Annotated in this window: 51 protein-coding genes, 2 tRNA genes and 1 other RNA gene (2 of these 54 running past the window's edge); 23 read left to right on the top strand and 31 right to left on the bottom strand. The window is 71.6% G+C overall.

Annotation, left to right across the window (positions count from 1 at the left end; translation table 11 throughout):
* The 10 genes from ACK1X7_RS27080 to ffs form a co-directional block, all read right to left on the bottom strand.
* Positions 1-657, bottom strand: the 5' portion of a protein-coding gene (locus ACK1X7_RS27080) for an SURF1 family protein (protein ID WP_385149016.1). Its footprint begins 276 nt before the window's first position; the window shows 657 of its 933 coding nt (coding positions 1-657); its start codon is at positions 655-657; its stop codon lies off the left edge, out of view.
* A gap of 172 nt (positions 658-829) precedes the next feature.
* On the bottom strand, positions 830-1885 hold the full coding sequence (locus tag ACK1X7_RS27075; RefSeq protein ID WP_413115747.1) for a DUF4232 domain-containing protein: 1056 nt from the start codon (positions 1883-1885) through the stop codon (positions 830-832).
* Positions 1886-2241: 356 nt separating this feature from the next.
* Entirely contained in the window at positions 2242-2817 is a 576-nt protein-coding gene (locus ACK1X7_RS27070) for a SigE family RNA polymerase sigma factor (RefSeq protein WP_385149022.1), read from the bottom strand.
* A gap of 535 nt (positions 2818-3352) precedes the next feature.
* Complete coding sequence (locus ACK1X7_RS27065) at positions 3353-4444, bottom strand: aspartate-semialdehyde dehydrogenase (RefSeq protein ID WP_385149025.1); 1092 nt, start codon at positions 4442-4444, stop codon at positions 3353-3355.
* Positions 4441-5721, bottom strand: a complete 1281-nt coding sequence (locus ACK1X7_RS27060; RefSeq protein ID WP_211124820.1) for an aspartate kinase — start codon at positions 5719-5721, stop codon at positions 4441-4443. The genes ACK1X7_RS27065 and ACK1X7_RS27060 overlap by 4 nt, the downstream gene beginning before the upstream one ends.
* A 386-nt stretch (positions 5722-6107) precedes the next feature.
* The gene (locus ACK1X7_RS27055; protein WP_137966455.1) at positions 6108-6773 is read right to left on the bottom strand and encodes a DUF5063 domain-containing protein; all 666 of its coding nucleotides are present in this window, start codon (positions 6771-6773) and stop codon (positions 6108-6110) included.
* Positions 6766-7365 (bottom strand): recombination mediator RecR, encoded by a 600-nt coding sequence (recR, locus tag ACK1X7_RS27050; protein WP_059148202.1) that lies wholly within the window; start codon positions 7363-7365, stop codon positions 6766-6768. The genes ACK1X7_RS27055 and recR overlap by 8 nt, the downstream gene beginning before the upstream one ends.
* Before the next feature lie 320 nt (positions 7366-7685).
* Positions 7686-8021 (bottom strand): YbaB/EbfC family nucleoid-associated protein, encoded by a 336-nt coding sequence (locus tag ACK1X7_RS27045; protein ID WP_014061795.1) that lies wholly within the window; start codon positions 8019-8021, stop codon positions 7686-7688.
* Between the two features lie 129 nt (positions 8022-8150).
* Positions 8151-10778 carry a DNA polymerase III subunit gamma and tau gene (locus ACK1X7_RS27040; RefSeq protein WP_413115746.1) on the bottom strand — a complete coding sequence of 876 codons (2628 nt, stop codon included), beginning with the start codon at positions 10776-10778 and terminating at the stop codon, positions 8151-8153.
* Between the two features lie 68 nt (positions 10779-10846).
* Positions 10847-10941: signal recognition particle sRNA small type (ffs, locus tag ACK1X7_RS27035), an RNA gene on the bottom strand.
* A 74-nt stretch (positions 10942-11015) separates the two neighbouring features.
* Between ffs and ACK1X7_RS27030 the strand changes: the two genes are divergently transcribed.
* Positions 11016-11103, top strand: a tRNA-Ser gene (locus ACK1X7_RS27030).
* Between the two features lie 190 nt (positions 11104-11293).
* Here the strand turns inward: ACK1X7_RS27030 and ACK1X7_RS27025 are convergent.
* A complete protein-coding gene (locus ACK1X7_RS27025; protein WP_385149033.1) occupies positions 11294-11860 on the bottom strand; it encodes a TetR/AcrR family transcriptional regulator in 567 nt (188 codons plus the stop codon).
* Positions 11861-12004: 144 nt separating this feature from the next.
* Between ACK1X7_RS27025 and ACK1X7_RS27020 the strand changes: the two genes are divergently transcribed.
* The 3 genes from ACK1X7_RS27020 (at position 12005) to ACK1X7_RS27010 (ending at position 14477) form a co-directional block, all read left to right on the top strand.
* The gene (locus tag ACK1X7_RS27020) at positions 12005-12946 is read left to right on the top strand and encodes an NADP-dependent oxidoreductase (protein WP_385149036.1); all 942 of its coding nucleotides are present in this window, start codon (positions 12005-12007) and stop codon (positions 12944-12946) included.
* 199 nt (positions 12947-13145) lie between these two features.
* Positions 13146-13961, top strand: coding sequence for a S1 family peptidase (locus ACK1X7_RS27015; protein ID WP_385149039.1), 816 nt, complete (start codon positions 13146-13148; stop codon positions 13959-13961).
* 84 nt (positions 13962-14045) lie between these two features.
* Positions 14046-14477, top strand: coding sequence for a hypothetical protein (locus tag ACK1X7_RS27010; protein ID WP_385149042.1), 432 nt, complete (start codon positions 14046-14048; stop codon positions 14475-14477).
* A gap of 16 nt (positions 14478-14493) precedes the next feature.
* On the opposite strand, the gene ACK1X7_RS27005 is transcribed toward ACK1X7_RS27010, so the two are convergent.
* Complete coding sequence (locus ACK1X7_RS27005) at positions 14494-14661, bottom strand: hypothetical protein (RefSeq protein WP_385149045.1); 168 nt, start codon at positions 14659-14661, stop codon at positions 14494-14496.
* A 186-nt stretch (positions 14662-14847) separates the two neighbouring features.
* Between ACK1X7_RS27005 and ACK1X7_RS27000 the strand changes: the two genes are divergently transcribed.
* Together ACK1X7_RS27000 and ACK1X7_RS26995 are read left to right on the top strand one after the other, a co-directional pair.
* Positions 14848-16014: a sensor histidine kinase gene (locus ACK1X7_RS27000; RefSeq protein WP_385149048.1), complete on the top strand. Its 1167-nt coding sequence runs from the start codon at positions 14848-14850 to the stop codon at positions 16012-16014.
* The gene (locus ACK1X7_RS26995; protein ID WP_216343617.1) at positions 16002-16646 is read left to right on the top strand and encodes a response regulator transcription factor; all 645 of its coding nucleotides are present in this window, start codon (positions 16002-16004) and stop codon (positions 16644-16646) included. The genes ACK1X7_RS27000 and ACK1X7_RS26995 overlap by 13 nt, the downstream gene beginning before the upstream one ends.
* 142 nt (positions 16647-16788) lie before the next feature.
* On the opposite strand, the gene ACK1X7_RS26990 is transcribed toward ACK1X7_RS26995, so the two are convergent.
* Together ACK1X7_RS26990 and ACK1X7_RS26985 are read right to left on the bottom strand one after the other, a co-directional pair.
* Entirely contained in the window at positions 16789-19311 is a 2523-nt protein-coding gene (locus ACK1X7_RS26990) for an FtsX-like permease family protein (RefSeq protein WP_413115745.1), read from the bottom strand.
* On the bottom strand, positions 19308-20084 hold the full coding sequence (locus ACK1X7_RS26985; RefSeq protein WP_385145158.1) for an ABC transporter ATP-binding protein: 777 nt from the start codon (positions 20082-20084) through the stop codon (positions 19308-19310). Before ACK1X7_RS26985 ends, ACK1X7_RS26990 begins: the two co-directional genes overlap by 4 nt.
* Positions 20085-20367: 283 nt before the next feature.
* Here ACK1X7_RS26985 and gdhA point away from each other — a divergent pair, with 283 nt between their 5' ends.
* Positions 20368-21714: an NADP-specific glutamate dehydrogenase gene (gene gdhA / locus ACK1X7_RS26980; protein ID WP_385145160.1), complete on the top strand. Its 1347-nt coding sequence runs from the start codon at positions 20368-20370 to the stop codon at positions 21712-21714.
* 44 nt (positions 21715-21758) lie between these two features.
* Here gdhA and ACK1X7_RS26975 read toward each other — a convergent pair whose 3' ends face one another.
* The 6 genes from ACK1X7_RS26975 to ACK1X7_RS26950 all read right to left on the bottom strand — a co-directional run bounded on the left by ACK1X7_RS26975 (position 21759) and on the right by ACK1X7_RS26950 (position 30537).
* Positions 21759-22883, bottom strand: coding sequence for a PP2C family protein-serine/threonine phosphatase (locus ACK1X7_RS26975; protein WP_385145162.1), 1125 nt, complete (start codon positions 22881-22883; stop codon positions 21759-21761).
* A gap of 102 nt (positions 22884-22985) precedes the next feature.
* Complete coding sequence (locus ACK1X7_RS26970) at positions 22986-23765, bottom strand: IclR family transcriptional regulator (RefSeq protein WP_385145164.1); 780 nt, start codon at positions 23763-23765, stop codon at positions 22986-22988.
* Positions 23766-23827: 62 nt separating this feature from the next.
* Positions 23828-25093, bottom strand: coding sequence for an NAD(P)/FAD-dependent oxidoreductase (locus tag ACK1X7_RS26965; RefSeq protein WP_413115744.1), 1266 nt, complete (start codon positions 25091-25093; stop codon positions 23828-23830).
* A gap of 98 nt (positions 25094-25191) precedes the next feature.
* Positions 25192-26616: an amidase gene (locus ACK1X7_RS26960; protein WP_413115743.1), complete on the bottom strand. Its 1425-nt coding sequence runs from the start codon at positions 26614-26616 to the stop codon at positions 25192-25194.
* A 165-nt stretch (positions 26617-26781) separates the two neighbouring features.
* Positions 26782-29133 (bottom strand): terpene synthase family protein, encoded by a 2352-nt coding sequence (locus ACK1X7_RS26955; RefSeq protein ID WP_413115742.1) that lies wholly within the window; start codon positions 29131-29133, stop codon positions 26782-26784.
* 243 nt (positions 29134-29376) lie between these two features.
* Complete coding sequence (locus tag ACK1X7_RS26950) at positions 29377-30537, bottom strand: acyltransferase family protein (RefSeq protein ID WP_390793967.1); 1161 nt, start codon at positions 30535-30537, stop codon at positions 29377-29379.
* A 314-nt stretch (positions 30538-30851) separates the two neighbouring features.
* On the opposite strand from ACK1X7_RS26950, the gene ACK1X7_RS26945 reads away from it, so the two are divergent.
* The gene (locus ACK1X7_RS26945; protein ID WP_216348153.1) at positions 30852-31307 is read left to right on the top strand and encodes a tellurite resistance TerB family protein; all 456 of its coding nucleotides are present in this window, start codon (positions 30852-30854) and stop codon (positions 31305-31307) included.
* A gap of 75 nt (positions 31308-31382) precedes the next feature.
* On the opposite strand, the gene ACK1X7_RS26940 is transcribed toward ACK1X7_RS26945, so the two are convergent.
* Together ACK1X7_RS26940 and ACK1X7_RS26935 are read right to left on the bottom strand one after the other, a co-directional pair.
* Positions 31383-32330, bottom strand: coding sequence for a M56 family metallopeptidase (locus ACK1X7_RS26940; protein ID WP_385145174.1), 948 nt, complete (start codon positions 32328-32330; stop codon positions 31383-31385).
* Positions 32331-32333: 3 nt separating this feature from the next.
* Positions 32334-32747: a BlaI/MecI/CopY family transcriptional regulator gene (locus ACK1X7_RS26935; RefSeq protein WP_216345591.1), complete on the bottom strand. Its 414-nt coding sequence runs from the start codon at positions 32745-32747 to the stop codon at positions 32334-32336.
* Between the two features lie 188 nt (positions 32748-32935).
* Here ACK1X7_RS26935 and ACK1X7_RS26930 point away from each other — a divergent pair, with 188 nt between their 5' ends.
* Positions 32936-34222 carry a cytochrome P450 gene (locus ACK1X7_RS26930; protein ID WP_413115741.1) on the top strand — a complete coding sequence of 429 codons (1287 nt, stop codon included), beginning with the start codon at positions 32936-32938 and terminating at the stop codon, positions 34220-34222.
* A gap of 45 nt (positions 34223-34267) precedes the next feature.
* On the opposite strand, the gene ACK1X7_RS26925 is transcribed toward ACK1X7_RS26930, so the two are convergent.
* Entirely contained in the window at positions 34268-35890 is a 1623-nt protein-coding gene (locus ACK1X7_RS26925) for an SDR family oxidoreductase (protein WP_413115740.1), read from the bottom strand.
* Between the two features lie 351 nt (positions 35891-36241).
* Here ACK1X7_RS26925 and ACK1X7_RS26920 point away from each other — a divergent pair, with 351 nt between their 5' ends.
* Both ACK1X7_RS26920 and ACK1X7_RS26915 read left to right on the top strand, forming a co-directional pair.
* The gene (locus ACK1X7_RS26920; RefSeq protein ID WP_014061825.1) at positions 36242-36541 is read left to right on the top strand and encodes a type II toxin-antitoxin system VapB family antitoxin; all 300 of its coding nucleotides are present in this window, start codon (positions 36242-36244) and stop codon (positions 36539-36541) included.
* 132 nt (positions 36542-36673) lie between these two features.
* Positions 36674-37375: a LytR C-terminal domain-containing protein gene (locus ACK1X7_RS26915; protein ID WP_385145180.1), complete on the top strand. Its 702-nt coding sequence runs from the start codon at positions 36674-36676 to the stop codon at positions 37373-37375.
* Between the two features lie 54 nt (positions 37376-37429).
* Here the strand turns inward: ACK1X7_RS26915 and upp are convergent, their stop codons facing one another.
* On the bottom strand, positions 37430-38065 hold the full coding sequence (gene upp / locus ACK1X7_RS26910) for a uracil phosphoribosyltransferase (RefSeq protein WP_413115739.1): 636 nt from the start codon (positions 38063-38065) through the stop codon (positions 37430-37432).
* A 188-nt stretch (positions 38066-38253) separates the two neighbouring features.
* Here upp and ACK1X7_RS26905 point away from each other — a divergent pair, with 188 nt between their 5' ends.
* The 4 genes from ACK1X7_RS26905 to ACK1X7_RS26890 all read left to right on the top strand — a co-directional run bounded on the left by ACK1X7_RS26905 (position 38254) and on the right by ACK1X7_RS26890 (position 39908).
* Complete coding sequence (locus tag ACK1X7_RS26905; protein ID WP_361495206.1) at positions 38254-38421, top strand: hypothetical protein; 168 nt, start codon at positions 38254-38256, stop codon at positions 38419-38421.
* A gap of 181 nt (positions 38422-38602) precedes the next feature.
* Entirely contained in the window at positions 38603-39139 is a 537-nt protein-coding gene (locus ACK1X7_RS26900) for a hypothetical protein (protein WP_185930066.1), read from the top strand.
* Between the two features lie 102 nt (positions 39140-39241).
* A complete protein-coding gene (gene tadA / locus ACK1X7_RS26895; protein WP_059148221.1) occupies positions 39242-39742 on the top strand; it encodes a tRNA adenosine(34) deaminase TadA in 501 nt (166 codons plus the stop codon).
* 79 nt (positions 39743-39821) lie between these two features.
* A tRNA-Ser gene (locus ACK1X7_RS26890) sits at positions 39822-39908 on the top strand.
* Between the two features lie 68 nt (positions 39909-39976).
* Here the strand turns inward: ACK1X7_RS26890 and ACK1X7_RS26885 are convergent.
* The gene (locus ACK1X7_RS26885; RefSeq protein ID WP_413115738.1) at positions 39977-41269 is read right to left on the bottom strand and encodes a DUF6777 domain-containing protein; all 1293 of its coding nucleotides are present in this window, start codon (positions 41267-41269) and stop codon (positions 39977-39979) included.
* Positions 41270-41570: 301 nt separating this feature from the next.
* On the opposite strand from ACK1X7_RS26885, the gene ACK1X7_RS26880 reads away from it, so the two are divergent.
* Entirely contained in the window at positions 41571-42455 is an 885-nt protein-coding gene (locus tag ACK1X7_RS26880; RefSeq protein ID WP_390793973.1) for a universal stress protein, read from the top strand.
* A gap of 4 nt (positions 42456-42459) precedes the next feature.
* Here the strand turns inward: ACK1X7_RS26880 and ACK1X7_RS26875 are convergent, their stop codons facing one another.
* Positions 42460-43485 carry a 6-phosphofructokinase gene (locus ACK1X7_RS26875; RefSeq protein ID WP_385145188.1) on the bottom strand — a complete coding sequence of 342 codons (1026 nt, stop codon included), beginning with the start codon at positions 43483-43485 and terminating at the stop codon, positions 42460-42462.
* Between the two features lie 243 nt (positions 43486-43728).
* On the opposite strand from ACK1X7_RS26875, the gene ACK1X7_RS26870 reads away from it, so the two are divergent.
* From ACK1X7_RS26870 to ACK1X7_RS26855, 4 genes are all read left to right on the top strand, one after another.
* Positions 43729-43893 carry a hypothetical protein gene (locus ACK1X7_RS26870; protein WP_165449176.1) on the top strand — a complete coding sequence of 55 codons (165 nt, stop codon included), beginning with the start codon at positions 43729-43731 and terminating at the stop codon, positions 43891-43893.
* 161 nt (positions 43894-44054) lie between these two features.
* Entirely contained in the window at positions 44055-44888 is an 834-nt protein-coding gene (locus tag ACK1X7_RS26865; RefSeq protein ID WP_059147253.1) for an RNA polymerase sigma factor SigF, read from the top strand.
* 188 nt (positions 44889-45076) lie between these two features.
* The gene (locus ACK1X7_RS26860) at positions 45077-45907 is read left to right on the top strand and encodes an RNA polymerase sigma factor SigF (protein ID WP_078642318.1); all 831 of its coding nucleotides are present in this window, start codon (positions 45077-45079) and stop codon (positions 45905-45907) included.
* Positions 45908-45973: 66 nt separating this feature from the next.
* The gene (locus tag ACK1X7_RS26855) at positions 45974-46816 is read left to right on the top strand and encodes a hypothetical protein (protein WP_385145192.1); all 843 of its coding nucleotides are present in this window, start codon (positions 45974-45976) and stop codon (positions 46814-46816) included.
* Positions 46817-46884: 68 nt separating this feature from the next.
* On the opposite strand, the gene ACK1X7_RS26850 is transcribed toward ACK1X7_RS26855, so the two are convergent.
* A complete protein-coding gene (locus ACK1X7_RS26850) occupies positions 46885-47085 on the bottom strand; it encodes a hypothetical protein (RefSeq protein WP_385145194.1) in 201 nt (66 codons plus the stop codon).
* A 203-nt stretch (positions 47086-47288) separates the two neighbouring features.
* Between ACK1X7_RS26850 and ACK1X7_RS26845 the strand changes: the two genes are divergently transcribed.
* Together ACK1X7_RS26845 and ACK1X7_RS26840 are read left to right on the top strand one after the other, a co-directional pair.
* Positions 47289-47777, top strand: coding sequence for a MarR family winged helix-turn-helix transcriptional regulator (locus ACK1X7_RS26845; protein WP_385145196.1), 489 nt, complete (start codon positions 47289-47291; stop codon positions 47775-47777).
* Positions 47778-47785: 8 nt separating this feature from the next.
* On the top strand, positions 47786-50404 hold the full coding sequence (locus ACK1X7_RS26840; RefSeq protein WP_413115737.1) for an MFS transporter: 2619 nt from the start codon (positions 47786-47788) through the stop codon (positions 50402-50404).
* A gap of 107 nt (positions 50405-50511) precedes the next feature.
* Here the strand turns inward: ACK1X7_RS26840 and ACK1X7_RS26835 are convergent, their stop codons facing one another.
* The gene (locus tag ACK1X7_RS26835) at positions 50512-50697 is read right to left on the bottom strand and encodes a hypothetical protein (RefSeq protein WP_390793976.1); all 186 of its coding nucleotides are present in this window, start codon (positions 50695-50697) and stop codon (positions 50512-50514) included.
* Here ACK1X7_RS26835 and ACK1X7_RS26830 point away from each other — a divergent pair.
* Positions 50696-51547 (top strand): YceI family protein, encoded by an 852-nt coding sequence (locus tag ACK1X7_RS26830; RefSeq protein ID WP_216347439.1) that lies wholly within the window; start codon positions 50696-50698, stop codon positions 51545-51547. The two genes, ACK1X7_RS26835 and ACK1X7_RS26830, sit on opposite strands and share 2 nt — an antisense overlap.
* A gap of 187 nt (positions 51548-51734) precedes the next feature.
* Here the strand turns inward: ACK1X7_RS26830 and ACK1X7_RS26825 are convergent, their stop codons facing one another.
* The 3 genes from ACK1X7_RS26825 to ACK1X7_RS26815 all read right to left on the bottom strand — a co-directional run.
* Positions 51735-52526, bottom strand: coding sequence for a TetR/AcrR family transcriptional regulator (locus tag ACK1X7_RS26825; protein WP_390793977.1), 792 nt, complete (start codon positions 52524-52526; stop codon positions 51735-51737).
* Between the two features lie 79 nt (positions 52527-52605).
* Positions 52606-54132 carry an MFS transporter gene (locus ACK1X7_RS26820; protein WP_390793978.1) on the bottom strand — a complete coding sequence of 509 codons (1527 nt, stop codon included), beginning with the start codon at positions 54130-54132 and terminating at the stop codon, positions 52606-52608.
* Between the two features lie 165 nt (positions 54133-54297).
* On the bottom strand, positions 54298-56093 hold the 3' portion of the coding sequence (locus ACK1X7_RS26815; protein ID WP_413115736.1) for an ArnT family glycosyltransferase. It continues 697 nt past the right edge of the window; the window shows 1796 of its 2493 coding nt (coding positions 698-2493); its start codon lies off the right edge, out of view; its stop codon occupies positions 54298-54300.

Below are 56093 nucleotides of genomic sequence, written 5' to 3'. Positions count from 1 at the left end.
CTGCGAGGAGGTCACCCAGGCGTCGTACACCTGATAAGGCACCAGGTTGACCAGGGAGGCGGCGCTGATCATGCCGAGCTGGCCGCGGGGAAGGCCACCAGCCGCGCTCACCCCGTCGCCGCCCTGGTGCTCGGAAGCCTGGAGGGCCCCTGTGACGGTCACCTCACCGGAGGGGGGTGCGGGCACCTTGGCGGCGGCCGCGGGATCGTCGGCGTCGCCGGGGAGCCAGCCACGGACGACGGGCAGCGCCTTGGCCCCGGCTCCATCCTTACCGTCGGGCTCGGCCTTGCCGTAGGCCGCGCCCTTGCCTCCGCCGACGTCCCCGTCCCCGTCCACGCGGAGCAGGGTCAGTACATAGAAGCCGTCGCGGCCGTCCAGCCGCCTGTCGGGCACGAGGAGTTGATGTGTGGTGTCGTATCGGCCGGTGGCGGTCGCCCGCTCCCCGGAGGTCTTCGCGGTGACCGGCAGCAGGTCGCTCAGCGGCCGGGCCGCGGCCTTCCGCTCGCGGGACGCGTCGTCCTGCTGCTGGTTATGCGTGTCGACGCGCGTCTCGAAGCGGCTGAGCTGCCAGCTCCCCATGAAGAGGCAGACCGGGATCGCCAGCAGGGTGAACACGTTGATCACCCACCAGCGGGGTGTCAGCAGAAACCGATACACACCACCACGGTACGGGCCTCGCGTCGGGGTCCCGGCGGCGGGGCCGCCCCGCAGGCCCCCGCGCGTCGGCCCCGGGATCCCGCCGCGGCGCGTCGAGAGCGCCGCAGTGGCCTCCCGGGGGCAGCTCCCCGGACGGCCGCTGCCCCATAGCTCCAGAGGGACGCCGGCAGGTCTAGAGGGAGGTCAGCAGACCGGTGCGGTAGATCGTTCCGGCGCAGGCGCCGCCGATCGTCACGCTCGCCGCGGCCGGGTCGCCCGCCTCCGGTGTGTGGCTGACCAGGACGCTCGCGTCCTGCGGCTCACCGCCGCCACCGCCCCCGCCCGGCTCGCCCGAGCTGGGGTTGTCCTGCGGCCCGTCCTGGGCCGGGTCGGTGGACGGATCGGGGGTCGGTGTGCCGGTGGTGGAGCAGCCGCTGGTGCCGCCGCCCGCCGCCGGAATCCAGGCGAACTTGACCTCGTACGCCTGGCCGGGCTTGAGGATGAGCGTGCCCGGCTGGAGGGAAGGGTCTGGCAGCCCTGCCGCCGCGTCCCCCGCCGTGTGGTCGACGACGAGGATCCGCGCGGCGTCCGCACCGCCCTGGGCGCTCGCGCCCACCGAGCCGCTGCCCTCGACCGTGCAGGCGCTGTCCGAGATGTTCGCGACGCGGAACGAGCCGTAGACCCGCCCCTCGGCGTCGGCCGCCCCGACCGATCCGGCGCCACCGCTGGTGAGCTGGGCGCGGCTACAGGTGGGGGAGGTGGCGTTCAGCGTGTTGGAGGGATCGGGGGCCGTACCACCGCCGGGGCCACCCTCCTCGTCGCCCTCCGGCGGCTTGTCCTTCCCCTTGTCCTTGTCCTTGTCGCCCTTGTCCTGCTCGACCGTGTCGGCGGGCCCGTCGGAGCCCTTGCCGCCACTGCCCTCGCCGTGCCGACCGCCGCTGGCCTCAGGGGTGCGGTGACTGCTGGCAGCATTGGCCGGGCGTTCGTCCGCGCCGTTGCTGGTGGTCGCGACGTGCACCAGCGCCGGTACGGCCGCGCAGCCGAGCACCACCGCGGCCGCGGCCCCGACCAGGGCCTGGCGCCGCCGCGCGCGGCGGGCGGGCACGGCGCGCCGCAGATAGTCGAGGGAGTCGGAGGACGGTTCGAGATCGTCGACGGCGCGGTGCAGCAGCCGCCGCAGCGCCCCCTCGTCCTCACCGCCGGGCCCGTCGTCGTCGAGCTGAATACGGATGGGCGTCAGAGGCGTCACCCGCCCCTGCCCGGACGGGGCGGACGGAGCGGCCCCGGCCGACCCGGTGGACTTCCCGGCCTCCGCAGACCCGCCGGGCCCACCGGCCTCCGCAGACCCGCCGGACTCCTCGGCTCCCGTGGACCCCGCAGACCCCGCAGACCCCGCGGACCCCGCGGACCGCGCAGACTCACCGGCCTCCGCGGACTCACCGGTCTCCGTCGACTCCACCGACTCCATCGGCCGCGTGGACTCCGTCGGCTCCGTCGGCTTCACCGGCTCCATCGGCTCCGTGGACTCCACTGGTTCTCGGGATTCGGGCTCATGGCCCGTCCGCCGCCCGGGTTCGTCCGGGTCCGGCGTATGTGTGTTGTGGTTCATGCCGGAGCCTCCATGGCGACGCGGAGCGCCGCGATGCCACGCGAGCCGTACGCCTTGACCGAGCCGAGCGATATGCCCAGCGTCTCGGCCACCTGGGCCTCGGTCATATCGGCGAAGTAGCGCAGCACGAGAACCTCGCGCTGACGGCGCTGAAGTCCCTTCATCGCCTTGATCAGTTGATCGCGTTCAAGCTGTTCGTACGCCCCTTCCTCGGCACTTGCCATATCGGGCATCGGCTTGGAGAGCAGCTTCAGCCCGAGGATGCGCCGGCGCAGCGCGGAGCGGGAGAGATTGACGACCGTCTGCCGCAGATAGGCAAGGGTCTTCTCGGGATCCCGGACTCTCTTGCGCGCCGAGTGCACACGGATGAACGCTTCCTGCACGACGTCCTCGCAGGACGCGGTGTCGTCGAGAAGGAGCGCGGCGAGACCGAGCAGCGACCGGTAATGGGCGCGATAGGTCTCGGTGAGGTGATCGACTGTGGTGCCCGCTGCCATCGCGTCGTCAGTGTCCTCGCGCCCTGTTGTGATGTGCGCGGGGCGGGCCGTCGGCCATGGCGCGATCACCGGCATGCCACCTGGCGTACGCGGGGGGCGTACCGCCGCGCCGCCGCGCCCTGGAACTGTTGCGATGCCGAATACCTCTGCCACGCCTGTTGGACACGCCGCCCCCTGTCAGGGTTGTACGCGTGAGGCACCGCTTTTGACGATGCGTTCAATGCCCCCATGCGCATCAAATCTTCCCCAATGCCCCAGTTATCCCTGCGCCCACTAAGGGGCGGCTGGAAAGACGCTCCCCGCCCACTGCCGGTTGCAGCGGGCGGGGAGCGAATACGTCGATCAGATCAACGGCCCAGCTCAGCTCGTCCAGGCCAGTGACATGCACACAGGATATTCACATCCGCCGGTCAACGCACTGGTGAAACGTCACTTTAAGACGGGCGCTCACCTTAGGGCGACCCAAGCCTCTCACTTCACCACGGATCATCACCCGGCGGCGAGTCCTGCTTCGCGGCAAGTCCTGCTTCGCGTTGGTTCCTGCTTCGTAGCGGGTCCTGCCTGGCGGCCGGTCCTACTTGGTGGTTGCGTGACGGGCCCTGCGGCCCTCTCACCTCGTGGCGGCCCCGCCAGCCAGCTCCGCCGCGACGACCTCCGCGATCTGCGCGGTGTTCAGCGCCGCGCCCTTGCGCAGGTTGTCGCCGCAGACGAACAGCTCCAGCGCCCTCGGGTCGTCCAGCGACCGCCGCACCCGGCCCACCCAGGTGGGGTCGGTGCCCACGGCGTCGGCGGGGGTGGGGAATTCGCCCTCCGCCGGGTTGTCGCAGAGCACCACACCGGGGGCGCCCGCCAGGATCTCGTGCGCCGCCTCGACCGTCACCTCGTTCTCGAACCGCGCGTGCACGGCCAGCGAATGCGTGGTGATCACGGGCACCCGGACACAGGTCGCGGTGACCCTCAGCTCCGGCAGCCCCAGGATCTTGCGGGACTCGTCGCGCACCTTGAGCTCCTCGGAGGACCAGCCGTCCTCCTTGAGCGAACCGGCGAACGGCACCACATTGAGCGCCATCGGCGCCGGGAACGGCCCGGTGTCGCCCACCGCCCGCCGTACGTCCCCGGGGTGGGTGCCCAACTCCGTACCGGCGACCAGCGCGAGCTGCTCGCGCAGGGCGTCGATGCCTTCCTGGCCCGCCCCGGAGACCGCCTGGTACGAGGAGACGATCAGCTCGCTCAGCCCGAACTCGGCGTGCAGCGCGCCCATCGCCACGATCATCGACAGGGTGGTGCAGTTGGGGTTGGAGATGATGCCGCGCGGGCGGACCCGGACCGCGTGCGCGTTCAGCTCCGGCACCACCAGGGGGACATCGGGGTCCATCCGGAAGGCGCCGGAGTTGTCGACGGCCACCGCGCCCTTGCTCGCCGCGATGGGCGCCCACCGCGCCGAGATCTCGTCCGGCACGTCGAACATCGCGACGTCGACGCCCTCGAACGCCTCCTCGCTCAGCGCGATGACCTCGACCTGCTCACCCCGGACGGTCAGCTTCCGGCCGGCCGAGCGGGGCGAGGCGATCAGCCGGATCTCGCCCCAGATGTCGGCACGCTCCGAGAGGATCGAGAGCATGACGGTGCCGACGGCGCCCGTGGCACCGACGACCGCGAGGGTGGGCTTGTCGCCCCCGGCGGCACCGCCATGACCGATCATCGGCCAGTCCCTCCGTAAACCACAGCTTCGTCGCTGTCGCTGTCCAGGCCGAAGGCGCTGTGCACGGCCACCACCGCGTCCTTCACATCGTCGGCGCGGGTGACGACCGAGATGCGGATCTCGGAGGTCGAGATCAGCTCGATGTTGACCCCGGCGTTCGACAGCGCCTCGAAGAAGGTCGCGGTGACCCCCGGGTTGGTGCGCATTCCGGCACCGATCAGGGAGATCTTCGCGATCTGGTCGTCGTAGCGCAGCGAGTCGAAGCCGATCAGCGACTTCGCCTTGGTCAGCGCCTCCATCGCCCGGTGGCCGTCCGTCTTCGGCAGCGTGAAGGAGATGTCGGTCAGCCCGGTCGACGCGGCGGAGACGTTCTGCACCACCATGTCGATGTTGATCTCGGCGTCGGAGATGGTGCGGAAGATGGCCGCGGCCTCACCCGGCTTGTCCGGCACACCGACGACCGTGACCTTGGCCTCGGACGTGTCGTGCGCGACCCCGGAGATGATCGCCTGCTCCATGCCTTCTTCTCCTTCTCCCGCTTCCGGCCGGTTGCGTACCCAGGTGCCCTGGTGGCCGGAGAAAGACGACCGTACGTGAATGGGGATGTTGTACCGGCGCGCGTACTCCACGCAGCGCAGGTGCAACACCTTGGAACCGCTCGCGGCGAGCTCCAGCATGTCCTCGTACGGAATCTCGTTGATCTTGCGAGCCTTCTTCACCACGCGCGGGTCGGCGGTGAACACGCCGTCCACATCGGTGTAGATCTCGCACACCTCGGCATCCAGGGCCGCGGCCAGCGCGACCGCGGTGGTGTCCGAACCACCCCGGCCGAGGGTGGTGATGTCCTTGCTCTTCTGGGACACGCCCTGGAAGCCCGCGACGATCGCGACCGCGCCGAGCTCCAGCGCGTCACGGATACGGCCCGGCGTGACATCGATGATCCGTGCTTTGTTGTGAACCGCGTCGGTGATGACTCCCGCCTGGCTGCCGGTGAACGACAGCGCCTCGTGACCGAGGTTTTTGATCGCCATCGCCAGCAAGGCCATGGAGATCCGCTCTCCCGCGGTCAGCAGCATGTCGAACTCGCGCCCAGTAGGAATCGGGGATACCTGCTCGGCGAGATCGATCAGCTCGTCCGTCGTGTCGCCCATCGCGGAGACCACGACGACCACCTGGTGGCCGTTCTTCTTGGCTTCCACGATTCGCTTGGCGACCCGCTTGATGCCTTCGGCATCGGCAACGGAGGAGCCTCCGTACTTCTGCACGACAAGGCCCACGTGCGCTCCTCGCAGCTCTCAATAATGCGGTCGGCTCAGTTTAACGAGCGGCCGGAATTTACCCTCCCAATATCACATAGCGAGACGAATGCCTCACAAAGTGATCAAGGAGGGCAAGGAGACAGGGGGCATCACGCGACGCATACGTCCATGCGTCCGCGAGATTCCCCGCATCCCTCCCACCCGCTCAGCGACGAACCCTTCCCGCTCGCCGCCGAAGCACACGGGAACGTAACCCAGCTCACAGCCTCGGACGGGTCGCGGGTCGCCCCCGCGGGCCGTTGCGGATCTTCCGGTCGGCCGTCCCGGGCACGTCTCGGCGCGGCCCCGAGCGGCCATACCCGGCACGCCTCGGCGCGGCCCCGAGCGGCCGCCCCGGGCACCGGTCAGCGCGGTCCCGAGCGCAGGCCGAGCGGTCCCGCGATCTCCGCCGCCATGACCCGGCCGGCCTCCTCCGCGAGCTCCTCGTCACCGCCCGCGTTGCTGTCCGTGTCCAGGCCGTCCAGCTCGTCCAGCGGGCTGTCCAGCCGTACGTGCGCGACCAGCGACTGCAACGCGCGCAGGGCCGCCGAGGCGGTCGTCCCCCAGTTGGAGAGGTACGAGAACTGCCACCACCACAGCGCCTCGCTGATCCGGCCCTCGCGGTAGTGCGCCATCCCGTGCCGCAGATCGGTGATGATCCCGGCGAGATCGTCGGAGATCCGGCAGGCGACGGGCTGGCTGCGCGGCACGTACGGGTCGAAGACCTCCGAGTAGATGTCCACCGGCTCCAGCAGCACGGCGAAGCGCTCACGCAGCTCGTCGACATCCGGCTCCGGGCCGACGTCCGGTTCGTACCGCTCGTCCGGAACGAAGTCCTCGTGCGCGCCGAGCCGGCCGCCCGCGAGGAGCAACTGGGACAGCTCGAGGAGCAGAAACGGTACAGCGCTGTCCGGCTCGTCCCCCTTGGCGACTTCGGTGACCGCGACGATGAAGCTCTCGATCTGGTCGGAGATCTGGACCGCGAAGTCGTCCGGGTCCGGGTGGGCGTCGTGCAGCGTTGCGTCAGACATCGAGAAGTCTTCTCCCTTCGAAGGCACGACCCAGCGTGACCTCGTCGGCGTACTCCAGGTCTCCACCGACAGGGAGGCCGCTGGCCAGGCGAGTGACCTTCAAACCCATGGGCTTGATCATGCGCGCGAGGTACGTGGCGGTGGCTTCGCCCTCCAGATTCGGATCGGTGGCCAGAATCAGCTCCGTGACCGTCCCGTCCGCGAGCCGCCCCAGCAGTTCCCTGATCCGCAGATCGTCCGGGCCCACGCCCTCGATGGGGCTGATCGCCCCGCCGAGCACGTGATAGCGGCCCCGGAACTCACGCGTCCGCTCGATCGCGACGACGTCCTTCGGCTCCTCGACCACGCAGATGATCGCGGGGTCGCGGCGGGGGTCCTGGCAGACGCGGCACTGCTCGGCCTCGGCGACGTTCCCGCACACCGCGCAGAACCGCACCTTCTCCTTGACCTGGGTCAACGCATGCGCGAGGCGGCGGACGTCGGTGGGCTCGGACTGGAGGATGTGGAAGGCGATCCGCTGCGCGCTCTTGGGACCGACGCCGGGCAGCCTGCCCAACTCGTCGATGAGGTCCTGGACCACGCCCTCGTACACGCCTTCATCCAATCTCGCGCCGCCGCGCGGTGGCTGTACTGCATATGAATATTCGGTTGCGCCGCACCCTCACTGCCGGGGCCGCCGTGGTCCCGTGGCCGGGCCCCGGGAGCCGGGTGGGCCCCGGGGAGCCCGGGGAACCCTGGGGACCCGGTGGGGTTACGGAACCCTATGAGATTGGAGAGCCCGGGGACCCGAAAACCCAAGGAACCGAGAAACCGAGGATCCGGATTCCCGAGGCCCGGGGGGACCCGAGGGACCCGGGAGACCCGAGGGACCCGAGAGACCCGAGAGACCCGAGAGACCCGAGAGACCCAGGATCAGAACGGGAGCCCGGGCATACCGCCCAGCCCCTGGGCCAGCGGGCCGAGCTTCTGCTGCTGGAGCTCCTGCGCGGCGTTATTCGCGTCACGGACGGCCGCGACGACCAGATCCGCGAGGGTCTCCGTGTCCTCAGGATCCACGGCCTTGGGGTCGATGACCAGGCCCTGCAACTCACCGGAACCGGTCACGGTCGCCTTCACCAGGCCACCGCCCGCGGAACCCTCGACATGAGTCCGGGCCAGCTCCTCCTGGGCCGCGGCGAGGTCCTGCTGCATCTTCTGAGCCTGTTGCAGCAACTGCTGCATATTCGGCTGGCCACCACCGGGGATCACGGCTTCGCTCCTGGCGCTCGACAGTCGTTCTCTTCGATAGCCCGAGCCTACGTGCTCCCCGAGCGCCCTGCTCTACGCCGTACGGAGGAGACACGGCTACATCGGGCATGGGTGCGGGGCCCACGCCTCCTACTCGTTGACGATCTCTTCGATCACCGTGGCACCGAGCTCGCGAACGATCAGGTCGTGCCCGCTCAGCGCGGTGTCGTCCAGGTCCGGGTCGTCCTCGGCCGGCATGTCGTCCTCCAGCGCGACCCGCGGAGGCTCGGGCTCCCGGTACGCCGCCGCCTCGAGGGGCGGGCCCGTGTCCGCGGCTCCGGACGGCGCGGCGGGGGCGGCCGAGGGCGGGGAGGCGGGCGCGGGCCGGGGCGCGGGCTGCCGCGGCGCGGCGGACTGACCACCGCCGCCGGGGCCGCCGCCACCGGGGCCACTCCCACCGCCGAAGCCACCGGAGCCACCACCGCCGAAGCCGCCGCCGGTGGCGCCACCGCCACCGCCACCGCCTCCGCCGAAGCCGCCTGAACCGCCCGGACCGCCCGGACCGCCGAGGCTGCCCGGACCGCCCGGGCCGCCGCCCTGCTGTCCGGTGCCGCCCGAGGGATCGACGATCGCCTCGATCCGCCACTGCACGCCGATGGCGTCCTGGAGCGCCTGCCGCAGGATGTCCTCGCTGCCGCCGCCCACGAAGCTGTCGCGCGCGCCCGCGTTGGAAAAGCCGAGCTGGAGGGTGGTGCCGTCGAAACCGGACACCGTCGCGTTCTGGCTCAGCAGGATCCAGGTGAAGCGGCGGCGGTTCTTGACCGCCTCCAGGATGTCCGGCCACATCTGCCGCACCTGCACGGCGCCCTGCGCCATGCTCGGTGCGCCCTGCGCGGGTGCGGAGGGCGCGGCGGACGCGGGTGGCGAGGTCGGCCCGGACGACGTGGTCGGTGCGGAGGGCGCGGAGGGCGCCGCGGGCGTCTGCGCAGGTGGGCCGCCGCCCTGCCCCGGCGCGGTGGCCGTGGGCCAGCCACCGGGCTGCCGAGCGGGCGCCCCACCACCGGAGGCACCGCCACCACCGGACGCACCACCGACATCGGAAGCACCAGACGCCCCGGACGCACCAGACGGCCCGCCCGCACCGCCCGCACCCGACACACCAGACGCCCCGGAGCCAGGCGCCGAGGCGGTCGGCCAGGCTCCGGGCCGCGATCCGCCGCCCTCCACCGCAGGGGACTGGGCACCCGACGGCCAGGCTCCGGCCCGCTGCCCACCGCCGCCCTCCGCGGGCGCGGCCGGGGCACCGGCCTGCTGTCCTCTGTCTCCGCCGCCGCCAGGACCGCTGTCCGCGGCAGGCCGCGCACCCGCGGGCCACCCGCCGGGTGCCTCGGCACCGCCCGGCTCCCCGGGGGCCTGCCCCTGGCCGGCCCCTCCCCCGGCCATCGCCGCACGCGCGGCGGCCGGACCGGAGGGCCCGGCGGCGGGGGGCGCGGCCGGAGCATGAGCGTCGGGCCCCGGTACGTAACCCATGGCGGGCCCGGGCCCGGCCGCCCCAGCGAAGCCACCGCCGCCACCAGGACCAGGACCAGCACCGGCTCCGCCGCCCAGGCCGCCCGCGAGGGCCCCGCGCTCCAGCCGCTCCAGCCGCGACTGCACCGAGCGCTCGTCGTCGAAGGCGGCGGGCAGTAGCACCCGGGCGCAGATCAGCTCGAGCTGAAGCCGCGGCGAGGTGGCGCCGCGCATCTCCGTAAGGCCCTCGTTGACCAGGTCCGCCGCGCGGCTCAGCTCGGCGCCGCCGAAGACCGACGCCTGCGCCTGCATCCGCTCCACCACATCGGCCGGGGCGTCGATGAGCCCCTTCTCCGCGGCGTCCGGCACGGCGGCGAGGATCACCAGATCGCGCAGCCGCTCCAGCAGATCGGCGACGAAGCGCCGGGGATCGTTGCCCCCCTCGATCACGCGGTTGACGACCTCGAACGCCGCGGCTCCGTCGGTCGCCGCGAAGGCGTCCACGATCGAGTCGAGCAGCGAGCCGTCCGTATAACCGAGCAGCGAGGTGGCCATGGCATAGGTCACACCGTCGTCGGCCGCGCCCGCGAGGAGCTGGTCCATCACCGACATCGAATCCCGCACCGACCCGGCCCCGGCCCGCACCACCAGCGGCAGCACGCCGTCCTCGACCGGGATCGCCTCGCGCCCGCAGACCTCGCCCAGATACTCGCGGAGCGTCCCGGGCGGCACGAGCCGGAACGGATAGTGGTGCGTACGCGACCGGATCGTGCCGATGACCTTCTCCGGCTCGGTGGTCGCGAAGATGAACTTGAGATGCTCCGGGGGCTCCTCCACCACCTTCAGCAGGGCGTTGAACCCCGCCGAGGTGACCATATGGGCCTCATCGATGATGTAGATCTTGTAGCGGCTCGACGCGGGCCCGAAGAACGCCTTCTCCCGCAGCTCACGGGCGTCGTCCACACCACCGTGGGACGCGGCGTCGATCTCGATCACATCGATCGAGCCCGGTCCGTTCCGCGCGAGGTCCTGGCACGACTGGCATTCGCCGCACGGCGCCGGGGTGGGACCCTTCTCACAGTTCAGACAGCGGGCCAGGATGCGCGCACTGGTCGTCTTGCCACACCCGCGGGGACCGCTGAAGAGATACGCGTGATTGACCCGGTTGTTGCGCAGCGCCTGCTGCAACGGGCCGGTGACATGCTCCTGCCCGATGACCTCCGCGAAGGTCTCGGGGCGGTAGCGGCGGTACAGCGCGAGGGACGACACGCTTACGACGATATCGGGGACCACCGACAACCGGGCCACGCCCGCATCCCCACACCCCCCCGCAGACGCAAGGCGCCCCCCACGCACCCACCAGAGCCCACTTACCCTTGCTGCCTTCCGGCCCTGGGGGAGTTCGGTGAGATAGCGCCACGTGAGGGGCTGCGCCCCACCTTAGCGGATGGAACCCGGTGGGAACGAGTTCGCGAGCACGGCATCCGGTCTTGTATTGTTCTCGGCGGAGGATTCGCCTAGAGGCCTAGGGCGCACGCTTGGAAAGCGTGTTGGGGGCAACCCCTCACGAGTTCGAATCTCGTATCCTCCGCCAGTGCCTCACCGGGCACGATGTCGAAGGGCCCCACCGCTCGCGGTGGGGCCCTTCGACGTGTGTGGTCGCGGTTTTGGTTGCAGTTGCCGCTGGACGACAACTCCTTCTATGGGCAGTGACTTCTCAGCGCGCCCTTTCGGCTCATGAGTCCATGGACCCATGGGCCCGTCCAGGCTCGCCGATGGGTGGATCAGCTTGCGGCGGTCAAGGTCCGTAGTTGGGCCAGCGTCTCGTGGATGACGTCGCCCAAGGCGCGGTCCTCGGCGGCGTTGACCCATCGATCGAAGGCGACTCGGAACACGGCGACACCTGTCTCGGCGGCCAGACTGGCCTCGGCGTCGTCGACACCCCGCCGTCGCAACCCGTCGGCCACGGCGACCGACATGGATGTGAGCTTGATCAACTCGCGTTCGCGGAGACTGGCGTTGGCCATGATCACCGTCTGACGCATCCGTGCGAGGTCGCGGTTGTCGCCGATGACCTCGGCGGCGGCGTAGAGCGCCGCCGCGACGGCGTCCAGCGGCGGCGCTGTGGCCGGTGCCGCTTCCAGGGCGGCGAGCGACTTCTCCTCCAGTTCGGCCGACGCGTCGAAGAAGACCTCGCGCTTGTCGGCGAAGTGCCGGAAGAAGGTGCGGGCGGTGACGCCCGCCCGTTCGGCTATATCGGCCACCATGGTCTGCTCGAAGCCACGTTCCAGATAGAGGGCCAGCGCGGCCTCGCGCAGCCGACCACTCGCCCCAGGCTCCCACCGTCCCATGCCGCGAGTTTAGGCGATCCCGCCGCTTGGTGACGCTCCGTGCCGACGTGATCTCATTGCGACCCCCGAAGAGTGATGTCATTGAGTGACATCAGGGGTGGTACGGTGATGTCACTTGATGACATCACTCTCCGGAGGTCTCGAATGGCGACGCTGAAGCGCATCCAGTACCACCAGTACGGCGGGCCCGAGGTGATGCGGCTCGAGGGCTTCGAGCCCGCACGGCCCGGCGCCGGCGAGATCCTGGTCCGGGTACGGGCGGCGGCCGCCAACCCGATGGACTGGAAGATCCGCAACGGCGACATGAAGATCATGAGCGGCCGTGGCTTCCCGCGCGGGCTGGGTCACGACTTCGCAGGCGTCGTCGAGGCGGTCGGCGACGGCGTCACCCGGCTCGCCGTCGGCGACGCGGTGCTCGGCGGAGCCGGTATCAAGGCGGCGGGGGCGTTCGCCGAGATGGTCCTTGCCGAGGAGAAGGCGGTCGTGAAGAAGCCGACGGAACTCTCCTTCGAACAGGCCGCGGCGATCCCCACCGTCGGGCTCACCGCCTTGCAGGCCATCACCGGCAAAGGGAAGGTGCGGCCCGGCCAAGCGGTCTTCATCCACGGCTGCCTCGGCGGTGTCGGCCGGGCCGCCGCCCAGATCGCCATGGTGCGCGGCGCCACGGTGGGAGGCAGTTGCCGCGCGACCGCCGCACAGGAGGCGTACGACCTCGGCATCACCCCGGTCGTCGAGTTCGACTTCGACCCCGCGGCGCTCGGCGGACGGTTCGACCTCGTCCTCGACACCGCCGGCACGCTCCCGATCAAAGCGGCACGGACGTTGCTGAAGCCCGGCGGCCGCATCGTCGACATCACCCCCACTCCCGCGAAATTCGCGAGAAGCGCGCTGCCCGGGCCCTACCAGGTCATGATCGCCCAGCCCATCACGAGGGACCTCGAAGAGGTCGCGCGAGCCGCCGGGGAGGGAACACTGCGGCTGCCGATCGCTCGCACCGTACCGCTCACCGAAGCGATCGCGGCGCTCATGGAGCTCGAGCGCGACCGCACGCCCAAGGGCGGCAAACTCGTCATCGCCGTCGGCTGACCGGACCCCAGACCCTGCGGAGCGGCGATGACGCCCACGTCCAGTGCCGCTCCCGGGCGGCGGTGATGCCCAGCGAGATACCCCGTCCCAGGGACGGGGGGTTATCCCTACCGTGTTCGGGCTCGCTACCCGGATGGTCCGGTGGCTCGTGAACAAACAGGGTGGAAGCATCCGGATCTACGAGCGAAGGAAACCCTGGATGTTCAGCTTGAAGTCGGTTCGCCGCCGTGGGGCGCGCATCACCGCCGTCGGCGCTCTCACCGTCGCGTCGTGCGCCGCCCTGATGACCGGCAGCGCCGGAGCGATCGTCAACGGGACCGATCCCACGGAGCGCTACCCGTTCATGGCGACGATCCCGGAGTCGGCCCCGAAGCACGGGCTGTACGACGGCAACTGCGGGGCGTCGCTGATCGATCCGCAGTGGGTGCTGACGGCGGCCCACTGCGTACAGGGCGACGGCCTCGAGCTGGACGGCACCGTCCGGATCGGCAGCGAGGAGCGGAAGTCCGGGGGAACCGTCCGGGCGATCGAGCGGACCGTCATCCACCCCGGCTATGTGAACGGTGACGGGAAGGCCGCCAACAAGGACGACATCGCGCTGGTCCGTCTGGACCGCCCGGTCGCCGAGAAGCCCATCCGGATCGCGGAGCGGGCCGGGCGGCCCGGCACCCCGACCCGGATCCTGGGATTCGGCACCACCGTCGACACCGAGCTGAAGTTCGCGGAGCGGTTGCGGGAGCTCGAGACGCGCAGGGGTGCCGACGCCGAATGCGCCCCCGGCTACGCGGACCGGACCCGGCTGTGCACGATCAGCCGCGTGCCCCAGGCCATGGCGTGCTTCGGGGACTCCGGTGGGCCGCAACTCCAGAAGGGCAGGCACGGGCGGTGGGAGCTCATCGGAGCCACCTCGGGTCCCGGCGCCCCGGGGGTCGCGTGCTCGGCCGGGCCGGGCCTCTACACCAATGTGCCCGCCTACGCGGGCTGGATCCGGGAGACCCTCGAGCGCAGGGCCTGATGGGGCGTACTGCCCGAAAACCACTTGGCCGAACGCCCTTCGTGGGCGGTACGTTGACCGCCATGACCAGCAACCGAAAGGGCCATGCCGCGTAGGCGCCCATCAGCCCTGCGGGGCGACATTCCGGTCCGTGTCCTGAGGCGTCGGCGGTATCCGCCGATCGACCGTCTCTCGGGTTGCTGCGCCGCCGATCTGCGTCGGCTCGAACGCACCCGCTTCTGGCCCGAGGCGATCGAGGAAGCCTTCTGGCACTGGAGGACCCTGGCCCAGGGCCCTCTGAGATGTCTGGTGGATGCGTTCTCGGGGCCTCGATGCGGCATCCACGAGTGTGGCTGCGATCCGGGGTACTTCCGCGACCTCCTCGAGACGGTGCTCCACGCCCTGCCCAAGAAGAGCGCGCGCGAGCTGCGTGTGCTCGTCCTGGCCCTCGACGCCACGATCGCGGCGAGGGCCAGGATCATTCCCGTGGACGCCCCGGACAGCCCGTGGTGGCGGGCCTTGTCCGAGATGACGTAGCGGCCGGCGCAAGGGCTCAGGCGGCGCGGCGGTCGCGGGTCAGGTAGAGGCCCGTGGCGGTGCCGATGGCGGTGAGGCCGGTGACGACGCTGATGACGGTCTGCTCGGTGCCGGTGAAGGCGAAGCTGGAGGCGACGTTGACGATGGCGGCGATGGCGAGGACCAGCCAGAGCAGGGACTTCATTGGGGGGTTCCTTTCGCGGGGCCCTTCGTGGGCCGTGGTGTCGGCCGGTGTCGCGGCCGTTCCTTGTCCGAGCTCTACGATCCCGGTTCCGCGCCGCCGCCTCGATGGGCCGCGCCCCCGATTCCAGGGTGTAACGCGCTACACCCCCGCTGCCGTGAACCCGCCCCGTCACTTAGCCTGACCGCCATGCGGGAGACGGTGTGGCGCGCGGGGCGGGCCTCGGTGGAGTTGCTGCGGGGGGCGGGGATCGCCCTGGCCTCGTATCTGTTCATCGGGGTGGCGGTCTTCGCCGCCGTCGCGATGCTCACCGTCGTGGGCGCGGGGGTGCTGCCCGAGTCCGTCCTGCTGGTGCGCAAGACGGCCGGGTACAAGCGGCGGTGGGTGGGCGCCTGGACCGGTGAGCCGGTGCCCGAGGTGTACCAGCCGCTGAACGGGGAGGCGTTCGCGCGGGTGCGGACGGCGGTCGGGGATCCGGCCACGTACCGCGATCTGCGCTGGCTCGGGGCGCACGCGGTATACGGCTGGCTGCTGGCCTGCTGCGCGATGCCGGTGTGGGTCATCGGGCTGATGGCCGACGGGGTGTGGTGCGGGCTGCTGAAGCAGCGGGCCGTGGTGCTGCCGCTGATCGAGCGGCTCGTCGACCTCGACGCGGCGTGGTCGCGGGCGCTGCTGCTGCCGTCGCCGGAGGCGCTGCGCACCGCCCGGCTGGCCGAGCGGGTGGAGGAGCTGTCCGAGACCCGGGCGGGCGCCGTCGCCGCGCACGGGGCCGAACTGCGGCGCATCGAGCGGGACTTGCACGACGGTACGCAGGCGCGTCTGGTGGCACTCTCGATGCGGGTGGGGCTGGCGCGGCGCGCGTACGACAAGGACCCCGACGCGGCGCACAAGCTGCTGGAGGACGCGCAGGACCAGGCCGAGGAGGCCCTCACCGAGCTGCGCCATGTCGTCCGCGGCATCCATCCGCCGATCCTCACCGACCGCGGACTCGTGGGCGCCGTAAGGGCGCTCGCGGCCGGCAGCGGGCTCCAGGTGTCCGTGGACGACGACGGGGTGGAGGACGGGCCCCGCGCCCCGGCGGCGGTCGAGGCGGCCGCGTACTTCGTGATCGCGGAGGCGCTGACCAACGCGGCCAAGCACAGCGGGGCCGAGCGGGCGTCGGTCGAGCTTGTGCGGAGGAAGGATAGGTTGAGGGTCGCGGTACGGGACGAGGGGCGGGGCGGGGCCGATCCCGCGGGCGGCAGTGGGCTGCTGGGCATGCGGCGCCGGGTCGCGGCGCTGGACGGGACCGTGGAGATGACCAGCCCCGCCGGGGGGCCGACGCTGATCGAAGTGGAGCTGCCGTGCGTGTGGTGATCGCCGAGGACAACGCTCTGCTGCGGGAGGGCATGGTCCTGCTGCTGAACTCCGCCGGGCATGAGGTGGTGGCGGTCGCCTCCAGCGGCCCCGAGGTGCTGCCCGCCCTCCTCGAACACCGTCCGGACGCGGCCGTACTCGACGTCCGCATGCCGCCGGGCTTCCGCGACGAGGGGCTGCGCGCGGCGCTCGCGGCGCGGCGGGAGATCCCCGGGCTGCCGGTACTGGTGCTCTCGCAGTACGTCGAGGAGACCTACGCGACCGAGTTGCTGGCCGATGGCGCGGGCGGGCTCGGCTATCTGCTGAAGGACCGGGTGGGGCGGGTCGAGGAGTTCCTGGACGCGCTGGAGCGGGTGGTCGCGGGCGGTACGGCGCTCGATCCCGAGGTGGTCAAGGAGCTGATGACGCGGCGCCGTGACGATCCGGTGGACGCTTTGACGCCGCGCGAGCGTGAGGTGCTGCATCTGATGGCGGAGGGGCGGGACAACGCCACGATCGCGCGGACGCTGGTGGTCTCGGAGCGTGCGGTCAGCAAGCACATCGGCAATGTCTTCGCGAAGCTGGGGCTGCCGCCTAGTGACAGTGGGCATCGGCGGGTGCTGGCGGTGCTGGCGTATCTCAACAAGGGGTAGGGAGAGGGGGCTCCGCCCCCTACCCCCGCCGGGGCTCCGCCCCGGACCCCGCTCCTCAATCGCCGGAGGGGCTGGAAGACCCTGCCGGAGAGGCTGATAGACCCCGCCCGAGGGGCTGATAGACCCCGCCGGAGGGGCTGGATCACCGCGGGTACCGCCCCCGCAGCGTCGTCCACACCGGGGGCAGCGACCCGGCCGCCGCTGTCACCACCACCACCGAGACGATCAGCGCGGCCTGCACCGGCGGCAGGTACGGCAGTGTGCCCGCCATGGCCGTGCTGAAGGCCAGCAGCGGTACGGACGCCACGGCCGCCCCCACCACCAGCCCGGTCACCACCGTGGCCGCGGCCTCCAGGCGGAGCATGCGGCGCAGTTGGCGGCGGCCCCCGCCCGCCAGGCGTAGGAGCCGTAGCTCGGGGCGGCGGCCGGTGGCGATGAGGGCGAGGGTGCTCAGGACGGCGATCACCGTGAAGCCGCCGACGGCACCGACGACCGCCACCGAGACCACCTCGGCCAGCGCCTGCTCCGCCGCCTCGCCCCGTACCGGCGCGGGGTCCCGCTCCACGCGGGCCCCGGGCACCGTACGCGTGAGCGCCTTCGTGACGGCCTTACGGTCGGCATCGGGCCCGGTCGCGACCAGGACCCGGCCCGCGTCGGGCAGGGATGTGTGGCGCAGCAGATCCTCGCGGGAGAGGAGGAAGTCCCCGAGCGCGAGCGAGCGTTGGTAGGTCGCCACGACCCGCAGCCGGGTCTCCTGACCGTCGCCGAACCGCAGGGTCACCGTGGAGCCGGGCCGTGCGCCCAGGGAGTCCGCCCGGTCGGCGCCGACGGCGACCGTGCCGGGCCGCAGCCGGGCGAGGTCCCCGTCCCGCAGGCCCGGATCGAGGGTGTGGGTCAGCCGCTCCGGGGTGACGCCGAAGACCGGCAGCCGCTCCAGTTCGGGCGCGCCCAACTGGCTCTGTGCGAGGAGCACCGTGCCGGGGACGACCTCCGTCGCCGCCCGTACCCCCGGGACCGCGCGGATCCGCTCCACCGCACCGGCCGGGAGGCCGCCGTCCGCGCACACCGCGAGATCGGCGCGCAGCACCTGGCGGGCCTGGGCGTCCCCGGCGTGGGTCATGGTCGCGCCCCCGGCGAGCTGGACCCCGGCGAAGGCGGTGACCAGCACGATCGGGGTGATCGCCGCGCCCAGCCGGTGGGCGGAGGCGGCGCAGTTGGCGGCGGCGAGACGGCCGCCGGGGCCGAACAGCCGCAGCGGAGCGCCGAGCAGCCGCATCGCCCCCTCGGCGATCCATGGTCCGAGCACGGCGCAGGCGATCACCATCGTCACCGCCGCCGCACCGGCCGCGGCCGCCGCGGTGGCGCCCTGCTGGAGGGCGGCCGTTCCGGCCGAACTCGCGCCCACGAACAGCAGCACCAGCCCCGTGATGCGGCGCGCACTGCCGGGTGCCCGTTCGCGCAGCGCCTCCGCCGGGCGCAGCTTGGCGGTCCCGGAGCAGCCGATGAGTGCCGCGATCCCGGCCACCAGGACGGTGACGGCGGCGGTGACCAGGGGTACGGGCCACAGCAGCGGGGGAAGCGTCAGCTCGAGTCCGGTGGGCAGCGCGCCCCGGGCGTCCAGCAGCGCGCGCAGCCCCAGGTACGCGGGGACCGCCCCGGCCGCGCCCGTCAGCGCCGCCCAGGCCGCGACCCGCCCCACCTCCCGGCCCACGGCACCGCGCAACTGTCCCGGTGTGGCGCCGACCGCCCGCAACAGGCCCAGTTCATGGGAGCGTTGCCGCAGCGCCTGGACGATGGTCGACGAGACCACGAGCAGCGCCACCAGGACGACGGCACCGGCCACCGAGCCGAGCGCCGTCAGCAACTCGCCGCGGGCGGGCGCGGCGGCCAGGAACTCGGCCTCGCCCCGCTCGCCCCCGGTCAGGACGCGCACGGCGGCCGGGTCACCCTCGGCGCGGTGCCCGACATCGGTGACACCGGCCGCCGCCAGGGCCTTCCGCACCCGCCCGGCCAGCTCCCCCGGGTCCGTGCCGGGTGCGCCGACGACCCCGACGGCGTCCAGCGCCTCCGGGTGGCCGGCCAGGCGGCGGGCCTCGGCGCCGGTGAACCAGACCGTGGTGCCGGGCCCTTCGGCGACGCCCACGACGGTGTACGCCGTGTCGTGGCCGCCCACCCGCAGCGTCAGCCGCGCCCCGACGCGGCCCGTGCCGCCGCCCGTCACGACCTCGCCCGCGCGCTGCGGGGCGCGCCCCGTCCGTAGCGCGTAGGGCGCCAACTGGGCGGCCTCCCAGGGCCGTCCGGTGGCGGACCGGCCCGCGCGGCCCACCGGGAATTCCACGTCGGCGACGGCCGTCCGCACCCCGGGCAACGCGCGCACCGCGGTCAGCGCCGTACGGGGGATCCGGACCCGCTCGGTGAGCCCGGCGCTCACGGTCTCGCGGTCGCCCAGCGACGCCGCGCTGAAGCGGGTGGTCTGGTCGCCGGCCACGACGAGGTCGGCCCCGGCGTACCGCTCCACCCGTGGATGTGCGCTCCAGGCCGAGGCGAGGGTCAGCCCGAAGGCGCCGAGCAGCAGTGAGGTGAGGGTGAGCGCGGCGAAGACGGCGGTCCACGCCTTACGGTGGGCACGGGTGGCGCGTGCGGCCAGCAGGGCGGCGACCTTCATGCCGTCCGCCCTCCCAGCTCCTTGAGGACGCGGCGGATGTCGGCCGCCTCCGGCCGCTCCTGCCGCCAGGCCAGCTTCCCCCGCATCAGGAAGAGCGCCTCGTCGGCCCAGGCGGCGGCGAACGGGTCATGGGTGACCATGACGACCGTATGGCCGTCATGGTCGACGGCCCGCCGCAGCAGCGTCAGCACCTCCTCCGCTGCGGCGGGGTCCAGCGCCCCGGTCGGCTCGTCGGCGAAGACGATGTCGGGCGTGGTGACCAGCGCGCGGGCGATGGCCACCCGCTGGCACTGCCCGCCGGACAGCTCCGACGGCAGGGCGCCGCCCCGGTCTCCCAGCCCGACCGCCGCGAGGGCCCGCAGATGCCGGTCACCGGGGCTCTCGCCGCCGAGCATCAGCGGCAGGGCGACGTTCTCCGCGACGCTCAGCGACGGCACCAGATGGTGCGCCTGGAAGACGAAGCCGATCCGCTCCCGCCGCAGCCGGGTCAGCGCCGCCTCGTTCAGCGAGGACAGTCGGGTGCCGCCGATGCGCACCGTGCCGGCGGTCGGCCGGTCGAGCCCGGCGGCGCACTGGAGCAAGGTCGACTTCCCGCACCCCGAGGGGCCCATCACCGCGAGGAACCGTCCGCGCGGCACCGTCAGATGGATGGGGTGCAGCGCCACGACCCCCGGCCGGTACTCCCGGGTGACCCCGTCCAGGGTCAGCGCGTGGTGCCAGGTCCCCGTCTGCTCCGCGGTGGCCGTCGTACGGCCGCGCCACTGCCTCTTCATCCGTCCGCCCCTCCGTCGACTCCGGGCGGATCGAGCCGTTCCGCCGGTCACCGAGAACGCTAGGAACGGGCGCGGGCGCGCGGGAGAGAGCACAGTCCCGTACCCGCAGGTGGTACGGCCCCCGCCCCGGGGTGGAGCAGGCTCCACCATCGCCTGATCTTCCCGGTCCGCGAGCGACTCCCTGGGCGCGCCGCCGTGGTGAACCCCGCCGGGGACAAGATCCTGGACATCCCCACAGGACCGGCATTTGAGACAGAAGACAACAGAGAGGCATCAGCCACCCATGGATGTCAGCGCCCGCATCGAGGCCGTCTACGCGCAGATCGTGCACCGCAACCCCGGGGAGTCCGAGTTCCACCAGGCGGCGCGCGAGGTGCTGCCGACCCTCGCCCCCGTGCTCGGCGCGCACCCGGAGTATCTGGACGCCCGGATCGTGGAGCGGCTGTGCGAACCGGAGCGGCAGCTCGTCTTCCGGGTGCCCTGGGTGGACGACGACGGCGAGGTGCAGGTCAACCGAGGCTTCCGGGTGGAGTTCAACAGCGCCCTGGGCCCCTACAAGGGCGGCCTGCGCTTCCACCCCAGCGTCAATCTGGGCATCGTGAAGTTCCTCGGCTTCGAGCAGATCTTCAAGAACGCGCTGACCGGCCTGGCCATCGGCGGCGGCAAGGGCGGTGCGGACTTCGACCCCAAGGGGCGCTCGGACGGCGAGGTGATGCGGTTCTGCCAGTCCTTCATGACCGAGCTGTACCGCCACCTCGGCGAGCACACCGATGTGCCCGCCGGGGACATCGGGGTGGGCGCCCGGGAGATCGGCTACCTCTTCGGCCAGTACAAGCGGATCGCCAACCGCTTCGAGGCCGGTGTGCTGACCGGTAAGCCGGTCGGCTGGGGCGGTTCACCCGCGCGTACCGAGGCCACCGGGTACGGCACCGTCCACTTCGCCCAGGAGATGCTGCGCACCCGTAAGAAGGATCTCGACGGCCTTACGGTCGTCATCTCCGGATCCGGCAATGTGGCCCTCTACGCCATCGAGAAGGTCCACGCACTCGGCGGGCGGGTGGTGGCCGCCTCCGACTCCTGTGGCCATGTGGTCGACCCGGACGGGATCGACCTCGCCCTGCTCAAGGAGATCAAGGAGGTCCGCCGGGAGCGGATCGCCGCCTATGCCGCCGCCAAGCCGGGCGCCGTCTTCTCCGGCCGGGGTTCGGTCTTCGAGGTGCCCTGCGAGGTCGCGCTGCCCTGCGCGACCCAGAACGAGCTGACCGAGCAGAGCGCGATCGCCCTGGTCAAGAACGGTGTACTGGCCGTGGCCGAGGGCGCCAACATGCCCTGCACCCCGGCGGCGATCGAGATCTTCCGGGAGGCCGATGTGCTCTTCGGCCCCGGTAAGGCGGCCAACGCGGGCGGCGTGGCCACCTCCGCCCTGGAGATGCAGCAGAACGCCTCCCGCGAGCGGTGGACCTTCGCCCAGACCGAGGCCCGCCTCGCGGCCGTCATGACCGAGGTCCACACCCTGTGCCGCACCACCGCCGACCGCTACGACTGCTCGCCCGACGACTACGCACTGGGCGCGAACGCCGCCGGATTCGTGCGGGTGGCGGAGGCGATGGCCGCCCAGGGCGTCGTCTGAGCGGGTCGCGCCAGAGGGCACAGCTCACACCGACGGCATACGGCTCACGCCGACGACGCCGACGGCAAGTCTGCCGCCGCGCGCACCGCGCCCAGCACCGGCTTGCGGAGCAGCAGCAGCGCCGCGTCGTCGTGGAGCCGCCCGCCCACATGGGTCAGCAGTTCGTCGTGGAGCGAGGCGAGGGTGCGGGACGGCTCGTCGCAGACGTGCCGCGGCACCCGCTCCAGCAGCGGGAAGTACTCCCGGCCGCGGTCCCGCGCCTCGATGACCCCGTCGGTGTAGAGCAGGAGCTGGTCCCCGCCGGCGAACGGCACGACCTGGAGGCTCGGCAGATCGCCGCCCAGGGAGGCCAGCCCGAGCGGCGGGGCCGGGCGGGTGGGCTCGACGGCGATGACGCCGGACTCGCCGACCAGCAGTGGCGGGGCGTGTCCGCAGTTGACCAGCTCCATCCGGCCGTCGCTGGGGTATCCGGCGACCACGGCGGTGACGAAGTCGTCGGGCGCCAGGTTGCGGGACAGGCTGCGCTCGATCCGGGCGACGACGTCGAGCAGATCGGGCTCGTCGTAGGCGGCCTCGCGGAAGACGCCGAGCACCAACGCGGCGGTGCTCACCGCGGGCAGCCCCTTGCCGCGCACATCGCCGACGATCAGCCGGACCCCGTACGGGGTGGGCAGCAGGGCGTAAAGATCGCCGCCCACCCGTGCCTCGGCGGCAGCGGCGCTGTACCGGACGGCCACCTGGAACTGGCCGACCCGGGCGGGCACCGGCTTCAGCAGGGCGTTCTGGGCGGCCTCGGCGACCGAGCGGACGGCGGCGAGAACCCGCTCCCGGCGTATGCGCAGGGCGCTGGCCCCGCAGCTCGCCAGGGATACGGCGGCGGGTGTGGCCAGCAGGATCGCCTGGGTGCGCAGCGGCTCCGCGCCCTGGATGCCCAGGAACGCGCCCACCGCCACGGCGAGCAACCCGATGCGTATCACCCCGTACGGTCCGGATTGGGCGGCGGCCAGCGCTGGACCGACGGCGAGGAGGGGGAGCCAGGCCAGCCCCTCCGAGGTGATGAGGGCCAGCAGGGCCACCGCACAGACGATGAGTACGGGGACCGCAGGGGCGAAATGCCGACGGCCGACCAGTTGATCAGGGTCGGACGGGCGGAGTCGGGCCGGAAACATGACCTGCTTCGCTGCTCTCTTCCACTGGAGACAAGTGATACCGGAGATGTCCGATACATCCAGAGAAACAGCGATTCCATAGGTTCGGCAAGTGCCGCGTTTTCAGATAGTGAGCGAGAGGTGCCTGCTCACCCGGTTCGCCGTCGGGACCAGGTGGGTCCGGAACAGCTCACGGTGCGGATCCATCCTCGCCAGCCGGGCCAGCCGGTCCGCCGGCAGCGAGATCCCGAGCGAGCCGAGCCGGTCCCCGCAGCGGATGGGCACCGCGAAGCAGACCGTGCCCAGGGCGTACTCCTCCAGGTCCGCGACCAGCGGGCTGCCGGTCGGGGAGTCCAGCCGGCGCAGCAGATCGTCGGAGCGGGTGACGGTGCGCGGGGTGAGATCGACGAGCGGATGGCGGGACAGATAGTCATAGCGGGCGTCGTCGTCCAGCTCGCGCAGTACGCATTTGCCCAGCGCGGTGGCGTGCCCGGCGTCCTCGCACCCCACCCAGAGATCGACCCGGGGCGTCTGCGGGCCGTCGACGATGTCCACGATCCGGATCTCGCCCTCGTCGTAGAAGGTGAGGTAGGCGGCGGCGGAGAGCTCGTCGCGCAGCGCGGTCAGGGTGGGCCGGACCCGGGCGAGCAGCGCCTGCTCCCGGCTTCCGGACTCGAGGGTGCGCAGCTTGTCGCCGATCACGAAACCGCCGTCGTCCAGCCGGTGCACATAGCCGTCGTGGACCAGCGTCCGCAGCAGGTGGTACGTGGTCGCCAGCGGCAGCCCCGTCTCGCGTGCGAGCCGCTTGGCCGGCGCACCGCCCTCATGCGCGCCCACCGCCTCCATCAGCCGGAAGGCCCGCTGTACGGATGTGATCAACGTAGGCGCCGCTTGAACACCCATACATCCAGCTTGCTCCCGTTATGACCGGATGAGCAAAATCTATGAGATCGGCGGGCCGCGGATCAGCGCAGCGGATGCAGCGGGGCCAGTTCGGCCGGGGAGGTGCCGGTCGCGATCGCGTCGGCAAGCAGCCGCCCGCTGAGCGGGCCGAGGGCCACGCCCCACATGCCGTGGCCGCCGTTGACGTAGACGCGCGCCGAGGCGGTCGGGCCGATCAGCGGCAGTCCGTCGGGGGTGCAGGGGCGGGCGCCGACCCAGGTGTCCGTACGGGCGTCCCAGTCGATGCCGGGCAGCAGCGGACGGGCCGCCGCGGTGATCGCCTGGATCCGGCGCGGGTCCAGCGGCCGTTCCACCGGCGCCAGTTCCATCATCCCGGCGACCCGCACCCGGCCCTCGCCCAGCGGGGTGCAGACGACTTTCTGGGCGGCCAGATACGTGGGGCGGGTGGGGGCGCCCTCGGCCGGCACACTGAAGCTGTAGCCGCGTCCCGCCTGGACCGGCACCCGGACCCCGAACGGCCGGACCAGCCCGTCCAGCCAGGCGCCGGTGGCCACGACGGCGACATCCGCGCGGAGTTGGCCCCGGGAGGTGGTGACGGCCACGCTCCGCCCCAGGTCCCGGATTCCGGACACCTCCGTCCGATCCAGGATCTCGCCGCCGCGCTCGCGCACCGCGTCGGCCAGCGCGCGGACGAAGTTCCCCGGGTTCAGATAGCGCTGGCCGTGGAGTTCGACGGCCGCGCCGATGCCGTCGCCGAGCGTCGGCTCCAGCTCGCGGGCCCGGTCCCCGTCGATCTGCTGGTACGCGATCGAGAAACCGGCCGCGCGGGCCTGCTCCAGCTCCTCGACCAGCGCGGTGCGCTCGGCCGCGGTGCGGAAGGCGAGCAGACAGGGTTCGGCGGGCCGGGTCGGCTCGGCGACGCCGTCCGCCGCGAGGGCGTCGTACGCGTCCAGCGCATGGCGGCTCAGCGTGGCGAAGGTGGCGGCCAGGACCCGCCAGCGGCGCGGGGTGCAGTTCCGGGTGAAGGAGAGCAGAAAGCGGGCGAGCCGGGGATCGGGCCGGGGCGGTATGTAGACGGGCGACGCGGGGGAGACGAGGCCGCGCAGCCCGTAGCGGAGGGCGGCCGGTTCGGGCAGCGGCAGCGTCAGGGCCGGGGACAGCCAGCCGGCGTTCCCCCAGGACGCCCCGGCCGCGGGGTGACGCCGCTCCACGACGGTGACCTCGACGCCGTGGTTCCGCAGCGACCAGGCGGTGGCGAGGCCGACCATGCCCGCGCCGATGACGAGGGCGCTGCGGGGTGGGCGGGACGGGCCGGTGGCAGAGGGCACGAATGTGCTCCTTCCCATGAGTGGACCGGGTGGAACGCCATCGTCGGCGGTAGCGGCCGGGCGCCGCACCGTCCCGCCGCCCTCGTGCGCCCCCTTGGTCACCCGATGCCCGCCGGGCGCCGCCGCCAGTGCCCGGTGGCCTGCTCGAAGGCGTGGCCGACCTGGAGGACCGCGAAGTCCGCCCGGTGCGGTCCGACGATCTGCACCCCGACCGGAAGCCCGCCGTGCGTGAACCCGGCCGGTACGGACAGCGCCGGACTGCCGGTCGAGCTGATCAGATACGCCGAGCGCATCCAGTCCAGATAGTCGTCCATGGCCACCCCGGCGACCTCGGTCGGATACTCGATGCCGACGTCGAAGGGCAGCACCTGGCTCACCGGGAGCAGCAGCACGTCATAGCGGCCGAAGAACTCCCGGACGCGGTGGTAGAGCTGGGTGTGCAGCATCTCCGCGCGGGCGACGTCCGGCCCGCTGAGCTTGCGCCCTTCCTCGGTGTTCTCCCGGATGGTCTGCTTCAGACCGTCGGGGTGGCGGTCCATGAGCGTGCCGAAGGCGACCTCGAACATCGAGGCGCGCAGCGTACGGAAGACCTCCTCGGCCTCGGTCAGGTCCGGGCAGGCCCGCTCCACGACGCAGCCGAGGTCGTCGAAGACCTCCACCGCCGACTCGACCGCCGCGGCCACCTCGGGCTCGACCGGCACCAGGCCCCCGAGATCCGGCGACCAGCCCACCCGCAGCCCCGTCAGATCGCGGTCCAGGGGGCGGGCGAAGCGGGCGCCGGGCTCCTCCACGGCGATCGGCGACCGTGCGTCGGGTCCGGCGATGGCGGACAGCAGCAGGGCGGTGTCGGCCACGGTGCGGGCCATCGGCCCCTTGACGGCGAGGGTGCCCCAAGCGGTCGCCGCGGGCCAGCCGGGGACGCGTCCGGGCGACGGGCGCAGGCCCACGACATTGCAGAACGAGGCGGGGTTGCGCAGCGAACCGCCGGTGTCGCTGCCGTCCGCGATCGGGATCATGCCGGAGGCCAGCGCGGCCGCCGCGCCCCCGCTGCTGCCGCCCGCGCTGCGGCCCAGGTCGTACGGGTTGTGGGTGGCGCCGAAAATCGGGTTGAAGGTGTGCGAACCGGCCCCGAACTCGGGCACGTTGGTCTTGCCGATGGTGATCGCCCCGGCGGCCCGGATCCGTTCGATCAGCAGATCGTCCCGGTCGGGCACGCCGTCGGCGAGCGGTGAGCCATGGGTGGTGCGGATGCCCGCGGTGTTGTGGGTGTCCTTGTGGGCGATGGGCAACCCGTGCAGCGGCCCCAGCTCCTCGCCCGCCGCGATCCGCTCATCGGCCCGTTCGGCGGCCTCGCGGGCCCGGTCCGCGACGAGGGTGACGATCGCGTTGACGGCGGGGTTGACCCGTTCGATACGGGCCAGATGGGCCTCGAGCAGTTCGCGAGCGGACAGCTCGCGGGTGCGCAGCAGGCGGCCGAGGTCCAGCGCGGTCCTGAAGCAGAGGTCGTCATCCGTCGTCGTCACGGTCGCTCGCCTTCCCGTCGTCACGGTCGCTCCCCTTCCTTGCGGGGCCCTTCCTTACGGGGCCCGGGACAGCACCCCCATGGTTCGGGAAGCGGCCGGTCGAGGGAAGAGCCACCCGGACAAGGAAGCCAAGGGGACAAGGCGGGGCGGTCGGTTCCGAGATCCTTACGGACGTGCTCCGGCTGCCCCGGCGGGCACCGGAATCCGCGCGGCCGAGGTGCCGAGCCCGGTGGGCCCGTGCCACGGGGCCACCGGCCGCGCCCCCGATCCGGGCCCGGCCGCCACCGCTCCGGCCCCGGCCGCCACCGGCCGCCGCTGGGCGCGGAGCAGCTCCGCCTCCCGGTAGCGCGCGACCTCCCGGTGCCAGTTCATGATCCCGGTCATCCAGTGGCGCAGCTCCCGCACATAGCCGTCCATCGCCCTCCGGGCCTCCGGCGCCAGGCCGAAGTCGTCGTAGAGCACGGGGAACTCATGCTCCGCGACATGCTGGAACTGCCGCATCCGGGACGTCATCAGATCGTTCACGACGGCGACCCCGGTCGGATAGTCGCAGTCGAAGAAGTTCTGGACGACGAGAACGCCGTTGTGGACCTCGCCCTCGAACTCGATCTCCTTCTGGTACGAGAAGACGTCGTTCAGCAGTGTCGCGTAGTCCATGGCGGCGTTCTCCAGCGACCGGACCGGGCCGCTGCGGTAGACCTCGGGCGGCACCCGCCGTCCGCGCGCCAGTCGGCACAGGCTCATGGTGAGGGCGGAGCCGAAGGTGTGCCGGCGCATCTCGATGTAGTCGACCGGGTCGGGGATCCGGTTCTTGGTCTGGTTGGCCAGCTCCCACAGCCAACTGGCGGTCATGTCCTCGATGGACTGCCGCAGATCACGGCGCGCCGAGTCCTCCATCGGACCCGCCGTACGGGCCCACAGATCGGCCAGCGACCGCTCCAGCGCGGTCGCCGGGGCCGGGGTGGGGCCCGCGTCGAGCGGCATGAACTCCCCCAGCCGGGCGTTGCACGCCCAGGCGCCGGCCAGGTCGTGGGTGCGGCCGAAGACCACCGGATAGTAGTCGTCCGCGTAGGTGCCCCAGGTCAGCCAGCCCGACGCCAGGTCGAGCTCGTCCAGGGAGCCGTCCGGGTGGATGCCCGCCGCGCACAGCGGGAGATCGGCGGCGAGCAGCCGCTCCTCGTCCCAGACCACCTGCGGACCGGGGACGCCGGGCCGTGGTTCGAGCGGTTCGAGGATGCCCATCCGGTGTGCCCAGTCGGTCAGATGGCGGCGGGCGGCGGGCAGATGTGCGCTCAGCCGGAGGGGAAACGGCATGAAGAAGTCCGGCAGCAGGGACGGCCCGGTCTTCTGGAACGGGACATGGCTGAATGTGCGCGCCCTGGCCGCCTCCGCCCGGCCGGTGGTCAGCGGCAGGCTCGCCGCGGAGACACCGAGGCCGCTGAGCGCGAAGGGGGACCACGCCCCGGGTATGGCCGCCTGGCCGGTGTCGCTCGCCTCCTCGGCGCCGTGAGCGCCGCCCGCTTCGTTCGCGCCGTTCATATAGCGGCTGGAGCGCATATGCCACTCATGGCCGCCGGACTGCCAGTCCTGGAGCCCCTTGACGTAGGCGAGAACGCCCGCGCAGGCCACCGGGTCCAGGCCGTGCTCGGCGAAGAGCGGGCCGAGCTCGGTGAGCGCGGTGTCCTCGAACTGCCGCAGCCGTGAGGTGAGCAGGTCGTTGACGGAGTCGGCCGCCTCCTGGGTGGTGCAGCACAGGAACGTCTCCAGGACCAGGACGCCATTGCTGAGCTCGCCCTCGTCCTCGATCTCCCGCTGGTAGGAGAACAGGTCGTTGCGCAGATGCACCGCGTCCGCGAAGGCGTCGCGCAGCACCCGCATCGGCCGCGACCCGGCGATCACCGCCGGCACCTCGGCCCGCACCGCATGCTCGACCAGCCCGGCCGACCAGGGCGCGCCGCCGACCTTACGGCGCATCTCGATGTACTCGACCGGATTGGGGACCCGGTGGATGTTGATGTTCGAGAGCTCCCAGAGCGATTCGTTGAGCAGATTCTCGGTGCTCTCCCGGAACCGGGCCCGCCAGTCCGACGACATCGAGGGCACCGTCCGCGCCCATAGATCCGCGAGCCCCGCCTCGACCGGGTTGGTGGGCTCGGGGGTCCCGGCGGCCGGGTCCATCGGCATGAAGGCGGGCAGCCGGTCGAGATACGCCTTACCGGCTTCACGGTCCTGGGAGCGCTTGAACGTCTCCAGGAAGTGGTCGTCGAAGAAGAAGACCCACACATACCAGTCCGTGATCAGCGAGAGCTCCGCGCCGGAACAGTCGGGGTGGGTGTACGCGCACAGCAGGGCGTAGTCGTGGGCGTCGAGATCCTTCTGCTCCCAGATCCCCGAGCCCTCGAGCATTCCCATCGCGCGGGCCCACCGGGTGGAGTGCTCCCGCGCCGCCTGGGCATGGGGGCTCAGCCGGGCCGGATACGGCATATAGAACTCGGGGAGTCGAAAGGGCTGTGTCACTGCTGGGCCGGCACCTCTCCGTGCGACGGTGGTCCGTAGCCGTCCGGCTACGGATCGGGGTCGGCTACGGGTTACCCATGCCACTCCTGGCCTATCCAAAAGCCCCATTAGTCACACGAATGCGCTGCGCGACCGGTACCCTGCCCCGCTCACCGCACCGCTCACCACCCCCCGTGGCAAGGGCCGTTGGCCGGGTCACCACGGGGCACGGTGAGCGCCCCTGACGGGAGGCGGACGCCACGCCTAGCGGGAGGCGGACACCGTCGCCTTCCGGGCCCTTTCGGTGCTGCCGGGCCGGTCGGCGGCGGCCCCGCCGCCGGACCGCGCCGTCGGCCGGAAGGCCCATTCCATCCGCGGCTCCATCGCGAACCGGAACATCCGCTGGACGGGCGGTGTGCACAGGGCGGTCACCACGGCCACCGCCGCCGCCGTCACCGCGATCTCCCCCAGCGGCCGGTGCAGCCACGGGTGGTCGTACCAGTCCCAGAAGCGGGAGCCCTTGGCGAGGAAGCCGTGCAGCAGATAGCCGTACAGCGTCCCGGCGCCGAGCACCGTGAACCACATCCGGCGCCGGGGCACCCAGGCGAGGAAGCACACGGTGAGCACCATGGAGCAGCCGAAGAGGGCGAACGTCATCACCGGCCCGGCCCACCACGGCGCGCCGAGTTCCTGCGCGCTGTCCCGGCGGTAGAGCCACGCCGGGTTCATCCGCGGCACGGCCCAGTAGGCGAAGACCACCGCGGCGGCGGCCACCGGCACGGACAGCCGTCTGACCTCGCGTCGCCGCATCATCCGGAAGTGCTCCGGCCGCAGATGCAGCCCCAGCACGAAGAAGGGCAGGAACTGAAGCACCCGCTGGAGATCGAGGTCGTCACCGATATTCGGTGAACAGGCGGCGAACGCGGCGACGAGGAGAGCCAGCGCCACCGGCCACCGCGCGATCCGCCACAGCGGCGTGGTCAGCCGCCAGACGAAGAGCGCGATCAGGAACCAGGTCAGGTACCAGGGGTCGAGCAGGCTGATCGGATACGACGGATCGTCGCCCGCCCACCGCTTGAAGAAGGTGTACGCGACCTCGAAGAGGACGTACGGGACGGCGACCCCCGTGATCAGGCGCTTGACCCGGTCCGGCCGGAAGTCGAAACTCCGCGAGAAGTAGCCGGAGATGAGCACGAACGCCGGCATATGGAACGTGTAGACGGTCATATAGAGCGCGGACGCCGCTCTGCTGCCGCCCCGCAGGGGCTCCCACGCATGTCCCATCGCGACCAGCACGATCGCCAGGTACTTGGCGTTGTCGAAGAACGCGTCACGTTGTTTCGGCGCGGAGGACGAGGCCGGTGCCGCCTCGGGGGGCGGGGCCGTCGGTGCCGGCCGCGCGGGCAGTAAGGAGGAGACGTTCATCACATACGGCCTCCCGGGGAACCTGCGGGGGAAACCCCGCCTCTTACCAGGTTTCGGCGGAGGGTTGTGGAGTGGAACATTCCACGCACCATAGTGGCGCCCGCCGCGCCTCGCCCGAAAAGGCTCAGCTCTCGCGTACGACGGTTTACGCCCAGCCCAGCGCATCCTTCACCTCCTCGGCTTGGGAACTTCTTTACCCCTTCGGAAAGTTCAGAGAGCGATGAAAGGGGCCGATCCGCCCGGCCTTGACCGACCCCGCCTGCTAACTTCTACACAACTGTAGATGCTAACGACCCTATGGAGTGTGAGTGGCCATGGCCCTGTGGGACCGCATCAAGGAATCCGCCCAGACGATGCAGACTCAGCTCGTCGAGAAGAAGAACGACTTGAAGAGCGGCGCGTTCCGCGACGCGAGCATGGCGATGTGCGCCCTGGTGGCGGCGGCGGACGGCTCGGTCGAGCCGTCCGAGCGGCAGCGCGTCGCCCAGCTCATCGCCACCAATGACGTGCTACAGAACTTCCCGGCCGACGATCTTCAGCGGCGCTTCAACGACTACCTCAACAAGCTCACCGTCGACTTCGACTTCGGCAAGGTGAGCGTGATGCAGGAGGTCGCCAAGGCCAAGAAGAAGCCCGCCGAGGCGCGCGCCGTGATCCAGATCGGCATCGTCATCGGTGGCGCCGACGGCAACTTCGACAAGACCGAGCAGGCCATGGTCCGCGAGGCGTGCTACGCGCTGGACCTCCCGCCGGCCGAGTTCGACCTGTAAGGCGGCCCCGCACGCCGTAAGAGGGCGCGCACGCCATAGGGCCGCAGTCGTTAGCCGCAAGCCGTAAGGCGCGTCCTACAGCGGCGTCGCGGCGTGCAGGACGAGGACCAGGGCGACCGCCGCGTTCGCCGACGACAGGGCGGACGCGGCCGTGCCCACCGCCGCGATCCACAGGGCCAGCCCCGCCGCCGTCCACGTCGGCGGCCAGTGCCGGGACGGCGGCACCGGCCCCAGCAGCGCCGCGACCCGCCGCGGCACCGGCCCCGGCGCGGCGAACCCGGCGAGGGCCGGTCCCGGCGTGCCCTGGGAGACCAGGGCGGCCTTGCCGACCGCCCGTGCCATGACCCGGCGGTCGCCGACCTCCCGGGCCGCCTCCTCGTCCGCCCAGCGCTCGGCGCAGTAGTCCACCGCGGTCCGCAGCGGCCGCAGCAGCGGGTTGGCCCGCGCCGCGAGCTGTGCGGCCAGCAGATAGCGGTGGTGGTGGGCGGTCAGATGGGCGCGCTCATGCGCGATCAGGGCCCGTCGCTCATGGGGGCTGAGGCTGTCCAGCATCCCGGTGGAGACGACGATCCGGCCCGGTTTCCCGGTCCGCCCGGAGGTCCCGGGCAGCGCGTACGCGTACGCCTTCTCGTCGGGCAGCACCGCGACCGGTGACTCCGGCAGCCCGGCGAGCGCGAGCCGGGCGTCCCGCCGCACCCGTCCATGGCGCAGACAGGTGGCCGTGCAGGACACGGTCACCGCCCCCAGGGCGCCGATCGCGGCCTTACCGGCCACCGCGTCCCAGGGCACCGCCGCCCGTACTTCGGGGTCCGACCAACTGTCCGGCAGCGGATTGCCCGGCAGTTGTGCCGTACCGACGACCATCAGCAGCCCCAGGCACAGCGTGGAGCACACCGTAAGGACGGTGCCGACGAGCGTCAGCAGCCGGGTGGCGGTGCGCGGATGGAGATGCTGCTCGGCGAGCCGGGCGATCGGCAGCGCCGTCAAGGGCAGAACCAGCGGGAGGAAGACGAAGACACCCATCGGTCAGTCCTCCGGCTCCTCCGCCACATCGGTCAGCAGGTCGCGCAGCAGCCGCTCGTCGTCCTGGGTCAGCCCGGTCACAAAGCTGGCCAGAACCGCCTCACGGTCGTCCTGGCCGTCCAGCACCCGGCGCATCCGCAGCGCCGCGAGCCCCGCCTCGTCCGACGCCGCCCGCCAGACGAAGGAGCGGCCCGCGCGTTCACGGGTCACGGCCTGCTTGGCGTGCAGCCGGGACAGGATGGTCATGACCGTGGTGTAGGCGAGCTCGCCCTCGATCCGCTCCTGCACCCATGCGGCGGTCACCGGCCCCGGCGCCCGGCGCAGCGCCGCGAGCACATGCGCCTCCAGTTCGCCCTGGCCACGCCGACGGGGGCGGCGGGGCCAGCCCGGCCCGCCGGTCCGGTCGTGGTCCGTCACACCGTCTCCTTCCACACCGCACGCGCCCGGCGCGTGGCGCTACATGGTAGCGAGCGACGCGCCGCCGCCCCTCCTCCCCCGGGCCCCGGTCGTGCGTTCGCCCCTTTGGCCGGGCTGTACGCGCGGGCCCGGGCCGCCTCACCGATGCTGAGCAGGGGGACGACCCCGACGAAGGAACTCACTCAGCCATGACGCAGACGCAGGGCTCACTCGCGCGGCAGATCACCGACTACGCCCATCGTGCCGACCCGTACCCGATCTACGCAGAGCTGCGCAAGACGCCCGTGGTGCACGACGAGGAGGGCCCGTACATCGTCTCCACCTACTGGGAGATCCACGGTCTGCTGCACGACCCCCGGCTCAGCTCCGAGGCGCGCAATCTGGATCCCGAGGCCGCCCCGGAGCTGGTCGAGGAGGACGACCCGGGGCTGCCGCCCAGCTTCCTGCGGCTGGACCCGCCCGAGCACGACCGGCTGCGCCGGCTCGCGATGGCGCCCTTCGGCCCGCCGCACACCCCGCGCCGGCTCCACGCCATGCGCGGCGAACTCACCCGTATCGTCGGCGAGCTGATCGACGGCTTCGAGGGCCGGGACCGGATCGATCTCGTCGACCACTTCTCCTACCCCTTCCCGGTGACCGTGATCTGCCGGCTGCTCGGGGTGCCGCGGGAGGACGAGCCGCGCTTCCACTCCTGGGCCGAGACCCTCGCCGCCAGTCTGGACCCCGACCCGGACGCGGACGCCGCCGAGCGGCGCCGGATCACCCGGCAGGCCCGTACCGAACTGGCGATGTATCTGTCCGAGCTGATGGAGGAGCGCCGCCGCGCACCCCGCGACGACATGCTCTCCGCCCTGGTCAGCGGGCAGGGCCCGGAGGAGCGGATGAGCCGGGTGGAACTGCTGAGCACCGCGGCGCTGCTGCTGGTGGCGGGGCATGAGACCACCGTCAACCTCATCACCAACGGAATGCTGACCCTGCTGCGCAACCCCGATGTGCTCGCCCGGCTGCGCAAGGCTCCCCATCTGGTCGTCCCGCTGGTGGAGGAGCTGCTGCGGTTCGATCCGCCGGTGCAGATGCTGCCCCAGCGCACCCCGCTCTCGGAGATCGACATCGCGGGCGTGACCATCCCCGAGGGGGCGTCCGTCTGGCTGCTGCTGGCCTCGGGCAACCGCGATCCGCAGCGCTTCCTCGACCCCGACCGGTTCGATCCGCGGCGCAGGGACAACCAGCACCTCGGCTTCGGCAGCGGTATCCACAGTTGTTTCGGCGCCCCGCTGGCCCGGCTGGAGGCGCAGATCGCGCTGACCGAGCTGGCCCGGCGGCTGGATGAGCCCCGGCTGCTGGAGGACCCGCCGACCTACCGGCGCAACGCGGTGCTGCGCGGGCCCCGGCATCTGCCGATCGCCCTGGAGGGACTGCGGCCCAAGGCATCCCCGAACGGGTCCTCGAACAGGCCCTCGAACGGTTCTCGGTGACGGCGGGGCTCAGCGGCCCGGGACCGGCCGGGCCGACGGCGGGGCTCAGGACCGCGAGCGGGACGCGGGCGAACTCGTCCCGGCCGCGTCCGTCCCGCCCGTGTCCGTCCCGGCCACGTCCTTCTCGGCCCGGGCGGCGATGTTGCGGGCCATCCCGCCGAAGACGAGGGCGTGGAACGGCGCGACCGACCACCAGTAGAGGTGTCCGGCGAGGCCGCGCGGATGGAACAGCGCCCGCTGCCGGTACACCGTCCGGCCTCGCGCGTCCCGGCCGACCGTCATCTCCAGCCAGGCCAGGCCCGGCAGCCGCATCTCGGCCCGCAGCCGCAGCAACCGGGGCGGCAGGACCTCCTCCACCCGCCAGAAGTCGAGGCTGTCCCCCACTCTGAGGTGCGCCGCGTCCCGGCGGCCCCGGCGCAGTCCGACGCCGCCCACCAGGGTGTCGATCCAGCCGCGCAGCGCCCAGGCGAGCGGCATCGAGTACCACCCGTTCTCCCCGCCGATCCCCTCCACCACCCGCCAGACGTCCTCCGGCGAGGCGTCCACCGCGCGTACGCGGCGGTCCTGGTAGAGGCTGCCGCCCGCCCAGTCGGGGTCGGTGGGCAGCGGATCGCTCGACGCGCCGGGGGTGGCGGCGGAGGACCAGCGGGTGGCCACCTTCGCGTCGCGGACCCGCCGCAGGGCCAGCTCCAGCGCCCGGTCCACGCCGAGCGGCCCGCCCGGCGGATCCGGCACATAGCGGACGATGCCCCGTTCGGCGCACACCACTTCATGGCGCAGCGACTCCACCAGCGGGCGGGCGATGGCACCGGGTACGGGGGTGACCAGGCCGACCCACAGGCTGGACAGCCTGGGGGTGAGCACCGGCACCGGGGCGACCAGACGCCGCCGCAGCCCGGTCACCGCCGCGTACCGCCGCATCATGTCCAGGTAGGTGAGGACGTCGGGGCCGCCGATGTCGAAGGTCCGGTGCACCTCGTCCGGCAGCGTGGCGCAGCCCACCAGCAGCCGCAGCACATCGCGGACGGCGATCGGCTGGGTGCGGGTGTGCACCCAGCGGGGCGTCACCATCACCGGCAGCCGCTCGGTGAGATAGCGCAGCATCTCGAACGAGGCCGAGCCGGAGCCGACGATCACCCCGGCCCGCAGAACGGCCGTCGGTACCCCGGAGTCCAGCAGCACCCGGCCCACCTCGGCCCGGGAGCGCAGATGGGGCGAGAGCGTGTGCTCGGGGACCCCGCGCGGGGTCAGCCCGCCGAGATAGACGATCCGGCGCACCCCCGCGGCCCGGGCCCGGCCGCCGAAGATCCGGGCGGCGCGGCGGTCGGTCTCCTCGAAGCCGGGTCCGGTGCCCAGCGCGTGGACCAGGTAGTACGCGACGTCCACGCCCGCCATGGCGGCGCCGATGGACTCCCCGTCGGTCACATCGGCGCGTACGGTCTCCACCCGCCCCGCCCAGGGGTGGTCGCGCAGCTTCTCGGGCGAGCGGGCCACGCAGCGCACCTGATGCCCCGCGGCCAGCAGCTCGGGCACCAGCCTGCCGCCGATATAGCCGGTGGCCCCGGTGACCAGACAGCGGCGCTGCTCCGGCGCGCGCTCCGGCGCGCCGTCCACCGCTCGATCCGGCTCCGGCGGACGCCCGGGAACAGGACGCTCGGGAACAGCCATGAGGCCATGGTGCGCGGGCAGCACAAAACCTGCGAGGTGGGCTCCCTTCGGCGGCATTGTCCGTATCAGGTAGTGGAGGTCGCTCTCCGGTCTCCCCGACCTTCGAGCCTCTCAGCCCGGCCATCTAGGAAAACGCTCCGGGGGACTTACGTCCTCTGTCCTGAGCGCCTCTCCGGTCGAGCTCCCTCGCTCGCCCCGCAGGCTGTTATTCACGTTACTCCGGCGCCCTTTGAGCGCCTAGCCCCTTTTGAGTATTTTTTCCGTTTTTTCGAGCCCGGCGGAGATCGGTCCCGGCCCGGCACTCGGGCGCCTTGGCTGCGCCGGGAGCGGCTTGCCCGGTAGGCTTTCCGTGTGATCTTCAAGCGCATCGGAAACGGTCGGCCCTATCCCGACCACGGACGGGAAAGCACCCGCCAGTGGGCGGATGTCGCCCCACGTCCGGTACGTCTTGACCAGTTGGTCACGACGAAGCAGCAGCTCGACCTGGAGACGCTGCTCGCGGAGGACTCGACGTTCTACGGGGACCTCTTCGCCCATGTCGTGAAATGGCAGGGCGACCTCTATCTGGAAGACGGGCTGCACCGGGCGGTGCGCGCCGCGCTCCAGCAGCGCCAGGTGCTGCACGCACGGGTCCTGGAGCTCGAGGGCTGACCGCGCCCGCACCCCCGGTGACCGATCGCCGCTGATCGACTTCCGATCTCTGTTGACCCTTTCGGGTTGGTCTGAGCACCAACCATTGATCATTTAGTAGGCATCGCCACCTGGCCGCACTACGCTGCGCTCATGAGCATGCTGACCCCTCCCGGCATGGGCGGAAAGTACCGCATTACGGGCGATCGCTACCCGCGGATGAGCCGACCCCGGAGCCGCCGGCGGCTGATCTTCGCCGGGTTCGGCTCGGTCCTGACGCTCGGCCTGGTCGGCTGGGGAACACTTCAGCTCATCGACGTCTTCTCCGGCGACGGCGACGGCCAGACGGTCCGCGCGGCGCACGGCACCGGGGACTGCGAGCGCGGCGACAAGCGCCCCGACGAGAAGGCGAAGTCCGGCCGGTCCGACAGCGGCCAGAGCGGACAGGGCGGCCGGCAGGGCCGTACCGGCGGCAAACTGCCGAAGCCCTCCCAGATCACGGTCAACGTCTACAACGCGACCACGCGCTCCGGCCTCGCCAAGGACACCGCGAAGGAGCTGGAGAAGCGCGGCTTCAAGATCGGGAAAGTGGGCAACGCCCCGGAGCAGTACGACAAGAAGGTCAAGAACGCCGGGATGCTGCTCGGCGCCCCTGGCGCCGGCGACGGGGCCTTCAATGTGCTCGGCACTCAGCTCAGCGGCGCCCGGACCAAGAACGACGCGCGCAACGGCAAGGACATCGACCTGATCATCGGCAACAGTTTCAAGGACCTGGTCAAGCAGAAGGACGCCGACAAGGCGCTGGCCGCCCTGGCCAAGCCCTCGCCCGCGCCCTCCGGATCGCCCTGCCGCTGACCCGGCGCCGACCGCTCGCGTGCGAGCACCCCGGGCCGCTGCTTCCAGCAGGGCTCAGTCGGCGCTCCCGTACATCCGGTCACCCGCGTCGCCGAGCCCGGGCACGATGTACCCCTGCTCGTTGAGCCGCTCGTCGATGGACGAGGTCACCACCGTCACCGGTGCGCCCGCCAGCTCGCGCTCCATCAGCTCGACACCCTGCGGCGCCGCCAGCAGACACAGCGCGGTCACATCGTCGGCGCCCCGCGATATCAGCTCCCTGATCGCCGCGACCAGCGTCCCGCCGGTGGCGAGCATCGGGTCCAGGACGTAGACCTGACGGCCGGAGAGGTCCTCGGGCATCCGCGTGGCGTAGGTGGACGCCTGGAGCGTCTCCTCGTCACGGATCATGCCCAGGAAGCCGACCTCCGCGGTGGGCAGCAGCCGCACCATGCCGTCCAGCATCCCGAGACCGGCCCGCAGGATCGGCACGACCATCGGGCGCGGATGGGACAGCCGCACTCCGGTCGTGGCCGTCACCGGGGTCTGGATGTCGACCTGCTCGGTGCGCACATCGCGCGTGGCCTCGTACGCGAGCAGGGTCACCAGCTCGTCGGCGAGCCGCCGGAAGGTGGGGGAGTCGGTGCGCTTGTCGCGCAGCGTGGTGAGTTTGTGCGCCACCAGCGGGTGGTCGACGACGTGGATCCGCATGGCAACGACATTAACCGAGCCTCCGGAGCCCGGCTGCCGCCGGTGACCCCGTCCGCCCCCTCCGCGCGCCTCCCTCGCGCTCAACCGTCTGCCGCCGCACTGGAATCAAACCGCCGTTTCGGGGGAAAGTGGGCAGCAGCGCCCGGGGTGCCCCCGGGCGACACCTCGGCCCCGAGGAGTGATTGACCATGGCCGACGCGACCGCGAAGGAAACCTCCGCGGAACGCCGCCGCCGTCGCGACCGCTTCCTGCGCGCGCTGAACGAGGCCAGAGCGGTGCGGAACCGGGTGCGTCCCCGCCAGGCCCGCGAGGCCAGGATGCGCCGGGCGATACACATGCGGACCTTTTCCTGGTGAGTCCTGGTGGGCTTCCGCCGAACCGCCGGAGGGGGTTTCCGCGCGTTTCGATTCCGTCCGCGTGAGCCACATCTCTTTGGACTGGTGCACGACGCAGCGTGGAAGACCTCTCGCGACGCGACGGTTTCTGCCACGATTCCGATTGGGGCGGGACACTGTCCCGCCCGCCCCCGGCACGCCTATGACCAGTGGGAGAGTCACGGTGTACTTCGCCGCATTGCTCGCGCGCACCGCAGAAGGGTGGGAAGCGAGCGACACAGAGCTCGATGACGTGGAAACCCTGACGGATCTGATCGAACTGGCCCGTCTGGCCTCCAAGGACGACGACACGGTTTTGGCCTTCATCGAGCACGAAGACGCGTGGTTCGGCGTCGTCCGTGTGGACGGCGAGGACGACCCGCACATCTATGTATCGGACGCGGCAGCCGCCGCCCGCACCTCGTACGGCTCGATGCTCACCGACGAGCTGCTCGGCCGGGACCCCGACGACGATCTGGACAGCCTGGTCGACCTGGACGGCACCGAGGACGGCGAGCCGGACCGGGACGACGAGGACGCGGACGACGCCCCGGTCCCGCTCGGCCCGCTCGGCGACGCCGACATCCTGGCCGACTACGGCATGGACGAGAAGGAGCTGAAGTCCCTCGACGGGGACGCCCTCGAATCGATCGCCGAGATGCTGGGTTGCAGCATGGAGGGGCTGGAGGCGGTGCGCTGACCGCCGCAGCCATGCCACCCACCCCGTCACCACACTGATCCAAGTGATCAATACGAATCGCGAACCGAACCGATCCGCACGAAACCGATCCACACTGACGTCATGACCGATCCGCTGACCGGCCTCCTGCCCGGCCCCGAACCCGACCCCCTGCGCGATCCCTGGCGCGCCCCGATGCGCCTGGCGCTGGAGGAGGCGGTACGGGCACCCGAGACGGGAGATGTGCCGGTCGGCGCCGTCGTGCTGGGCCCGGACGGCTCGGTACTCGGCCGCGGCCGCAACGAGCGCGAGGCCCACGGCGACCCCACGGCCCACGCCGAGGTCCTCGCCCTCCGAGCCGCCGCCCACCACCTCGGCGGCTGGCGGCTGACCGGCTGCACCCTGGTGGTCACCCTGGAGCCGTGCACGATGTGCGCCGGCGCGATCGTCCTGTCCCGCCTGGACCGGCTGGTCTACGGCGCCGTGGACGAGAAGGCGGGCGCGGTCGGCTCCCTTTGGGACGTCGTCCGCGACCGCCGCCTCAACCACCGTCCCGAGGTCATCGCGGGCGTCCTGGCGGAGGCGTGCGCGGCCCCCCTGACCACCTTCTTCCGCAAGTCCTGACCCCTGCGCCCGGGTCCGTCCCGGCTCCGTCCCGGAACCGATTTCGGTTCCCGGCCACCCGTCCGCTAGGCTCTCCCTCGGTAGCGTGTCCGAGCGGCCGAAGGAGCGCGCCTCGAAAGCGCGTGAGGGGGCAACTCCTCCGTGGGTTCAAATCCCACCGCTACCGCCGCGAAGAACGTAGGGCCCGGTTCGATGAACCGGGCCCTACGTGTGTCCGGAGGTCGTCCCATCCCGTCAGGGGCCGGACGGGGGCGGTTGCTGCTGGTTGGGGTCGGGCTGCTGCTGCGGCTGGTCCTGCGGGGGCTGGTTGGGCGGCGGTTGGTTCGGCGGGGGCTGGTTCGGGGGCGGCTGATTGGGCGGGGGCTGGTTCGGCGGGGGCTGCGGCTGCTGCTGCTGGCCCGGATCCGTGGGCTGGTCCTGGGGCTGCTGCTGGCCCGGATCGGAGGGCTGGTCCTGCGGCTGCTGCTGACCCGGATCGGACGGCTGATCCTGCGGCTGCTGCTGACCCGGGTCCGTGGGCTGGTCCTGCGGCTGCTGGCCCGGGTCCGTGGGCTGGTCGGAGGACTGGTCGGAGGGCTGCGACTGCTGCGAGGGGGGCCCGGACGGGCGGTCGGTCTCCAGCGGGGTGAACCGGTCGGACGGCTTCAGGCTGACCTTCGGTGCCTCCCGCAGCCGCGGGGCGTGCTGCTCGCCCGGCATCGCCAGGGTGGACGGGTAGTCGGCCCGTGCCAGCACGGTGTCGCGCGGGTTCCCGCTGCCGTCACCGTCGCCGAGCGGACGCTTCAGCAGCCCGGTTTTGCCGGTCTCCACCAGGACGAGGTGCTTGAGGTTCTTCGTGGCCGGCCGGATGACGGTCACCGTGGTCCGGGAGAAGCCGTTCCACTGGGGCCCGGTGAAGGTCGGCTTGGCGTTGTGCGGCGGGGCCGAGACCCTTACGGGATTTCCGGAGTCGCACTTCACGACGGGCGCGCCGTGCTCATCGACGAAAACCGCCGTTCCGGCCTGGAGGACGGCGGAGACCGGCTTCACCCCGCCGCGGTAGCCGTAGGTCTTGGCATAGGTGTCGGAGCGCAGGGTGACGCTCGTGAGCCGCTGGACGAAGCCGGTGATGTCGTCCTGGCCGATGTGCTGGACCCGGCTCCAGGCGGCCCCCCTCTTCTTGTCCGCGTCGAGGTCATGGGTCAGTCCCTGCCGGTCGCAGGGCTGCCGGTTCCGGACACCGGCGTAGAGACCGGGGGTGTCGCCGCGGAAGGCCCGGCCTCCGTTGGACGGCGAGACCACGTTTTTGCGGTCATGGCCGAAGGAGGAGGTGAACGCGGGGACCGAGGTCTTTCCGACGGGTTCGCGCCGGTATTCGACCGTCGAGGCGAATCGGGGGGCTTCCCCGGAAGCCTTTCTGGAAGCTTTCCCGGATGCCTTTTCGGAGGAGGAGACCATCCCAAGGACCACCACGACGGCCACCACGACGACAAAACCGACGAAGAGTGCTGAGCGACGTGAGGTGAGGTGCCATGAGATCGAGCGCATTTCCCTCTCCTTCCCTTACCTCGCCCCCCATCCTGCGCTCGCCCCGCACACCCCCGCTTCCCCCGAAACCCTGACATCTCACCCCACCTTTGGGGGACTTGGCCCGTGTTTGCCCGCCGCCGCTCGCAGAACCGCCCCCGGTCCGGTGGCCCGGACCGGGGGCGGTCACTACCCCTCGCGGTCTGTGTGCGGCGCCCTCTCCGACCATGTCGGATGTTCGCCGCGTATCTAGACTAAACGGACCTGCTCCAGTTGGCAGGGGAACGGACCGGAGAACGGACGGCGGCCGAGGAGGACCCGGATGAGCGGCGCTGTCGTGGCGGGGGTCGACGGATCGCGGTGCAGCCTTACGGCGGTCGAGTGGGCCGCGCGGGAGGCGGCGCGGCGCGGGCGCGTGCTGCGGCTGGTGCACGCCAGTCCGCCGCTGCCGCGCAGGGTCTCGCCGGTGCCCGGGGCGGACGCCTGGAGTTACGTGGGCGAGCAGATGCTGGGGCAGACGGTGGCCGACTTCCGGGCGCGCGATCCGGACCTCGAGATCGACGGGGAGCACACCGCCGCCGAACCGGCCGAGGCGCTGCTGGCGGCCGCCGCGGGCGCCGGACTGCTGGTGGTCGGGGCCCGGGGCTGGGGAGGCTTCGACGGGCTGGCGGTGGGCTCCGTGGCGCTGCGGGTCGCGGCGATGGCCCAGTGCCCGGTCGTCACGGTCCCGGAGGCGCGGCGTACGGGCGGTGGATGGGACGGTGCGCAGACGGACGAGGTGCAGCTCGGTTTCGACGCGCATGCCCCGGCACAGGCGCCGGCCGACTTCGCGTTCCGCGCCGCCCAGGAGCGGGGCGTGCCGCTGCGGGTCGTGCATGCGTGGGCGCTGCCCCCGGCCTCCCCGTCGGCCTGGATGCTCACGGTGCTGGAGGAGGACCGCGCGATGTGGGAGGACCAGGAGAGCCAGGTGGTCTCCGACGCCCTGCGGCCATGGCGGGAGCGATATCCGGAGGTCACGGTGGTGCCGGACGTCATTCTGCTCAATCCGGCGGAGACACTGGTGAGGGCCTCGGAGCGGGCCGGGCTGCTGGTGATCGGGCGCCGTGCGGCCATCCGGCCGACCGAGCTGCGGCTGGGGCCGGTCGCCCATCCCGTACTGCACCACGCCCACTGCCCGGTGGCGGTCGTACCGCATCCCGCGCTCTGAGCGCTCAGCCGAAGAACACCCCGAATTCGGAGTAGAGCGCGGGGTCGACGGTCTTGGTGCCCGCCGTGGCCTCCGCGAGCGGTATGCGCACGATGTCCGTGCCGCGCAGCGCCACCATCGTGCCGAAGTCCTGGTCCTTGACGGTGTCGATCGCGCGCAGCCCGAAGCGGGTGGCCAGCCAGCGGTCGAAGGCGCTGGGCGTCCCGCCGCGCTGGATATGGCCCAGGACCGTGGTGCGGGCCTCCTTGCCGGTGCGGTCGGCGATCTCATGGGCCAGCCACTCGCCGATACCGGACAGCCGGACATGGCCGAACTCGTCCAGGCTGGAGTCCTTGACCACCATCTGCCCCTTCTTCGGGACGGCCCCCTCCGCCACCACCACGATCGGTGCGTACCTGATCTTGAAGCGGTTCTCCACCCAGGCGCAGACCTGGCCGATGTCGAAGGGCTGCTCGGGGATGAGGATGACATTGGCCCCGCCCGCGATGCCCGAGTGCAGCGCGATCCAGCCGGCGTGCCGCCCCATCACCTCGACCACCAGGGCGCGGGTGTGGGATTCGGCGGTGGTGTGCAGCCGGTCGATCGCCTCGGTGGCGATATTGACGGCGGTGTCGAAGCCGAAGGTGTAGTCGGTGCCGGCCACGTCGTTGTCGATCGTCTTGGGCACTCCGACCACCCGGATGCCCTCGCCGCCCAGTGCCGCGGCGACTCCGAGCGTGTCCTCGCCGCCGATCGCGATGAGCGCGTCCACCTCGTACTCGGCGAGGGTCTCCCGCACTCGGACGACGCCGTCCTCGCCGGCCAGGGGGTTGGTCCGGGAGGAGCCGAGGATGGTGCCGCCGCGCGGCAGGATGCCGCGCACGGCCGGGACGTCCAGCGGCACGATGGCTCCTTCGAGCACGCCGCGCCAGCCGTCCCGCACGCCGACGAACTCGAAGCCGTGGACCTCCACGCCCTTGCGGACGATGCCGCGGATCGCGGCGTTGAGCCCGGGGCAGTCACCGCCGCCGGTCAGCACACCGACACGCATCTCCGCTCCCTCCGCCGACGCCCCGAGCCGCGGCGGGCGCTCCGTCCGCCGCCGCTCCTTCTGCCACCACTCGTGCTCACCCGCCCCTTCTCCAGAATCCACCCATTTGTAGCGCGGCGCCCACACCGGCGAAGGACCGTTTCCACAACATCAGTGTGTTCATCCGACTGATACGACTGATGCGCCAGAGGTGTGGATAGACTCTCGCGACTGCACAAGGGCACAGCGGGAGAGGCAGCACAGATGGCCCAGGCGAAGAAAATCGTGCTCTATATGCTGATCGTCTTCGTGCTGTACACGATCATCAAGACGCCGGCCAGGGCGGCCGACCTCGTCCAGGTCGGCTTCGAGGGCATATCGGACGCCGCCACGAGCGTCGGCGAGTTCATGACGGAACTGACCAAATAGCCTCGGCCCACCCCGCCCTCACCTCTCGAACTGCCACCCCATTCGGCCCCTTATTGGGCGATTCCTCCACCAACACGTGGTAAAGCGGTGCTTGCACACAGTGCACATGTCTTGTGATGCTATGACCGCTTTTGCCGGGTGAGTAACCGTGAAGGGGTGGCGTGACCGTGTCGGCCCGTACCGCGCCCAGAACCCCGCCCCAGGGCGATGGCGGCAGCGAAAGCGGCAGAAGCCGCGGGGCTGACGCCAGAGCGCTCACCCAGGTGCTCTTCGCCGAGCTCTCGGGCCTCACCCCCGGAACCCCCGAGCACACCCGTGTGCGCGCCGCGCTGATCGAGGCCAATCTGCCGCTGGTCCGCTACGCCGCGGCCCGCTTCCGCAGCCGCAACGAGCCCATGGAGGACGTGATCCAGGTCGGCACCATCGGCCTGATCAACGCGATCGACCGGTTCGACCCGGACCGCGGGGTGCAGTTCCCGACGTTCGCCATGCCGACCGTCGTCGGCGAGATCAAGCGCTACTTCCGCGACAACGTCCGCACCGTCCATGTGCCTCGTCGGCTGCATGAGCTGTGGGTGCAGGTCAACGGCGCGACCGAGGACCTGACCGTGCTGCACGGCCGCTCCCCGACGACGGCCGAGATCGCCGAACGGCTCAAGCTCAGCGAGGAGGAGGTGCTCGCCTGCATCGAGGCGGGCCGCTCCTATCACGCCACTTCCCTGGAGGCCGCCCAGGAGGGCGACGGACTGCCCGGGCTGGTCGACCGGCTCGGCTACGAGGATCCGGCGCTCGCCGGAGTCGAGCACCGCGATCTGGTGCGCCATCTGCTCGTACAACTGCCCGAGCGCGAGCAGCGTATCCTTTTGCTGCGTTACTACAGCAATCTGACGCAATCTCAGATCAGCGCCGAGCTCGGCGTCTCGCAGATGCATGTGTCCCGGCTGCTCTCCCGCAGCTTCGCGAGGCTGAGGTCCGCAAATCGGATCGAGTCCTGATCCTTGCGAGGGACCTGCGCCCCGGCACCTCAAGGCTGTAATGTCGACTTGGCGCTACAGCGTGTTGCCGACATGTGACATTCTGCTGGAGCCGCGTTTGACGGGGCCCGACCTCCGGTATTGAGGGGGAGGCTGCGTCGGACGCGAACCGCGCAGCCGGGATCCGTCCGCGACCTCTAGGGGGTGGCATGTCCGTAGAACTGGGCAGCTCGAAGGTGCTCAACAACGATGCACCGCTCATGCCTGACGACTGCGACGCCATCGACACCCGCACCCTCTCCCGCTCCCTCTTCCTGCGGCTCGCCACACTCGACAAGGACAGTGCGGAGGCCGGCTACGTCCGTGACACCCTCATCGAGCTGAACCTCCCGCTCGTCCGCTACGCGGCGGCCCGGTTCCGCAGCCGTAACGAGCCGATGGAGGACATCGTCCAGGTCGGCACCATCGGCCTGATCAAGGCGATCGACCGCTTCGACTGCGAACGGGGCGTGGAGTTCCCGACGTTCGCCATGCCGACCGTCGTGGGCGAGATCAAGCGGTTCTTCCGCGACACGAGCTGGTCGGTGCGGGTCCCGCGGCGGCTCCAGGAGCTGCGGCTGGCGCTCACCAAGGCCAGTGACGAGCTGTCACAGAAGCTCGACCGCTCCCCGACCGTCCCCGAGCTCGCCACGGCGCTGGGCGTCTCGGAGGAGGACGTGGTCGACGGGCTCGCGGTGGGCAATGCCTACACGGCCAGCTCGCTGGACTCCCCGTCCCCCGAGGACGACGGCGGCGAGGGGTCGCTCGCCGACCGGCTGGGGTACGAGGACAGCGCACTGGAGGGCGTGGAGTACCGCGAGTCGCTCAAGCCCCTGCTGGCCAAACTGCCGCCGCGTGAGCGCCAGATCATCATGCTGCGCTTCTTCGCCAATATGACGCAGTCGCAAATCGGCGAAGAGGTCGGGATCTCCCAGATGCATGTCTCCCGGCTCCTCACCCGGACTCTGGCCCAGCTTCGCGAGGGCCTGATCTCGGACTGAGCAGGACCGGCCGGCCGCCCTGTCGGATCCCTGTACACCTGACGGGTCGTCAGCCACACTGGCCCGATGCGATACGCATCGAGCCGGACAACCGGCCGCCGAGGCACGGCACTCGCCTCCTCGGCGGCCGTACTGTGCCTGGGGGCCCTGCTCAGCGGCTGCGGCGGAGGCGGCGACGGCTATGTCGCCGCCGGGGCGGCCGGGCCCGACGGCCGGCGGAGCGCGACGGCCGTACCGCCCAAGGGCGGCGTCGACCTGGTGCCCCTGGACGAGGACGGCGCGGGGAACGATCGCGGCGGTAAGGGCGGCAGGGGCGGGAAGCGTGATCAGGGCGCGCCCGGCCCCACCGCCACCGGGGACGGCGGAACGGACGGACCGGCCTCCCGGGCGCCCTCGGCATCGGCACCGGCCCCCGGCCGTACGGACGGCCCGGGCGGCGGCAAGGGCGGCTCCGGGACCCCGGGGCGTACGGACGACGGCCCCAAGGGCGACGACGGGTCCACCGGCGACGGACCCGATGGCGACGGGCCGGGGAAGCCCTCGCCGTCCGGGCCCGGCTCGGACCCCTCGGGCCCCTCCGGCTCCCCCACGCCCACCGGACCGGCCGCCCTCGAGGTCGGCAAGCCGGAGCGCACGGCGACCGACGAGCGCTGGTGCGAGAAGGTGAAGGTCGAGTTCCGGAACACCGGAGGATCCGCTGTCGCCTCGGGCACCGTCACCTTCTCGACGCATGTGATCGACCTCCTCGGCATCGACTGGGCGACGCTCAAGTCCGAGGAAGAGCTGCCCGCGCCGATCGGCGCGGGCCAGAAGAAGGAGAAGACCTGGACGGTGTGCGTGGACGACTGGCGGGTGCCGCTGGGCATGCATATCGAGACCAGGGACGTCTCGGTCGCCTGGAAGCCGTAAGGCCGGCCCGGCAGCCGTAAGGTGCGCGAGAGCTCATGCCCCCGCTGGAAGCGTCAGGGCCTCGGGGCTCAGCCCAGCGCCAGCCAGGCCACCGCGGCGACGATCACGACCGCCGCGATCACGCCGACGATCACACCGACGCGCGAACCGCCGCTCGATCCGGTGGACGTCTGAGGCTGCCGCGTGCCCTCGTCGACGAAGGCGCGGAACATCTGAGTGGAACCGGACGGGTCCTGGTTGCCGTTGGGGCTCTGGGGGTTGTTCGCCATGGGCCCCGACCCTAGCGAACGAGCGGATTCCGGGACACCCCCGGGTCCCAGCGGCACCGCACGCCTCAGCCACTCCACTTGACCGGCTCCAGAACGACTCTTTAACGGCAATTTACCGCCCAGACCGCACTTTCATTTGCCTGTTGCAACTAACTTCTTCTATGGTTGCCTCAAGCAACTGACCAATCCCTCTGGGGGGTGCCGTGGCCACACAGCGCCACTACGAGGAGCTGGCCCGGCAGCTCAGCGCCATCGGCACCGTCAAGCGCGGGCTCGGGCGCGTCCTGCCGACCGACTGCCCATCGGGCGCCGCCATCGTGCTGATGCTCCTCGACCGCTACGGCGAGATGCGCATGAGCAAGCTCGCCGAGCTGCTCGACATCGATATGTCGGTGACCAGCCGGCATGTGGCCCATGTCGCGGGCCGCGGCTGGGTGGACCGCAAGCCCGACCCGCTCGACCGCCGGTCGCGGCTGCTGAGCATCAACGCCAGCGGACGCACCCTGCTCGGCCAGGTGTCCGAGCGCTACACGGACGCGCTCGCCAGTTGTCTGAGCGACTGGTCGGACGAGGACGTCGACCACCTCAACGAACTTCTCGACCGATTGCGGACGAGTTTCGGGGACACGCGTTCCCGGGCCCTGCCGCATCAGGCCGAGACCAGCATCACCCGTACACCTTCGCAACGTTAAGGAACTTCATGGCAACGACCACACCGGACGGCGGTGTGCGGGGACCCGCGGGGCACCCCGCCCACGCCAAGCACGGCGGAGGAGGACACCGGGCCCATCAGGGCCAAGAGGCGGACTCCTCGGCGCCGATGACCCACCGGCAGATCATGGAGGCCCTCTCCGGGCTGCTGCTGGGGATGTTCGTCGCGATCCTGTCGTCGACGATCGTCTCCAACGCGCTGCCCGAGATCATCGCCGATCTCCACGGCGGCCAGTCCGCCTACACCTGGGTCGTCACCGCCACCCTGCTGGCCATGACCGCCGCCACCCCGCTGTGGGGCAAGCTCTCCGATCTGTTCAGCAAGAAGCTGCTGGTCCAGATAGCCCTGCTGATCTATGTCGCGGGCTCCGTGGTGGCCGGTCTGTCGCAGAACCCCGGCATGCTGATCGCCTGCCGTGTGGTGCAGGGCGTCGGCGTCGGCGGTCTGTCCGCGCTCGCCCAGGTCGTCATGGCGGCGATGATCTCCCCGCGTGAGCGCGGCCGGTACAGCGGCTACCTCGGCGCGACCTTCGCCGTGGCGACCGTCGGCGGTCCGCTGCTGGGCGGCGTGATCACCGACACCTCCTGGCTGGGCTGGCGCTGGTGCTTCTACGTCGGCGTTCCGTTCGCCGTCATCGCGCTGATCGTGCTCCAGAAGACCCTGAAGCTCCCGGTGGTCAAGCGGGACGTCAAGGTCGACTGGAGCGGCGCCTTCTTCATCAGCGCGGCGGTCTCGCTGCTGCTGCTCTGGGTGACCTTCGCGGGCGACAAGTACGACTGGATCTCGTGGCAGACCTACGCGATGGTCGGCGGTTCGATCGCGCTCGGCCTGATCTTCATCCTGATCGAGACCAAGGCGCGCGAGCCGATCATCCCGCTGCGGCTGTTCCGCAACAAGACGATCACCCTTGCCTCGCTGGCATCGCTCTTCGTCGGTATCGCGATGTTCTCCGGCACCGTCTTCTTCAGCCAGTACTTCCAGTTGGCGCGGGGTGAGACGCCCACCATGTCGGGCGTCATGACCATCCCGATGATCGGTGGCCTGTTCATCTCCTCGACCGTCTCCGGTCAGATCATCACCAAGACCGGTCGCTGGAAGGCATGGCTGGTCATCGGTGGTGTGCTGGTGACGGCGGGCCTCGGGCTGCTGGGCACCATCCGGTACGACACCCCGTACTGGCACATGGCGATCTACATGGCGCTCATGGGCCTCGGCATCGGCATGATGATGCAGAACCTGGTGCTGGCCACCCAGAACCAGGTGGCCCCGAAGGACCTCGGCGCGGCCAGTGCCGTCGTCACCTTCTTCCGCTCCCTGGGCGGTGCGGTGGGCGTCTCGGCGCTCGGTGCGGTGCTCGCCAACCGCGTCACCCACTACGTCAAGGACGGCGTGGCCGACCTCGGCCCCAAGGGCGCCGCGCTGGGCCACGCCGGCACCGGCGGCGGTGGCATCCCCGACGTCAAGGCGATGCCCGAGCCGATGCGCACCATCATGGAGAGCGCCTACGGCCACGGTGTCGCGGACGTCTTCCTCTTCGCCGCCCCGGCCGCACTGCTCGGCCTTCTGCTGACCCTGTTCATCAAGGAGGTCGCCCTGAAGACCAACTCCGGCTCCCAGCAGGCCGCGACCGCATCGGACGCCCCGGCCACCGACGCCACCCCGGCCGACGCGGTGGCGGCCACGGCCGCCACCGGGCAGGTCGCCGACCTCGAGCCCGCGCTCGTGGGCGCCCCGGCCGCCGCGATGCCCGAGCCGGACTCGGTCGGTGCCCTCGCGGCCACCGCCCCGCAGCGCCTGGCGGCCTTCGCCTCCGCCGGGGGCGACGGCGCGGACCACCAGCCCCGGCAGGGTGTGCACGGCTTCGTGCGGAACGCGGACGGCGGCCCCGTCGCCCGCGCCGCGGTGACGCTGATCTCGCTCGCCGGACGGCAGCTCGGCCGCTCGGTGGCGCACCCCGACGGCTCGTACGCCCTGGACGCGCCGAGCTCCGGCTCGTACGTCCTGATCGCGGCGGCCGACGGCCACCAGCCGCAGGCGTCCACGATCGTGGTCGGGGACGACCCGCTCGGCTTCGACATCGTCCTGTCGGGCACCAGCGGTCTGGTGGGCACCGTGCGCGGCGCCGCCGACGGCCGTCCGGTGGACGCGGCGATGGTCGTGGTCACCGATGTCCGAGGCGAGGTGCTGGCCACCGGGAAGACCGGTGAGCAGGGCGACTTCGGCTTCGAGGAGCTGGTCTCGGGGACCTTCACGCTCGCGGTGAACGCGCCGGGCTACCGGCCCGCGGCCCTGCCCGTCGAGGTGGGCGCCCAGGGTCTGACCCGGGTGGAGATAGCCCTTCAGGCCGGCGCCCGGGTGCAGGGCATAGTCCGGGCCGGTGCCGACCGGCGCCCGCTGCCGGACGCGCGGGTCACCCTCGTGGACGCGGCCGGGAACGTGGTCGCCACCTCCACCACCGGTGAGGACGGCGCATACGCCTTCACCGACCTGGACGCGGGCGACTACACGGTCATCGCGAGCGGCTACCCGCCGGTCGCGGGGGCGCTGACGGTCTCCGGGCCCGGCGTGGACGGCCACGACGTCGAGCTCGCCCACCCGGGCGAGTGACGGAACTCCGGGCCCGGGGCGCGTACGAGCGGAGACGCGCCCCGGGCCCGGTCCGGGTGGCGGATTTTTCCGCCGGACCCGGAACCCGGATCCCGGCGGCGGTGTAGTTAAGGCAGGGGACGGCCTGACACCGCCGCCTGGATCCGGCGCACAAGTACCACGAACACGGTGAACACGTCGAGCACGACCAGCACGACCAGCACGTCGAGTACGACCAGCTCGACGAGCACCACGAACACGACGAGTACGACCAGCAACACGAGCGACACCCGAGCGGGAGCGAAACGCGGCATGACGACCACAGGAGCAGGAGCAGGCGGGGGAGCGGGGCTGCGGGCCCGGATCCACACCCGCGACGGCTGGGCGGTCCAGCACGCGGTGCTGACCGTCACGGATATGACGGGCGCGCAGGTGCTGCGTGCGCAGGCCGACGGGGACGGGGCCGTGCGGACCGACCAGCCGCTGCCGCCGGGGCCGTACACGATCATCGCCACCGCCGTCGGCTATGCCCCGGTCGCGTCCACGGCGATCGTCACCGCCTCCGGACGGGCCGATGTGGGCACGGTGGTGCTGGCCCGGCAGGGCGGGGTGGAGCTTCCCCCGCCCGGTGTGTGGACGCTCGACCCGGCGCATTCGACGGTGGCCGCGGTCGCCCAGCATCTGGGGATCTCCAGCGTGCACGGCCGGTTCACGGAGTTCGGCGGGCGGATCGAGGTCGGCGAGGACATCGAGAAGTCGCGCGTCGAGGCGGTCATCCAGGCCGCCAGCATCGACACCGGCAATGCCATGCGGGACGGCCATCTGAAGTCGCCCGACTTCCTCAATGTGGAGGAGTTCCCGCAACTGACGTACCGGAGCACGCATCTGAGCGCGGCCGGGGCCGACCGCTGGACGGTCCATGGCGAGCTGTCGATGCACGGCGTCGTCCGGGACGTGGACCTGGACCTGACCTACCTGGGCACGGGCCCCGACCCGTGGGGCGGGGTGCGGGCGGCCTTCCGGGCCATCGCCGAGCTGCGCCGCGAGGACTTCGCGATGAATTACAACCAGGTGGTCGCGGCGGGCATCGCGGCGATCGGCACGACCCTGCGGGTGGAGCTGGACATACAGGCGGTGCAGGGCGAGGAGCTCCCCACGGCCTGACCGCCGGCCTGACCGCCCGGCGGCAGCCCGCCCGGTGGGCGCTCCAGCCCGCCCGGCGGCAGCCCGCCCGGTGGGCGCTCCAGCCCGCCCGGCGGCAGCCCGCCCGGTGGGCGCCCTGACCGTCCGGCGGCCCGACCGTCCGGCGGGCTGATGTCCCAGGGCGGCGCCCCGGCCCGCCGGGCGCGCGCTACCGGTCGCGCAGGGCTTCGATACCCGCGATCGCGAAGTCCAGGGCGAAGGCGAAGTCGCGGTCCCGCATCTCCTCGACCGTATTGCCGCCCCGAGCCTTCATGATCTTCCGCGACTCGTTGAACTCCATACGATCCTCGACCGAGCTCATCGTCTCGTGGAACAGCTCGTCCTGGGTGAGTCCCGCCGCCCGGCAGCGGGCGGCGAAGCGGCCCTCGATCGTGCCGAAGCCGTAGACGAACTGGTAGACGAGGGACAGCGCGCTGGTGATCCTGTCGTCCGGCAGTCCGCTGTTGCGCATCACGGCCAGCGCGGCGTTGCTGAAGACCACCGCGTTGGGCCCGATGTTGAGGTACTCCCCCAGCAGCGCCGGCACCCAGGAGTGGCGGACCATCACCTGCCGGTACTCGGCGGCGAGCTGGCGCAACTGCTCACGCCAGTCCCGCGGCTCCCGCGGCTCGGCCGGGGAGTGCTCCTGGCCCTCGACGGGCCCGACCGCCTCCATGGGCAGCGCTATCTCGCCCATCGCGGCGTCGAGGGCGAGTTCGAGCAGATGGTCCTTGGTCTCCACGTACCAGTAGACCGACATGGCGGTCACCCCGAGCTCCGCCGCGAGTCGCCGCATCGAGAAGCCCGACAGCCCCTCGGCGTCCAGCAGCCGCATCGTCGCCGCGACGATCTTCACATGGTCGAGCCCGACGGGCTGCTGATCGCCCTTGCGCTTGGGGGCCTTGCGTTCGGAGAGCCAGACGCTGGACCGCGGGCGGACGGTACGGCTGCCGGTTGCCATGGCGGCGCCTCTCTTTCTCCGATGCGCTGGCACCACGCGTCCCGGGACCCGGCACGCGGCACCTCACTACCTCCAGATGCTATGCCGCCGGGGCCTCCCGTGAAGATCGTTCGGCCCTGCTGAGCAGGAGCGCGGCCAGCAGCCCGCCCGCCAGCACGGCCGCCGCGCCGACGAGCTGGCTGGTCTCCAGGCCGGAGGAGAAGGCGTCCGTGACGGCCGCCCGGTCCCCGGGGGTACGCGCCGCGGCGAGGGCGGCCGGAAGCGAGCCGGCCCCGGCGGCGGCCGCGGGCAGCAGCGAGCTGAAGCGGGAGTTGAGCACGGCGCCGAGGACGGCGACCCCGAGCCCGTTGCCGAACTCGGTGAGGGTGCCGTTGACACCCGCGCCCACCCCCGCCTTCTCCGGCGGGATGGCCGACATGATGGCGTTCGCCATCGCGGGCATGGCGAGCGCGATCCCGGTCCCCATCACCACCAGCCCCAGCAGCAGTCCGCCGTAGCCGTCCGCGCCGAGGACCGCGATGAGCGCGAGGCCGACCGCGAGCAGCCCCATGCCGCTGACGATCGTCAGCGGCGTCCCGAGCTTCGGCAGCAGCCGGGCCCCGACCCCGGTGAGGTTGAGCGCCACGATCACCAGCGCGAGCGGCGCGGTGCGCAGCCCCGCGTCCAGCGCGTCATAGCCGAGCACGAACTGGAGATGCTGGGTGAGCAGGAAGAGCGAACCGCCCATCCCGAAGGCGACGAGGATGCCGCCCGCGACGGCGCCCACGAAGCGGCGGTCCCTGAAGAAGTGCATATCCAGCATCGGATACGGAATATGACGCTCCCACAGTGCGAAACCGGTCAGCACCACGACCCCGACGAATGCGGACAGCAGCACTCGGACCGAGGTCCAGCCGTGGTCGGGCCCGGCGATGATCGCGTAGACGACCCCGGTCATCCCGATGGTGGAGAGCACCGCGCCCAGCAGATCGGGCCGGTCGCCGACCGGGTCCTTGGACTCGGGCACCAGCCAGATCACGGCGATCAGCCCGAGCAGCGCGACCGGGATATTGATCAGGAAGATCGAGCCCCACCAGAAGTGCTCCAGCAGCGAGCCGCCGATCAGCGGCCCGGCGGCGAAGCCGAGCGAGCTGACCGCGCCCCACAGGCCGATCGCCTTGGTCCGCTCGGCCTCATCGAAGATCTGCACCACGACGGCGAGCGTCGTGGTCATCAGCAGCGCACCGCCGATCCCCATGCCCGCGCGGGCGGCGATGAGCTGGCCGGCCCCCTGTGCCAGCGACGCGAACAGCGAGCCGATCCCGAACAGGGCCAGCCCCGCGACCAGCATCTTCTTACGGCCGTAGCGGTCGGCGGCATTGCCCGCGGTCAGCAGCAGCCCCGACTGGACCAGCGAATAGGCGCTGATCATCCACTGGATCTCGGCGGTGCTCGCGTCCATCTCCCGGGCGAGGGAGGGGACCGCGACATTGAGGATCGTGTTGTCCAGCAACACGGTGAGCTGGGCGAGGCAGATCACGGCGAGGATCAGCCAGCGCTGTGGATGACCACCCGGGGACTGGCCGGATGGGACGGAGGCGGCGTCGGCGGCGGTCGAGACCGTCATGGGGACTCCAGGCAGTGGCTTCTACGGTGTATGACGATGTGGTTGCTATACACCGTACAAGCATCGCTGTACGGCGTACAGCGAATTATCGTCCGCGCGCCGCAAGCACGTACGGGCCGGTGACCAGGGGGAAACCCGGCCACCGGCCCGTACGGGGCTCTGCCGTCAGCCGGAGGACTTCGAGGACGTCGAAGACTTCTGTGACGTCGAGGACTTCTGTGTCAGGTCATAGAGCGTGGTGCTGCCCACGGTGACCTTCTTGTAGGTGGCCTCGATCCAGGAGGTGATCTGGGCCGAGGTCCCCCGGCCGCCGCCCGGCCCGCCGCCCATACCGGTGCCCGAGGAGATGAAGTAGTGGATCTTGCCCTGCTTCACATACTCCTTGAACTGGGCGAGCGTCGGGGACGGGTCGCTGCCGTTGAAGCCGCCGATGGCCATCACGGGCTTCTGGGTGGCGAGTTGATAGCTCGCGGCGTTCTGGGAGCCGATCGCCGCGGCCGCCCAGGTGTAGTCGTCGGCGTTCTTCTCCAGCTTCGCCTCCGTCTTGGCGTCGACCTGCTGGCCGTCGAGCAGTCCGCCCATGCCGCCGCCGCGCCGGCCGCCCTCGCCCATGCCGCCACCGGGCAGCATGCCGGGCCAACCGTTCCGGCCCTGGCCCTGGGCGTTGCCCTTACCGTTCTGCGGAGACTGGCCGCCGCCCGGGAAGCCGCCGCCGGGGAACCCGTTCCGACCGCCCGGCTGACCGCCGCCGGTGCCGCCGCCCGGCATACCCTGCCGACCGCCCTGACCCTGGCCCTGCTGGGCCTGGCCACCCTGCTGATTGCCCTGACCCTGGCCCTGGCCCTGCTGGCCCGCGCCCTGGCGTCCGTTCTGCATCCCCGGCGGGCCGCCCATCCGGCCGCCGCCCGGGAAGCCGCCACCGGGGCCGCCCATACCGCCCGCCACCGACGGACCGGCCGTCACGATGGAGCCGCGCTTCGGGGTGTCCACCGTGTTGAGCGTGTACGCGACCGGCCCGGCCAGCCCCGCCGCGAGGCCCAGGCCCGCCGCGGCCAGCGCCGCCTTCCGGCCGAGGCGCGCCGTCAGCAGCAGTCCGGCCGCCGCCGCGAGCCCGCCGATCAGCACCGCCCAGCGCAGCCAGGGGTACCAGTCCGCCGACCGCCCGAGCAGCACGTACGACATATAGGCGGTGACCGCGACCGTGACGGCCAGCACCGCCGAGGCCGCCGTCCCGGCCCGGCCGCCTTCGTTCCGCCGCTCCCACAGCAGCGCCGCGCCCATGCCCACGACCGCCGCGATATAGGGCGCCAGGGCGATGTTGTAGTACTGGTGGAAGATTCCGGACATGAAGCTGAAGGTGGCGAACGTCATCAGCAGCGCCCCGCCCCACACCAGGAAGGCCGCGCGCCGGGTGTCGGTGCGCCCGGCCCGCCAGGTCAGCCAGATCCCGGCCGCCAGCAGGATGAACGCCGCGGGCAGCAGCCAGGCGATCTGACCGCCCATGTCGGAGCCGAAGAGCCGGTCGATCCCGGTCTCGCCCCAGCCGCCGCCACCGCCGCCACCCCGGCCGCCCCCGCCGACGCTGCCGGTCTCATTGCCGTTGATCCGGCCCAGCCCGTTGTAGCCGAAGGTCAGCTCCAGGAAGCTGTTGTGCTGCGAACCGCCGATGTACGGACGCGAGGACTCCGGCCACAGCTCGACGATCGCGACCCACCAGCCGCCGGAGACCACCATCGCCAGCCCCGCGAGCAGCAGTTGCCCGATCCGCCGGCCGAACTTCGCCGGGGCGCACACCGCGTACACCACCGCGAGCGGCGGCAGGATCAGCCACGCCTGGAGGGTCTTGGTGAGGAAGCCGAGGCCGAAGCAGACGCCCGCGAGCAGCAGCCACTTGGTGCGGGCGTCCTCCAGCGCGCGCAGCACGCAGTAGACCGCCGAGACCATCAGCAGACACAGCAGCG

Source organism: Streptomyces sp. CY-1, from assembly GCF_047218265.1.
Taxonomy (GTDB): domain Bacteria; phylum Actinomycetota; class Actinomycetes; order Streptomycetales; family Streptomycetaceae; genus Streptomyces; species Streptomyces niphimycinicus.
This window is presented reverse-complemented; position numbering and strand designations above follow the sequence as displayed.

Bases quoted from the DNA above. Each gene is read 5' to 3' on its own strand.
- ACK1X7_RS27070 (WP_385149022.1), bottom strand. From the start codon at position 2,817: ATGCCGGTGATCGCGCCATGGCCGACGGCCCGCCCCGCGCACATCACA.
- ACK1X7_RS27065 (WP_385149025.1), bottom strand. From the start codon at position 4,444: ATGATCGGTCATGGCGGTGCCGCCGGGGGCGACAAGCCCACCCTCGCG.
- ACK1X7_RS27055 (WP_137966455.1), bottom strand. From the start codon at position 6,773: ATGTCTGACGCAACGCTGCACGACGCCCACCCGGACCCGGACGACTTC.
- ACK1X7_RS27025 (WP_385149033.1), bottom strand. From the start codon at position 11,860: ATGGGACGGTGGGAGCCTGGGGCGAGTGGTCGGCTGCGCGAGGCCGCG.
- ACK1X7_RS27020 (WP_385149036.1), top strand. From the start codon at position 12,005: ATGGCGACGCTGAAGCGCATCCAGTACCACCAGTACGGCGGGCCCGAG.
- ACK1X7_RS27015 (WP_385149039.1), top strand. From the start codon at position 13,146: ATGTTCAGCTTGAAGTCGGTTCGCCGCCGTGGGGCGCGCATCACCGCC.
- ACK1X7_RS27010 (WP_385149042.1), top strand. From the start codon at position 14,046: ATGCCGCGTAGGCGCCCATCAGCCCTGCGGGGCGACATTCCGGTCCGT.
- ACK1X7_RS27005 (WP_385149045.1), bottom strand. From the start codon at position 14,661: ATGAAGTCCCTGCTCTGGCTGGTCCTCGCCATCGCCGCCATCGTCAAC.
- ACK1X7_RS27000 (WP_385149048.1), top strand. From the start codon at position 14,848: ATGCGGGAGACGGTGTGGCGCGCGGGGCGGGCCTCGGTGGAGTTGCTG.
- ACK1X7_RS26990 (WP_413115745.1), bottom strand. From the start codon at position 19,311: ATGAAGGTCGCCGCCCTGCTGGCCGCACGCGCCACCCGTGCCCACCGT.
- ACK1X7_RS26985 (WP_385145158.1), bottom strand. From the start codon at position 20,084: ATGAAGAGGCAGTGGCGCGGCCGTACGACGGCCACCGCGGAGCAGACG.
- gdhA (WP_385145160.1), top strand. From the start codon at position 20,368: ATGGATGTCAGCGCCCGCATCGAGGCCGTCTACGCGCAGATCGTGCAC.
- ACK1X7_RS26975 (WP_385145162.1), bottom strand. From the start codon at position 22,883: ATGTTTCCGGCCCGACTCCGCCCGTCCGACCCTGATCAACTGGTCGGC.
- ACK1X7_RS26970 (WP_385145164.1), bottom strand. From the start codon at position 23,765: ATGGGTGTTCAAGCGGCGCCTACGTTGATCACATCCGTACAGCGGGCC.
- ACK1X7_RS26950 (WP_390793967.1), bottom strand. From the start codon at position 30,537: ATGAACGTCTCCTCCTTACTGCCCGCGCGGCCGGCACCGACGGCCCCG.
- ACK1X7_RS26945 (WP_216348153.1), top strand. From the start codon at position 30,852: ATGGCCCTGTGGGACCGCATCAAGGAATCCGCCCAGACGATGCAGACT.
- ACK1X7_RS26940 (WP_385145174.1), bottom strand. From the start codon at position 32,330: ATGGGTGTCTTCGTCTTCCTCCCGCTGGTTCTGCCCTTGACGGCGCTG.
- ACK1X7_RS26930 (WP_413115741.1), top strand. From the start codon at position 32,936: ATGACGCAGACGCAGGGCTCACTCGCGCGGCAGATCACCGACTACGCC.
- ACK1X7_RS26925 (WP_413115740.1), bottom strand. From the start codon at position 35,890: ATGGCTGTTCCCGAGCGTCCTGTTCCCGGGCGTCCGCCGGAGCCGGAT.
- ACK1X7_RS26915 (WP_385145180.1), top strand. From the start codon at position 36,674: ATGAGCATGCTGACCCCTCCCGGCATGGGCGGAAAGTACCGCATTACG.
- upp (WP_413115739.1), bottom strand. From the start codon at position 38,065: ATGCGGATCCACGTCGTCGACCACCCGCTGGTGGCGCACAAACTCACC.
- ACK1X7_RS26905 (WP_361495206.1), top strand. From the start codon at position 38,254: ATGGCCGACGCGACCGCGAAGGAAACCTCCGCGGAACGCCGCCGCCGT.
- ACK1X7_RS26900 (WP_185930066.1), top strand. From the start codon at position 38,603: ATGACCAGTGGGAGAGTCACGGTGTACTTCGCCGCATTGCTCGCGCGC.
- tadA (WP_059148221.1), top strand. From the start codon at position 39,242: ATGACCGATCCGCTGACCGGCCTCCTGCCCGGCCCCGAACCCGACCCC.
- ACK1X7_RS26885 (WP_413115738.1), bottom strand. From the start codon at position 41,269: ATGCGCTCGATCTCATGGCACCTCACCTCACGTCGCTCAGCACTCTTC.
- ACK1X7_RS26880 (WP_390793973.1), top strand. From the start codon at position 41,571: ATGAGCGGCGCTGTCGTGGCGGGGGTCGACGGATCGCGGTGCAGCCTT.
- ACK1X7_RS26875 (WP_385145188.1), bottom strand. From the start codon at position 43,485: ATGCGTGTCGGTGTGCTGACCGGCGGCGGTGACTGCCCCGGGCTCAAC.
- ACK1X7_RS26870 (WP_165449176.1), top strand. From the start codon at position 43,729: ATGGCCCAGGCGAAGAAAATCGTGCTCTATATGCTGATCGTCTTCGTG.
- ACK1X7_RS26860 (WP_078642318.1), top strand. From the start codon at position 45,077: ATGTCCGTAGAACTGGGCAGCTCGAAGGTGCTCAACAACGATGCACCG.
- ACK1X7_RS26855 (WP_385145192.1), top strand. From the start codon at position 45,974: ATGCGATACGCATCGAGCCGGACAACCGGCCGCCGAGGCACGGCACTC.
- ACK1X7_RS26850 (WP_385145194.1), bottom strand. From the start codon at position 47,085: ATGGCGAACAACCCCCAGAGCCCCAACGGCAACCAGGACCCGTCCGGT.
- ACK1X7_RS26840 (WP_413115737.1), top strand. From the start codon at position 47,786: ATGGCAACGACCACACCGGACGGCGGTGTGCGGGGACCCGCGGGGCAC.
- ACK1X7_RS26830 (WP_216347439.1), top strand. From the start codon at position 50,696: ATGACGACCACAGGAGCAGGAGCAGGCGGGGGAGCGGGGCTGCGGGCC.
- ACK1X7_RS26835 (WP_390793976.1), bottom strand. From the start codon at position 50,697: ATGCCGCGTTTCGCTCCCGCTCGGGTGTCGCTCGTGTTGCTGGTCGTA.
- ACK1X7_RS26825 (WP_390793977.1), bottom strand. From the start codon at position 52,526: ATGGCAACCGGCAGCCGTACCGTCCGCCCGCGGTCCAGCGTCTGGCTC.
- ACK1X7_RS26820 (WP_390793978.1), bottom strand. From the start codon at position 54,132: ATGACGGTCTCGACCGCCGCCGACGCCGCCTCCGTCCCATCCGGCCAG.